General features: G+C 72.6%; 52 protein-coding genes (2 of these 52 running past the window's edge). 20 read left to right on the top strand and 32 right to left on the bottom strand.

The genetic code is table 11. The annotated features are described in order from the left end of the window. The 3 genes in view from ACFV88_RS12015 to ACFV88_RS12025 are tightly spaced (each overlapping or abutting the next) and all read right to left on the bottom strand, a layout consistent with a single transcriptional unit that may run on beyond the window. On the bottom strand, nucleotides 1–318 hold the beginning of the coding sequence (locus ACFV88_RS12015; protein ID WP_385489046.1) for a DUF6895 family protein. It extends 627 nt beyond the left edge of the window; 318 of the gene's 945 nt are visible here — the first part of the coding sequence; the start codon lies at nucleotides 316–318; its stop codon lies beyond the left edge, outside the window. Beyond that, nucleotides 315–1079, bottom strand: a complete 765-nt coding sequence (locus tag ACFV88_RS12020; RefSeq protein ID WP_385489049.1) for a hypothetical protein — start codon at nucleotides 1077–1079, stop codon at nucleotides 315–317. Before ACFV88_RS12020 ends, ACFV88_RS12015 begins: the two co-directional genes overlap by 4 nt. Continuing rightward, entirely contained in the window at nucleotides 1076–1261 is a 186-nt protein-coding gene (locus tag ACFV88_RS12025) for a hypothetical protein (protein ID WP_385489052.1), read from the bottom strand. The genes ACFV88_RS12020 and ACFV88_RS12025 overlap by 4 nt, the downstream gene beginning before the upstream one ends. Nucleotides 1262–1553: 292 nt before the next feature. On the opposite strand from ACFV88_RS12025, the gene ACFV88_RS12030 reads away from it, so the two are divergent. Then, nucleotides 1554–1784: a hypothetical protein gene (locus ACFV88_RS12030; RefSeq protein WP_385489055.1), complete on the top strand. Its 231-nt coding sequence runs from the start codon at nucleotides 1554–1556 to the stop codon at nucleotides 1782–1784. Nucleotides 1785–2036: 252 nt separating this feature from the next. Here ACFV88_RS12030 and ACFV88_RS12035 read toward each other — a convergent pair whose 3' ends face one another. After that, a complete protein-coding gene (locus tag ACFV88_RS12035; protein ID WP_385489058.1) occupies nucleotides 2037–2993 on the bottom strand; it encodes a pirin family protein in 957 nt (318 codons plus the stop codon). A 462-nt stretch (nucleotides 2994–3455) separates the two neighbouring features. Continuing rightward, nucleotides 3456–4589, bottom strand: coding sequence for a glycosyltransferase family 4 protein (locus ACFV88_RS12040; protein WP_385489061.1), 1134 nt, complete (start codon nucleotides 4587–4589; stop codon nucleotides 3456–3458). Between the two features lie 165 nt (nucleotides 4590–4754). Between ACFV88_RS12040 and ACFV88_RS12045 the strand changes: the two genes are divergently transcribed. Both ACFV88_RS12045 and ACFV88_RS12050 read left to right on the top strand, forming a co-directional pair. Beyond that, nucleotides 4755–6029 carry a sensor histidine kinase gene (locus tag ACFV88_RS12045; protein WP_385489063.1) on the top strand — a complete coding sequence of 425 codons (1275 nt, stop codon included), beginning with the start codon at nucleotides 4755–4757 and terminating at the stop codon, nucleotides 6027–6029. 82 nt (nucleotides 6030–6111) lie between these two features. Next, on the top strand, nucleotides 6112–6891 hold the full coding sequence (locus ACFV88_RS12050; RefSeq protein WP_385489066.1) for a response regulator: 780 nt from the start codon (nucleotides 6112–6114) through the stop codon (nucleotides 6889–6891). Here the strand turns inward: ACFV88_RS12050 and ACFV88_RS12055 are convergent. After that, entirely contained in the window at nucleotides 6888–7253 is a 366-nt protein-coding gene (locus ACFV88_RS12055; RefSeq protein WP_385489069.1) for a PH domain-containing protein, read from the bottom strand. The two genes, ACFV88_RS12050 and ACFV88_RS12055, sit on opposite strands and share 4 nt — an antisense overlap. A 231-nt stretch (nucleotides 7254–7484) precedes the next feature. On the opposite strand from ACFV88_RS12055, the gene ACFV88_RS12060 reads away from it, so the two are divergent. From ACFV88_RS12060 to ACFV88_RS12070, 3 genes are all read left to right on the top strand, one after another. Continuing rightward, a complete protein-coding gene (locus ACFV88_RS12060) occupies nucleotides 7485–8336 on the top strand; it encodes a CAP domain-containing protein (protein ID WP_385489072.1) in 852 nt (283 codons plus the stop codon). A 108-nt stretch (nucleotides 8337–8444) separates the two neighbouring features. Further along, nucleotides 8445–10718, top strand: a complete 2274-nt coding sequence (locus tag ACFV88_RS12065; RefSeq protein ID WP_385489074.1) for an MMPL family transporter — start codon at nucleotides 8445–8447, stop codon at nucleotides 10716–10718. A 47-nt stretch (nucleotides 10719–10765) separates the two neighbouring features. Continuing rightward, on the top strand, nucleotides 10766–11194 hold the full coding sequence (locus ACFV88_RS12070; protein ID WP_385489077.1) for a hypothetical protein: 429 nt from the start codon (nucleotides 10766–10768) through the stop codon (nucleotides 11192–11194). Nucleotides 11195–11283: 89 nt separating this feature from the next. Here the strand turns inward: ACFV88_RS12070 and ACFV88_RS12075 are convergent, their stop codons facing one another. Next, nucleotides 11284–12042 (bottom strand): ABC transporter permease, encoded by a 759-nt coding sequence (locus ACFV88_RS12075; protein WP_385489080.1) that lies wholly within the window; start codon nucleotides 12040–12042, stop codon nucleotides 11284–11286. Then, nucleotides 12039–12962: an ATP-binding cassette domain-containing protein gene (locus tag ACFV88_RS12080; RefSeq protein WP_385489082.1), complete on the bottom strand. Its 924-nt coding sequence runs from the start codon at nucleotides 12960–12962 to the stop codon at nucleotides 12039–12041. The genes ACFV88_RS12075 and ACFV88_RS12080 overlap by 4 nt, the downstream gene beginning before the upstream one ends. Nucleotides 12963–13120: 158 nt before the next feature. Between ACFV88_RS12080 and ACFV88_RS12085 the strand changes: the two genes are divergently transcribed. Next, nucleotides 13121–13885 carry a TetR/AcrR family transcriptional regulator gene (locus tag ACFV88_RS12085; protein WP_385489085.1) on the top strand — a complete coding sequence of 255 codons (765 nt, stop codon included), beginning with the start codon at nucleotides 13121–13123 and terminating at the stop codon, nucleotides 13883–13885. A gap of 86 nt (nucleotides 13886–13971) precedes the next feature. On the opposite strand, the gene ACFV88_RS12090 is transcribed toward ACFV88_RS12085, so the two are convergent. After that, entirely contained in the window at nucleotides 13972–14601 is a 630-nt protein-coding gene (locus ACFV88_RS12090; RefSeq protein WP_385489087.1) for a hypothetical protein, read from the bottom strand. A gap of 126 nt (nucleotides 14602–14727) precedes the next feature. On the opposite strand from ACFV88_RS12090, the gene ACFV88_RS12095 reads away from it, so the two are divergent. Then, a complete protein-coding gene (locus ACFV88_RS12095) occupies nucleotides 14728–15105 on the top strand; it encodes a hypothetical protein (RefSeq protein ID WP_385489090.1) in 378 nt (125 codons plus the stop codon). A 13-nt stretch (nucleotides 15106–15118) separates the two neighbouring features. On the opposite strand, the gene ACFV88_RS12100 is transcribed toward ACFV88_RS12095, so the two are convergent. After that, nucleotides 15119–15937 carry a carbon-nitrogen family hydrolase gene (locus tag ACFV88_RS12100; protein ID WP_385489093.1) on the bottom strand — a complete coding sequence of 273 codons (819 nt, stop codon included), beginning with the start codon at nucleotides 15935–15937 and terminating at the stop codon, nucleotides 15119–15121. A gap of 237 nt (nucleotides 15938–16174) precedes the next feature. Here ACFV88_RS12100 and ACFV88_RS12105 point away from each other — a divergent pair, with 237 nt between their 5' ends. Both ACFV88_RS12105 and ACFV88_RS12110 read left to right on the top strand, forming a co-directional pair. Next, the gene (locus tag ACFV88_RS12105; protein ID WP_385489095.1) at nucleotides 16175–16999 is read left to right on the top strand and encodes a maleylpyruvate isomerase family mycothiol-dependent enzyme; all 825 of its coding nucleotides are present in this window, start codon (nucleotides 16175–16177) and stop codon (nucleotides 16997–16999) included. 105 nt (nucleotides 17000–17104) lie between these two features. After that, the gene (locus ACFV88_RS12110; RefSeq protein ID WP_385489098.1) at nucleotides 17105–17602 is read left to right on the top strand and encodes an N-acetyltransferase; all 498 of its coding nucleotides are present in this window, start codon (nucleotides 17105–17107) and stop codon (nucleotides 17600–17602) included. 18 nt (nucleotides 17603–17620) lie between these two features. Here the strand turns inward: ACFV88_RS12110 and ACFV88_RS12115 are convergent, their stop codons facing one another. Both ACFV88_RS12115 and ACFV88_RS12120 read right to left on the bottom strand, forming a co-directional pair. Further along, the gene (locus ACFV88_RS12115) at nucleotides 17621–18946 is read right to left on the bottom strand and encodes a nitrate/nitrite transporter (protein WP_385489101.1); all 1326 of its coding nucleotides are present in this window, start codon (nucleotides 18944–18946) and stop codon (nucleotides 17621–17623) included. After that, the gene (locus ACFV88_RS12120; RefSeq protein WP_385489104.1) at nucleotides 18943–19635 is read right to left on the bottom strand and encodes a GntR family transcriptional regulator; all 693 of its coding nucleotides are present in this window, start codon (nucleotides 19633–19635) and stop codon (nucleotides 18943–18945) included. Before ACFV88_RS12120 ends, ACFV88_RS12115 begins: the two co-directional genes overlap by 4 nt. A 280-nt stretch (nucleotides 19636–19915) precedes the next feature. On the opposite strand from ACFV88_RS12120, the gene ACFV88_RS12125 reads away from it, so the two are divergent. Then, nucleotides 19916–20806 (top strand): D-alanyl-D-alanine carboxypeptidase family protein, encoded by an 891-nt coding sequence (locus ACFV88_RS12125; protein WP_385489107.1) that lies wholly within the window; start codon nucleotides 19916–19918, stop codon nucleotides 20804–20806. Between the two features lie 115 nt (nucleotides 20807–20921). On the opposite strand, the gene ACFV88_RS12130 is transcribed toward ACFV88_RS12125, so the two are convergent. Genes ACFV88_RS12130 through pdhA (ACFV88_RS12140) form a run of 3 tightly spaced genes read right to left on the bottom strand, consistent with a single transcriptional unit; the run spans nucleotide 20922 to nucleotide 24585 of the window. After that, nucleotides 20922–22421 carry a dihydrolipoamide acetyltransferase family protein gene (locus ACFV88_RS12130; RefSeq protein WP_385489110.1) on the bottom strand — a complete coding sequence of 500 codons (1500 nt, stop codon included), beginning with the start codon at nucleotides 22419–22421 and terminating at the stop codon, nucleotides 20922–20924. 11 nt (nucleotides 22422–22432) lie between these two features. Next, a complete protein-coding gene (locus ACFV88_RS12135) occupies nucleotides 22433–23413 on the bottom strand; it encodes an alpha-ketoacid dehydrogenase subunit beta (protein WP_385489113.1) in 981 nt (326 codons plus the stop codon). Between the two features lie 2 nt (nucleotides 23414–23415). After that, the gene (pdhA, locus tag ACFV88_RS12140; RefSeq protein ID WP_385489115.1) at nucleotides 23416–24585 is read right to left on the bottom strand and encodes a pyruvate dehydrogenase (acetyl-transferring) E1 component subunit alpha; all 1170 of its coding nucleotides are present in this window, start codon (nucleotides 24583–24585) and stop codon (nucleotides 23416–23418) included. Between the two features lie 337 nt (nucleotides 24586–24922). Between pdhA (ACFV88_RS12140) and ACFV88_RS12145 the strand changes: the two genes are divergently transcribed. Next, a complete protein-coding gene (locus ACFV88_RS12145; RefSeq protein WP_385489118.1) occupies nucleotides 24923–25594 on the top strand; it encodes a response regulator in 672 nt (223 codons plus the stop codon). Between the two features lie 153 nt (nucleotides 25595–25747). Then, complete coding sequence (locus tag ACFV88_RS12150) at nucleotides 25748–26185, top strand: pyridoxamine 5'-phosphate oxidase family protein (protein ID WP_385489397.1); 438 nt, start codon at nucleotides 25748–25750, stop codon at nucleotides 26183–26185. Nucleotides 26186–26353: 168 nt separating this feature from the next. On the opposite strand, the gene ACFV88_RS12155 is transcribed toward ACFV88_RS12150, so the two are convergent. Then, on the bottom strand, nucleotides 26354–28111 hold the full coding sequence (locus ACFV88_RS12155) for a protein kinase (RefSeq protein WP_385489120.1): 1758 nt from the start codon (nucleotides 28109–28111) through the stop codon (nucleotides 26354–26356). A 325-nt stretch (nucleotides 28112–28436) separates the two neighbouring features. On the opposite strand from ACFV88_RS12155, the gene ACFV88_RS12160 reads away from it, so the two are divergent. After that, nucleotides 28437–30092 carry a protein kinase gene (locus tag ACFV88_RS12160; RefSeq protein ID WP_385489123.1) on the top strand — a complete coding sequence of 552 codons (1656 nt, stop codon included), beginning with the start codon at nucleotides 28437–28439 and terminating at the stop codon, nucleotides 30090–30092. Between the two features lie 17 nt (nucleotides 30093–30109). Here the strand turns inward: ACFV88_RS12160 and ACFV88_RS12165 are convergent, their stop codons facing one another. The 11 genes from ACFV88_RS12165 to pdhA (ACFV88_RS12215) form a co-directional block, all read right to left on the bottom strand. Then, complete coding sequence (locus ACFV88_RS12165; protein WP_385489125.1) at nucleotides 30110–32206, bottom strand: MMPL family transporter; 2097 nt, start codon at nucleotides 32204–32206, stop codon at nucleotides 30110–30112. A 215-nt stretch (nucleotides 32207–32421) separates the two neighbouring features. Next, a complete protein-coding gene (locus ACFV88_RS12170; protein WP_385489128.1) occupies nucleotides 32422–33675 on the bottom strand; it encodes an NAD(P)/FAD-dependent oxidoreductase in 1254 nt (417 codons plus the stop codon). Nucleotides 33676–33982: 307 nt separating this feature from the next. After that, nucleotides 33983–34516: a bacterial proteasome activator family protein gene (locus tag ACFV88_RS12175; protein WP_385489130.1), complete on the bottom strand. Its 534-nt coding sequence runs from the start codon at nucleotides 34514–34516 to the stop codon at nucleotides 33983–33985. 144 nt (nucleotides 34517–34660) lie between these two features. Continuing rightward, entirely contained in the window at nucleotides 34661–34918 is a 258-nt protein-coding gene (locus ACFV88_RS12180; RefSeq protein WP_385489133.1) for a hypothetical protein, read from the bottom strand. 676 nt (nucleotides 34919–35594) lie between these two features. Continuing rightward, nucleotides 35595–36572 carry an NAD(P)H-quinone oxidoreductase gene (locus ACFV88_RS12185; RefSeq protein ID WP_385489136.1) on the bottom strand — a complete coding sequence of 326 codons (978 nt, stop codon included), beginning with the start codon at nucleotides 36570–36572 and terminating at the stop codon, nucleotides 35595–35597. Between the two features lie 9 nt (nucleotides 36573–36581). Beyond that, nucleotides 36582–37664, bottom strand: a complete 1083-nt coding sequence (locus tag ACFV88_RS12190) for a potassium channel family protein (RefSeq protein ID WP_385489139.1) — start codon at nucleotides 37662–37664, stop codon at nucleotides 36582–36584. Then, the gene (locus ACFV88_RS12195; protein WP_385489142.1) at nucleotides 37652–39202 is read right to left on the bottom strand and encodes a molybdopterin molybdotransferase MoeA; all 1551 of its coding nucleotides are present in this window, start codon (nucleotides 39200–39202) and stop codon (nucleotides 37652–37654) included. The genes ACFV88_RS12190 and ACFV88_RS12195 overlap by 13 nt, the downstream gene beginning before the upstream one ends. After that, a complete protein-coding gene (locus ACFV88_RS12200) occupies nucleotides 39199–40125 on the bottom strand; it encodes an NTP transferase domain-containing protein (protein ID WP_385489144.1) in 927 nt (308 codons plus the stop codon). The genes ACFV88_RS12195 and ACFV88_RS12200 overlap by 4 nt, the downstream gene beginning before the upstream one ends. Nucleotides 40126–40182: 57 nt before the next feature. Beyond that, nucleotides 40183–41739 carry a dihydrolipoamide acetyltransferase family protein gene (locus ACFV88_RS12205; RefSeq protein WP_385489147.1) on the bottom strand — a complete coding sequence of 519 codons (1557 nt, stop codon included), beginning with the start codon at nucleotides 41737–41739 and terminating at the stop codon, nucleotides 40183–40185. Continuing rightward, on the bottom strand, nucleotides 41739–42746 hold the full coding sequence (locus ACFV88_RS12210) for an alpha-ketoacid dehydrogenase subunit beta (RefSeq protein WP_385489150.1): 1008 nt from the start codon (nucleotides 42744–42746) through the stop codon (nucleotides 41739–41741). The genes ACFV88_RS12205 and ACFV88_RS12210 overlap by 1 nt, the downstream gene beginning before the upstream one ends. Beyond that, nucleotides 42743–43969, bottom strand: a complete 1227-nt coding sequence (gene pdhA, locus ACFV88_RS12215) for a pyruvate dehydrogenase (acetyl-transferring) E1 component subunit alpha (RefSeq protein ID WP_385489400.1) — start codon at nucleotides 43967–43969, stop codon at nucleotides 42743–42745. The genes ACFV88_RS12210 and pdhA (ACFV88_RS12215) overlap by 4 nt, the downstream gene beginning before the upstream one ends. A 211-nt stretch (nucleotides 43970–44180) precedes the next feature. Between pdhA (ACFV88_RS12215) and ACFV88_RS12220 the strand changes: the two genes are divergently transcribed. Continuing rightward, on the top strand, nucleotides 44181–44726 hold the full coding sequence (locus ACFV88_RS12220; protein ID WP_385489153.1) for an Lrp/AsnC family transcriptional regulator: 546 nt from the start codon (nucleotides 44181–44183) through the stop codon (nucleotides 44724–44726). Nucleotides 44727–44740: 14 nt separating this feature from the next. On the opposite strand, the gene ACFV88_RS12225 is transcribed toward ACFV88_RS12220, so the two are convergent. Together ACFV88_RS12225 and ACFV88_RS12230 are read right to left on the bottom strand one after the other, a co-directional pair. Next, complete coding sequence (locus ACFV88_RS12225) at nucleotides 44741–45331, bottom strand: TetR/AcrR family transcriptional regulator (RefSeq protein WP_385489156.1); 591 nt, start codon at nucleotides 45329–45331, stop codon at nucleotides 44741–44743. Continuing rightward, nucleotides 45328–46842: a 3-hydroxyacyl-CoA dehydrogenase gene (locus tag ACFV88_RS12230; protein ID WP_385489158.1), complete on the bottom strand. Its 1515-nt coding sequence runs from the start codon at nucleotides 46840–46842 to the stop codon at nucleotides 45328–45330. Before ACFV88_RS12230 ends, ACFV88_RS12225 begins: the two co-directional genes overlap by 4 nt. Before the next feature lie 146 nt (nucleotides 46843–46988). Here ACFV88_RS12230 and paaN point away from each other — a divergent pair, with 146 nt between their 5' ends. Beyond that, a complete protein-coding gene (paaN, locus tag ACFV88_RS12235) occupies nucleotides 46989–48680 on the top strand; it encodes a phenylacetic acid degradation protein PaaN (RefSeq protein ID WP_385489160.1) in 1692 nt (563 codons plus the stop codon). A gap of 31 nt (nucleotides 48681–48711) precedes the next feature. On the opposite strand, the gene ACFV88_RS12240 is transcribed toward paaN, so the two are convergent. From ACFV88_RS12240 to ACFV88_RS12250, 3 genes are all read right to left on the bottom strand, one after another. Next, the gene (locus ACFV88_RS12240; protein ID WP_385489163.1) at nucleotides 48712–49503 is read right to left on the bottom strand and encodes a TrmH family RNA methyltransferase; all 792 of its coding nucleotides are present in this window, start codon (nucleotides 49501–49503) and stop codon (nucleotides 48712–48714) included. A 102-nt stretch (nucleotides 49504–49605) separates the two neighbouring features. Continuing rightward, the gene (locus ACFV88_RS12245; protein ID WP_385489166.1) at nucleotides 49606–51000 is read right to left on the bottom strand and encodes an HTTM domain-containing protein; all 1395 of its coding nucleotides are present in this window, start codon (nucleotides 50998–51000) and stop codon (nucleotides 49606–49608) included. Further along, nucleotides 50997–51944, bottom strand: coding sequence for a DUF5819 family protein (locus ACFV88_RS12250; RefSeq protein WP_385489169.1), 948 nt, complete (start codon nucleotides 51942–51944; stop codon nucleotides 50997–50999). Before ACFV88_RS12250 ends, ACFV88_RS12245 begins: the two co-directional genes overlap by 4 nt. Nucleotides 51945–52640: 696 nt before the next feature. Between ACFV88_RS12250 and paaA the strand changes: the two genes are divergently transcribed. The 4 genes in view from paaA to paaD are tightly spaced (each overlapping or abutting the next) and all read left to right on the top strand, a layout consistent with a single transcriptional unit that may run on beyond the window. Beyond that, nucleotides 52641–53654, top strand: coding sequence for a 1,2-phenylacetyl-CoA epoxidase subunit PaaA (gene paaA / locus ACFV88_RS12255; RefSeq protein WP_385489172.1), 1014 nt, complete (start codon nucleotides 52641–52643; stop codon nucleotides 53652–53654). Then, nucleotides 53651–53941: a 1,2-phenylacetyl-CoA epoxidase subunit PaaB gene (gene paaB, locus ACFV88_RS12260; protein WP_385489175.1), complete on the top strand. Its 291-nt coding sequence runs from the start codon at nucleotides 53651–53653 to the stop codon at nucleotides 53939–53941. The genes paaA and paaB overlap by 4 nt, the downstream gene beginning before the upstream one ends. After that, on the top strand, nucleotides 53938–54732 hold the full coding sequence (gene paaC, locus ACFV88_RS12265) for a 1,2-phenylacetyl-CoA epoxidase subunit PaaC (protein WP_385489177.1): 795 nt from the start codon (nucleotides 53938–53940) through the stop codon (nucleotides 54730–54732). The genes paaB and paaC overlap by 4 nt, the downstream gene beginning before the upstream one ends. Next, nucleotides 54726–55263: the 5' portion of a 1,2-phenylacetyl-CoA epoxidase subunit PaaD gene (gene paaD, locus ACFV88_RS12270; RefSeq protein ID WP_385489180.1), read on the top strand. 47 nt of this gene lie beyond the right edge of the window; only the first 538 of its 585 coding nucleotides appear in the window; the start codon lies at nucleotides 54726–54728; the stop codon falls past the right edge of the window. The genes paaC and paaD overlap by 7 nt, the downstream gene beginning before the upstream one ends.

Consider the following 55263-nt stretch of genomic DNA (forward strand, 5'->3'; position numbering starts at 1 on the left):
GGTCTCCAGCGGGTCGGTCATCAGAACGTGCTGGAGCTGACGTTCGTACAGCATGTCGCCCTGTCGGAACTGCTCCCAGCAGAAGTCCAACAGGCTCTGTGCGGCGACCAGTTGCCCCGGCCCGGCGACGCCGTCGCGCAGGATGACGGAGGCGGCGAGCGCGCTCTCGCTGAGGGGTTTGTAGACGCTGTCGGGTTCGGCGAGCGTCTCCGTGCCGTCCTGGGGGAACGCGCCGTGGGCACGGTTCGCGTGCAGCCAGGACAGGCCCCGGTCGGCCATGCTCCGGGCCGCCACGGCCACGGACTCGGGAACCGTCATCTGCGTACCGCCTCCGGGTCCTGGGGGTACTGGGGGAGCTGGCCTTCGAGCAGGTGCCGGGCGACTGCCAGGTCGACCGCGGCGCGGGGGCTCGTTCCGCCCAGGAGCCTTACGTGTTCCGTCGTCGTCACCGGGTCGAGCGGCAGTGCGACGCCTTCGTGGTGGAGCCAGGCGAGCCAACGGATGAGCCGGACGGCGGTGGAGTAGTCGCGGCGCAGCAACGAACGGGTGACGCCGCGGGACAGGGACAGCGCGGCACCACGGGCCGCCTCGTGCACCGGGCCGTCGAGACCGGGGGTGGCGAGCGAGGCGAGCTGCGCCATCCGTACGGACCACTGCTGCCAGTCGTCGGTGTCGGTGAGGGCGTCGGCCGCCGTGGGGGGCGGGGTGGGGGGCGGGGTGTCCGTGCCGGGGGCGCTCGCCCCGCCGAAGCGGGTCAGGAGCTGTCCGGTCGCCCAGTCGCGCCAGGCGACGACGCCACCGTCGCCGGGGGCCGGGGCGCCGACGACCGACGCCGGGAAGGCGTCGAACGACTGGGCCACGGCGGCGGCGTCCTCCGTGTGGAAGGGAACGCCGGTGAGCACGTGCGGGGTGAAGGCGTCCGCGCCGATGACCCGGATGGCGGCGAGAGCGGCCAACGCATCGGGAGCGGTGTGGAAATGGCGGGCGATGAACGCCGTGTCCTCGGCGCCGCGAAGGGCGCTGAGGACACGGGTGGCGAGTTCGTCTGCCGCCGCAGCGAAGTTCGCCCGAGAGCTCACTTACTCTTCGGCTCCCTCGGCTCCTTGGGGGACAGGAGCAGGGCGAGGAGCAGGAGACCGAGGGACTCCGGCGCGTAGATGGGAGCGCCGCTGACCGTGGTCTCCGGCTCCAGCATCAGTGTTCCTACGGCCGTTGCCTCAGTAGAGGTAGCGACGATGCGAATGTCCTTCTGAGCGAGCATCAGTGCCTCCTTTTGATAGAGACGTATCACCACTTATGTGGCGATGCTGCTAATGAGGCTAGCCGTTCATACAAGACTTAGAGCGGCGAAGTTCTGATATTCACCCGAAAGGCGGCGTGTCCCTGATGTCCCGCATCGGGGGGCCGGAGCGGTGAGTTCGGCGAGGAACTCGGTGTCGGCCACCGCGTGGTGTCCCAGGGTGCCCCCGTGCCGGGGGAGTTCGGACAGCCGTCGGACGAGGCTCTCGTGCAGCCTCCGACGGCTCACGGCACTGTTGCCGGGGCTGGCGCTGGTGCTGGCACTGGTGCTGGTGCTGGTGCTGGTGCTGGTGCTGGTGCTGGTGCTGGTGCTGGTGCTGGTGAGGAGTTGGGCGCGCAGGAACTCACGGGCGAGGCGGGCGGTGGCGGAGGTGCTGCGGGTGGCAGTGGCAGTGGCAGTGGCAGTGGCAGTGGCCACGGTGGTGTCGCCGCCTCCGACGATCCGCATTCGGCGTTCGCCTGGTCGGTGGCGAACCTCGTGGTGAGCGTTCGCCGGGTGCCGTCTCCCTGTACGGGGCGAGGTCGGCCGGAATCACGGTGGGCGGGCCCGTGGCGAACCACAACGGGTTCCCGGGGCGGAGCCATCGGGTGCAGCCGTCGGGGTGGAGCCATCGGGTGGAGCCGTCGGGGTGGAGCCATCGGGTGGAGCCATCGGGGTGAACGTCGGACGGCCCCGTCCGGCTGGTGGGCCGGACAGGGCCGTGGACTTGCGGGCGGGCGGGGCCGACGCCCCGGGGTCACATGCCGTGGACCGCCGGGATCGTGCCGAGCCGACCCTTCTGGAAGTCATCGAACGCCTGCTGGAGTTCCTCGCGGGTGTTCATGACGAAGGGACCGTAGTGGGCCATCGGCTCGCGCAGCGGCCGACCGCCGAGGAGAACGACCTCCAGGTCCGGGGTGTGGGAGTCCTGCGACTCGTCCGCGCGGACGGTGATCGACGAGCCGTTGCCGAAGACCGCGGTCTGGCCGAGGTGGATCGGGCGACGGTCCGTGCCCACGGTGCCGCGTCCGGCGAGGACGTACGCCAGGGCGTTGAAGTCCTGCCGCCAGGGGAGGGTGATCTCCGCACCGGGGCGCACGGTCGCGTGGACCATGGTGATCGGTGTGTGGGTGATGCCGGGACCCTCGTGTCCGTCCAGCTCGCCGGCGATCACCCGGAGCAGCGCACCGCCGTCGGGCGTGGTGAGCAACTGGATCTCTCCACCGCGGATGTCCTGGTAGCGGGGGTCCTTCATCTTGTCGGCGGCGGGCAGGTTGACCCACAGCTGGAGGCCGTGGAACAGGCCGCCGGACATCACCAGCTGCTCCGGCGGGGCCTCGATGTGCAGCAGGCCGGAACCCGCCGTCATCCACTGGGTGTCACCGTTGGTGATGGTCCCGCCACCGCCGTTGGAGTCCTGGTGGATGAAGGTGCCGTCGATGATGTAGGTGACGGTTTCGAAGCCGCGGTGGGGGTGCCAGGGCGTTCCCTTCGGCTCACCCGGCGCGTAGTCGACCTCGCCCATCTGGTCCATCATGATGAACGGGTCCAGGTACTTGTAGTTGATCCCGGCGAAGGCCCGGCGGACCGGGAATCCCTCGCCCTCGAAGCCGGTCGGAGCGGTGCTCACGGCCAGCACCGGACGCGCGTCGGCGTCCTTCGGTGCAGCCACGCGGGGCAGGGTCAGCGGGTTCTCAACGGTCACAGCGGGCATGGTGGGGACCTCCTCGTGATCCGAGTTTAGTTGAATGTAGAACTTTCTGCCACTGGAAAGCATTCCCCTGCACCACCGAGCCGACCCACCCACCTCGAAACACGGAAACGTCCCCGCCACGAGCTTGGATTCTCCAAGTAACGCTACTGGGCGAGGCCGGTCCCATCGAGGCGGGACCGGCCGGCGCGGGACCAGGCCGCCGCGGCGCGGGTCCAGCCCCACCACTGAGCAGGTCAGCCCCGCCCTGGTACGGGACCAACCCCCACCGCCGAACGGGTCAGCCGCACCGCAGCGCGGGATCAGCCGCCACCGCCGAACGGGGCCGGTCCCGCCGAACGGGTTACGGACCCGCCGTGGCAAGGGTCGGTCCCGCTGCGGCTGGGGTCGGTCCCGCCGTGGCGAGGCCGGGCCCACTGCCAAGGGAGGGCAGCCTCCCCGCCCCACCCCCACCGCCGGACGGGGTCAGCCCCGTCGCGACGGCTCCAGCAAGCCGCGCAGCACCTCGTACGAGTGGTCCCAGTTCCACTCCGCCCGGACCCACGCACGCCCCTTGGCCCCCATGTCGGACGCGAGCCGGCCGTCCCGCAGCAGCCGGACCAGACGGTCGCCCACCGCCGCCACCGACCGACCGTCGACCACGTAGCCCGTTTCCCCGTCGCGCACGGTGTCCGGGGCGCCGCCGGAGTCACCCGCGACGACCGGCAACCCTGATGCGGCGGCCTCCAGGTAGACGATGCCCAGCCCCTCCACCTCCAGCCCCCGTCTACGGGTACGGCACGGCATGGCGAAGACGTCGGCGGCCGCGTAGTACCCGGGCAGTTCGCCGTGCGGGTGGCCGCCCGCGAAGACCACGCTGTCCGCCACCCCCTCCGTCTCCGCGAGTCTTCGCAGCTCCGCCTCGTGCGGGCCGTCCCCGACCAGCAGCAACACCGCATCCGGGATCACCCGACGTACCCACGGCAGCGCCCGGACCAGGGTGTCCTGGCCCTTGCGCGGCACCAACCGGGAGGCGCACAGGATCACCGGGCGACGGCCGAGGCCGTACCGCGCCCGAGCCGGAGTGCCGTCCAGCCCGGGCCGGAAGACCTCCGTGTCGACTCCGGGGACCAGCCGCTCCACCCGGGCCCCGGGCGGCAGCGCCGCCGCTATCGGGCGGCCGGTGGCAGGGCCCAGCACGGTGACGACGTCGGTATGCGCGCCTATCCGGTGCAGCAGGCCGCGGGTACCGGGCGTCCGTGCCCACCAGACCTCGTGGCCGTGGGTGGTCGCGACCACCGTCCGCACCCCCGCGTCCCGCCGCAGCCGCCGCGCCATGAGGCCGAGCGGGGCCGCCGCGCCGAACCAGACCCGGTCGCAGCCGTGGCGGCGTGCCAGCCGCACCGCCTTCGTCGTTGCGGCCGGGGTGGGGAGGAGGGTGCGGGCCCGGGTGCGTACGACCGGGTACGGGAGCGCGGCGTCGTGCGCCGCGGCACCGGGCTCCGCCGAGGTCAGGACGACGACCCCGTCGGCGGGGAAGCGGTCCGCGAGGGCGCCGACGAAGGTCTCGATGCCGCCCTGCCTGGGCGGGAAGTCGTTCGTGACGATCAGCGTGCGCATGCGGGTCTCCTGAGGTGGGGGGACTCGGGCACGCAGTCCGTTCGGCGCCCGTCGACGACGAGAGTAGGAACGGGAAGGCCGGCGGGGCGTCATACGACGGTGCCAACCCGCACCTCACACCACGGGTTGATGTGGTCTCGCTCCTGCCGTCCGTACGGTGAGCGCATGGGCGTTGCACCGATCCTCCGCACCGCCCGGCTGCGCTCGTGGGCTGGTTGGACTGGCACGTCCACCTACTACAGCGCCACCGGGTGGGTCCTCACCTGCCTCGCGGTACTGGAGCTGATCTGGATACCGGCCGCCTCGCTCTGGGCGGACGTGGGGGTGTTGGTGTCCGCGGTGTCCCTGGTGTGGAGGCGCGTGTGCCCGCCCATCGGGTTCCTCACGGTCGCCGCGGGGCTCGTCGCCTTCGCCGCCGACTACAGCTTCTACCTGGTCACGATCATCAGCGGGCTGTGCGGCGTCTACACCCTCGCCCGGAACCGGGTGCAGCACCCGGCGGTCCTGGTGCTGGGCGGACTGCTCGGTGCCGTGGCCGTGAACCTGGTGCACATAGCGACCTGGCCGCCCATCGACGGTGTGGCGGTCCCCGCCATCGGAGAGCGCGCCTCACTCGGGCTGTTCGCGGAGGCGTTCATCCTGACGGTCGTGGTCATCGGCGCGGTCGCGATGGGGGACGCGGTCCGGGCCCGGGACGAGACCCGGCGGGAGCGCGCCCGGTCGCAGGCCCGGCTGATAGCGATGGAAAGACGGGAGGCGGCGGCGGAGGAACGGGCGGCCATCGCCCGCGAACTGCACGACATCGTCGCCCACTCGGTGTCGATGATCGCCGTCCAGGCGGAGAGTGCCACGTACACGACGCCGGGTCTGACCGTGGAGGCACGCGAGGGTTTCCAACAGATAGCCGGGAACGCCCGGGCTTCGATGGACGAACTACGGCGACTGCTCGGGGTGTTGCGCAGCCCTGGCGAGCCGGGAGAGGTGCTGACCGCCCCCCAGCCCACGTTGGGGCACCTGCCCGCGCTCCTGGAACAGCACCGTGCGGTGGGCGGGCGGGCGGAGTTGACCGTCATCGGGGAGCGCGTCGCGCTGCCCGCCGTATGGGAACTGTCCGCCTACCGCATCGCCCAGGAGGCCCTGACCAATGCCCGCAAGCACGCGCCGGGCGCCCGTACGCTGGTGGAGGTCGACTACGGCACGGACCGACTGCTGGTGGTGCGGGTCCAGGACGACGGGCCCGGCCCGACGCGGGCCTCACCCGACTGGCCCGATCCACCCAACTCCCCCATCCCGCCCGACTCACCCGACTCGCCCGACTCGCGCGGTGACGGACACGGACTCAACGGCATGCGGGAGCGCGCCGCCCTGGTCGGGGGGCGCCTCACCGCCGGAGCGGGACCGGCCGGGGGCTTCACCGTGGTCGCGGAACTCCCGTGGTGAACGCCACCTCTCGACGACCTGCGGCCGGCAAGGGGGGACGGGTGACGGGCAGCGACCGGAGGCGACCAGTAGTGGGAAGGGGATGTGGAGCATGAGGGGCAGTGGCGGTACGGGCGGGGTGATCCGGACGGTCGTCGCGGACGACCAGTCGGTGGTGCGGACCGGGTTCGTCAATCTGCTGTCGACGCAGGACGACATCGAGGTCGTCGGCGAGGCGGAGGACGGGGTGCAGGCGGTGCAGGTCACCGCACGGACCCGACCCGACCTGGTCCTGCTGGACATCAGGATGCCGCACATGAACGGCATAGAGGCGGCCCGCGAGATCCTCGCCGACCCGGTCGACGCCCCCAAGGTGCTGATGCTGACGACGTTCGGCCTCGACGAGTACGTGTACGACGCGCTGGCCGCCGGTGCGGGCGGGTTCCTGCTCAAGGACGCGACCTTCCCCGAACTCCTGCACGCCGTAAGGGTCGTGGCGGCCGGCGACGCACTGCTGTCACCGGAGATCACCAAACGACTGATCGGTGATTTCGTGAGCAGCCGGGCGGGTGTGCGGCCGGTGCGCCGCGCCGAAGGGCTCACCACGCGTGAGGCGGAGGTGCTGATGCTGATCGCCCGGGGCCTGTCGAACGCCGAGATCGCCGTCCGGCTCACCATCACCGACCACACCGTGAAGACCCACATCAACCGGCTGTTCGCCAAGTTGGGGCTGCGGGACCGGGCCCAGGCCGTGATCAGGGCCTACGAGTGGGGGATGGTGCGCCCGGGGGACCCGGACGGGGCGGGAGGGGGTGACGTCCGCCTCCCGGACGGTCCGGTGTCCGTCCGGGAGGAGGGCGGTCGCGTCGGGCGGATCGCCTAGCGCGCCACGAACTGCGTGAGGATCGCCTGGACCTCGTAGATGTCGACGCCCTTGGTGAACGTCTTCTGGATCGGCACGGAGTTGCCGGAGACCCAGAGCTTCAGCTCGGCGTCGAGGTCGAAGGTGCCGGCAGTCTCGACCGCGAAGTGCGTGATGCTCCGGTACGGAATGCTGTGGTACTCGGTCTTCTTGCCGGTGATGCCCTGCTTGTCGACCAGGATGAGCCGGCGATCGGTGAAGAGGATCGAGTCCCGGACCAACTGGTAGGCCGCGTGGACCTGCTCGCCGTGTCCCAACAGCTTGGCGTAGTCCTGCGCCGCCTGGTTCGGGTCGATCGTGTGCGCGTTTCCGAACAGTGCCATGACCTGCCCCCCATGTGAGTTTCGTACGAATTTACGACTGTACACGTGAGGTCATGTCGCCGCCGAGCAAGGTCGCACGTGCGGGGAGCAGTCCACACGAACGAGGTCTTCCCACGGTCGAAGACGGGCACCCCCTCTCCCACTTCTGTTATACGGAAGGGGAGTTCGGGCCCCTCGGGGCACCGGACCGGTTCACCCGGAGCAGCCGGGCCGCCCATCCTGAGGACCACCGTGTACGACGAGCCACCGACATCGACCGGAGCGATCACGCGGACCGGGAGGCAGCGCCCGGTCCGCGGCAGACGGGCGTGGGGCGCCCTCGCCGTGGTCGTCACGCTGAGCACGGCGACGGTGGGCGCGGGCAGCCCCGCCCCGTCCCCTGCCCCGGCCCCGGCAACCGCCGCAGCCCCGCCGACCACCCCCGCCCCACCGGCCACCGAGGCGCCCGCCACCTCCGGAGCCCCCACGGCCGGGGAAACACCGGACGCCCCGACGGCCACCGAGCCCCCCACCACCGAGCCGGCCCCCGACCCGGCCCGGCCCCCCGCACCGGAACCCGCCGTGAAGCCCACGCCGGAGCCGGCACCACGCGAACGCCCCACACCCCAGCGCCCCGTACCCCAGCAGCCCGCACCCCAGCGCCCCGCAGCGCAGCAGCCCGGACCGGCCCCGGTCGCCGCCGGATCGGGTGGTCTGATCGCCCAGGTCACCGCATTGGTCAACGCCCAGCGGGTCCGGGTGGGTTGCCGTCCCGTCACCGTCGACCCCCGGCTGAACCGGGCGGCGGCCCGACACAGCCAGGACATGGGCCTACGGGGGTACTTCGGCCACGCCTCTCCGGAGGGACGCGGCGTGGGGGACCGGGTCACCGCCGCGGGGTACGCCTGGTCCGTCGTCGGGGAGAACGTGGCCGCCGGACCACGGACCGCACGCGCGGCGATGGACGGATGGATGGCCAGCCCCGCCCACCGCGCCAACATCCTCCACTGCCCCTTCACCCACATGGGTCTCGGTGTCGACCGGGCCGCCGAAGCCGCCGACGGGCCGCACTGGACGCAGGTCTTCGCCAGACCCGAGAAGTGACCCGGGGAGCGGCCTGGGGAGCGGCCTGGAAGCTGGCTGCGGCGCCCGGCGTCACCCGTATCGACGGGCCGGCGTGCGGGGAGCAGCCCCGGGTGTTCGACTCGGGGCATGGCAGCCACAGGCGTTCCGCACGCGGACCGACCCGGACTCCTGAGGCGGGTCGGCGAGTTCTGCGCACGGCACGCGATCGCGGTGCTGGTCCTCTGGCTGGCGGCGCTCGCCGGGCTCCAGGTACTGCACCACGCGTACGGCGGCACGTACTCGGACGACTTCTCGCTGCCGGACACCCAGTCGCAGCACGGTCTCGACGTGCTGAAGGACCACGATCCGGCCGCCGGGGGCTACAGCTCCCAGGTCGTCCTGAACGACACCGCGCGCCCCCTCTCCTCGGTCAGCGACGAGGTGGGCCGGACCGTGGCCTCGCTCCAGGGGCTCCCGGACGTGCTGTCCGCACAGAACCCCCTCGCCGCTCCCCCGACCCCGTCCGGGCAGCCGGACGTCGGTCCGCTCTCCGCCGACGGGCACACCGCCTACATCACCGTCCGGTTCAGCGTCCAGCCGTCCACCCTGGGCGAGGACTACCTGCACGGGGTGGACGACGCGGTGCAGCCGCTCCGTTCCGCGGGCGTCGACGTCGAGTACGGCGGGCCGCTGGGCGAACTGGCGCGCCCGGAGCCCAACGACCGGCTCAGCGAGGTCATCGGCTTCGCCGTGGCGATCGTCGTGCTGCTGATCGGCTTCGGCAGCGTCGTCGCGGCCCTCCTTCCCCTGGTCACCGCGCTGATCAGCGTGATCTGCGGGCTGGCGCTGCTCGCCCTGCTGGCCGCCGCGTCCACGTTCGCCACGGTCTCGCCGACCCTCGCCACGATGATCGGGCTGGGCGTCGGCATCGACTACGCCCTGTTCCTGGTCACCCGGCACCGTCAGGGGTTGATGGACGGGCGGGACCCGGTGGCCGCCGCCGGCGGGGCCGCCGCCACCAGCGGGCACGCGGTACTGCTCTCCGGCTGCACGGTGATCATCGCGCTGTCCGGGCTGTGGGTGTCGGGCATCGCGTTCATCGGCAAGCTCGGGCTCGCCGCGGCGGTCACCGTGGTCACCGCGGTACTGGGCGCGCTCACCCTCGTACCGGCGCTGCTCGGGCTGGTCGGACGGCACATCGACCGGTTGCGGGTGCGTACCCCCGTGGCCGAGACGGACGCCGAGCCGGGGGCGGAGGTCACCGGGGCCTGGCACCGTTACGCCCTGCGCGTGGAGCGGCGTCCCTGGTGGTACACGGGTGCGGGCGTCGCGGTCCTCGCGGTGCTGTCCGTACCGGTGTTCTCCCTGCAACTGGGTCACATCGGCGACGGCGCCGACCCGAAGTCGTTCACCGACCGGCGGGCCTTCGACCTGATGTCGTCCGCGTTCGGTCCCGGCTCCAACGGCCCGTTGACCCTCGTCGTCGACCAGTCCTCCGTACCGCAGGCGGACCGGGCGGCGCTCGCCGCCGAGGCGCAGCAGGCGCTCACCGGGGTGCCCGACACCGCGTTCGTCACGCCGCTGAAGGCCACCTCCGACGGGGACGTCCTGGTCGGCACCGCGTACTCGGTGGCCACCCCGCAGGACGAGCGGACCACCCAGCTGGTCAACCGGCTCCGCGACGAGGTGCTGCCCGAGGCCGTGTCCGGCACCGAGGCGCACGGGTACGTCACGGGGACGACCGCCGCGCAGGTCGACTTCCTGGACATCGTCTCCGCCCGGCTGCCGTGGATCATCGCCGCCGTGGTCGGGCTGGCGTTCCTCGTCATCCTGGTGGTCTTCCGGGGCGTCCTCGTCGCGTTGAAGGCGGCCGTGCTCAACGTGCTGTCCATCGCCGCCTCGTACGGGGTCGTCGTCGCCGTGTTCCAGTGGGGGTGGGGCGGTCCGGCGCTCGGGGTGTCGGGGACGGTACCCATCGAGAGTTACGTGCCGATGATGATGTTCGCCATCGTCTTCGGCCTGAGCATGGACTACGAGATCTTCCTGCTGTCCCGCATCCACGAGGCGTGGTTGCGGACCGGTGACCCCGGGGCGAGCGTCGCGCACGCGCTGGAGATCACCGCACGGGTCATCACCTGCGCCGCGCTGATCATGGTCAGTGTCTTCGCCGCGTTCGTGATCTCCGACAACATCGTGGTGAAGATGCTGGGGCTCGGCCTCGCGGTGAGCGTGCTCATCGACGCGACCGTGGTGCGGCTGCTGCTGGTGCCCGCGGTGATGACGTTGTTGGGGCGCTCCGCGTGGTGGACGCCCCGGTGGCTCGACCGGATCATGCCCAGGCTCCATGCGGAGGGCGAGGCGCCCGTTGCCGCGCACCCGCCCGTTCCCCCGCCCTCGGGTGATTCCCCCGACTCGAAGTGAGTACGACCGCTCAGGCGCACGCCCCGCGCACCGGGTTCGCTTGACCCATGCCCCCTCACGCCCCTGCGCACGCCCCCGCTCACGTCCCCGCCCCGGTCCGCACTCCGGTCCGCGCCCCCGTCCGCCGTGTCACCGGCCCCCACGACTGGCCGGACCCGCACGCCTGGGTCGCCCCGTTGATCGGGACGGTGCTCCTCCTCCCGTTGGCCGCCGTGATCGCCGGGATGGCGCTGCTGACCCAGCTGAGCTGCGTCTCCTGCGATACCGCGGAGTTCGCCCGCTTCGAGGAGTCCTACACCCTCGCGGTCGTGCTCTGCGGGGCGGTGCTCGCGGGCGCCGGGGCGCTGCTGGTGTGGTCCTGGGTCCTGCCGGGCCGCCGCCTCCTGCGCGGGCGCCGCATCGTCCTGGCGATCGGCGCCCCCGTACTGGCCGCGACCTGTTACCCGCTGTTCATGACCGTGGTCCAGTGGCCCTGAGCACCTGCGCCCACGAACACCTGCGCTACGCGCACCCCGCACCCCGCACCCCGCACCGAGCACCGAGCACCAAGGTCACCGCGCCGCGGTCAACGAGTGCGGTGGCGGAACAACGGCAGGGACAGGGCCAGCGACAGCAGCGTGACCGCGGCGCACCAGGCCAGGGCGATCCACGGGGCGCCACCCGCGGCCCGGCCCAGGAGCAGATCGCGCACCGACTCGATCAGCGGGGTCAGCGGCTGGTGCTCCGCGAAGCCGTGCAGCCAGGTGGGCATCGTCTCGATCCGGACGAACGCGCTCGACGGGTACGGCAGGAACATCATCAGGAAGGTGAGTCCGCTCGCCGCCTCGGGGGTCCGGGCGAGCAGCCCGAGCGCCGCGGCGAGCCAGGAGATCGCGACGATCCAGGCGGCGACCAGGCCGAGCGCGGCGAGGTAGCCGGCCGGCCCGGCCGAGGGCCGGAAGCCGATGGCCAGCGCCACCCCCAGCACCAGGGCGGTGGAGACGAGGTTCCGGGCGACCGAGGCGGTGACGTGCCCGGCGAGCACCGGGACGGGGCCGATGTCCGCGGCCCGGAACCGGTCGATGATCCCGTTCTTCATGTCCTCGGCCACCGACACGGCGGTGGAGCCGGCGCCGAAGCCCGCGCACAGCAGGATCGTTCCCGGCACCACGTAGGTCACGTAGTCGGTGCCCGTGTCGATCGACCCGCCGAAGAAGTAGACGAAGATCAGCATCATCAGCACCGGCAGCGCCAGGCCGGTCACCAGCGCGTCCGGGCTGCGCCGGCTGATCCGCAGGCTGCGGCCCGCCATGGTGCGGGCCGTGGTGAACGGTGCTGCGGTCATCGTGGGGCTCCCGTCAGGGCGAGGAAGACGTCGTCGAGGGTGGCGGTGCGCAGGGCGAACCGGGCGACCGCGGTGCCGTCCGGGTCGACCGCGTCGAGCAGCCCGCGCACGTGCCCCGCGGTGCCGTCGGTGGCCAGTCCGATGACGAGCCGGTCCGGGTCGCGGTGGTGGCTGTCACCGGGCAGCCGGGCGAGCAGCCGCTCGTAGGCGGCGCGCGAGACGAGGGTGAGGTCCAGCCGGTGGTCGGCCACCTGTTCCTTCAGCGCGGCGACGGTGCCCTCGGCGACGATGCGACCCCCGTCCAACACGCTGACGCGGTCGGCCAGGACGTCCGCCTCCTCCAGGTACTGCGTGGTCAGCAGGACGGTGGTGCCGTCGGCGCGCAGTTCGCGGACGACCTCCCACAGGTCCCGTCGGCTGCGGGGGTCCAGTCCGGTGGTCGGTTCGTCGAGGAAGAGGACGGTGGGCCGGGAGACCAGGCCGGCGGCGAGGTCGAGCCGGCGGCGCATCCCGCCGGAGTACTCGCCGGCGGTGCGCCCGGCGGCGGGCGCGAGGTCGAAGCGGTCGAGGAGTTCGTCGGCGCGGGCGCGGGCGGCGCGGGCGCCGAGTCCGGCGAGCCGTCCCATCATCCGCAGGGTCTCGGCGCCGGTCTGGAGGTCGTCGACGGCCGCGAACTGTCCGGTGAGGCTGATCCGGGCGCGGACGGCGGACCGTTCGGCGGTGATGTCGTGTCCGGCGACGCGGGCGGTGCCGGAGTCGGCGGTGGTGAGGGTGGCGAGGATCCGCACCGCGGTGGTCTTGCCGGCGCCGTTCGGGCCGAGCAGCGCGTGCACGGTGCCCGGCGGGACGTCGAGGTGGAGACCGTCCAGGACCCGTAGTTCGCCGTAGGACTTGCTGAGGGCGGTGGCGTGAACGCCCATGGCTTCCCCTTCCCCGTGATCGGCGCACCTCGCGTGCGAGACGTGCGACTCTTTTGCGCATGCCACTCTTCTGCGTATGCCATACGCTCTATTGCGTAAGTAATACACAGAACTAGGATGGGGTCAACGCCCACCGGCAGCAGGGAGAGCAAACAGCGATGTCGGAGCCGGAAACGGGGCTCCCCGCCAGCCTGGAAATGGCCTGGGGCCTACGGGAACGTCCCGCCAAGGGGCCGCGGCCCGGGCTGGGACTCGATCGCATCGTCGACGCCGCCATCGCCCTCGCCGCCCGCGAGGGAATCGAAGCCGTCTCGATGGGGCGGGTCGCCAAGGAACTCGGCGCCTCCACGATGTCGCTGTACCGGTACGTCGCCGCCAAGGACGAGCTGTACCTCCTGATGGCCGACGCGGGCGTGGGCACTCCGCCGCCCGTCCCCGAGGGCACGACCGGTTGGCGCGCGCTCCTGACCACCTGGACGTACGCCCAGCGCGAGGTGCTGCACCGCAACACCTGGCTGCTGCGCCTCCCGATCGCCAGTCCCCCCGCCGCCCCGCACCAGGTCGCCTGGATGGAACGCGGCCTCGCCGCACTGGAGTCCACCGGCCTGGACGGCGCGGAGCGACTGGGCATCATGACCCTCATCTACGGGTACGTCCGCACCGATGCGACGATCGCCGCCGACCACCGCGACGCGATCGCCCGTAGCGGGACCACCCCCGAGCAGGTCCTCGCCCAGTACGCGCACACCCTGCGGCGCTTCACCGACCCCGAACGACAGCCCGCGATCACCCGGTTGCTCGACGCGGACGTCTTCACCGGGGTGGACGAGGACCCGGACGCCGGGTTCCGGTTCGGCCTCGACCGCATCCTCGACGGCCTCGCCCTCCTGATCGCCCAACGCACGAACACCCCCGACGCCTGACCCGCACGAGGCCGCGTCCCCGGGACCGCGCCGCCGAGGCCGTCCCCCCGGGGACGTCCCGAGGGCGCGGAGAGATCCGGGGAGCGTTACTTCCGCTTCGCCGGGGCGGGCGGGTCGGCCTGCGGCGCCGCGAAACCGTCGACCACGGTGTCCGGGCCCGCCGCGGTGCCCTTGAGGGCGAGCTCGCCGTCCATGGCGCGCAGGTCGATCAGGAACTTCGGGGTCGCGCCGGACTGCTGGAGGTAGGTGATGCGCCCGTCGACGTAACCGAGTTCGTTCAGCACCCGCCTGACCTCCCGCGGGGTCGGCTTCGCCAGGTCGTCGAGCGCCCGGGTCACCCGCTCCTCGTGGAGGTGCTTCGCGCACCACTCGACCGGCGAGAGCTCCCGCTCCTCCCGCGAGAGGTCCCCGGGCAGGTTCCCCTCGGTGAACGGTTTCCCCTCCGGATCGACCGGCGGCGGGGGCGGGGGCGAGTCCGCCGCGCGACACGGGGCGGCGACATCCGTCAGCATCGCCATGAAGTCGACTTCCGGATCGACGCGGGGCTGCGCCGGCCCGACCGCAACGGTGGTGGCCGCGGGCGCGGCGGGCGCGGCGCCGGCGTTCGCCGTCGTCGCCCCGGCGGCTAGGGCCAGAGCTCCGAGGGCGGTCACCGCGAGGGTCAGGCGCAGACGGGGACGGATGAGCGTGCTGTGCGCATCAGTGGTTCGGGTCATGTGCACAGCCTCCGCCCGGGCCGCCCTGAGTACCGCTACTCAACAAGATCACGCCGAACGACCCGGGCGGGCCGGTTGAGTACCCGGGCTCAGGCGCCCGCGGCGGTCGTACGGTTCGCTGGACGCATGCCGCCCACCACCGCACCGCACGACCGGGCCCGGGAGCGCGACCGGGGCCGGGACCGCCATGCCTGGATCACTCCATTGGTCTCGACGCTCGTCACCGTGCCGGCGGCCCTCGTCGCGCTGTTCTTCGTGGGGATGTCGCAGATGGCCTGCGACCCGTGCGAGGGCGCGGAGCTCGACCGCTTCGACCGGAGCTTCCCACCCGCGTTCGACCTGTTCCGCTACGGGCTGTTGCTGCCCGCCGCCCTGCTGCTCGCCGCCTGGCTGCTGCCGGCGCGACGGAGGTACGCGGCGGCGCGGGTGTTGACCGCCCTCGTCGCGCCGTTCGTCGTCGGCGTGCTGGGCCTGACCTTCGTGGAGAGGGTCGACTGGCCCTGACGAGGGCGCCGCCCTACTTGTGGGGCGGAACGCCGAGGCGACGGTCCTTCAGGGCCGGGAACTCCTCGCGGACGGTCGCGACCTGCCCCGGGTCGAAGTCCACCGTGAGCACCGCCTCCTGAGCGTCCGGCAGCTCGCCGAGCACCTCGCCCCAGGGGTCGAAGACCGCGGAGTGACCGGCCTGCGCCACCCCCGCGTGTTCCCCGGCGGAACCGCAGGCCAGGACGAAGCTCTGGTTCTCCACCGCACGCGCCCGCGCCAGCAGCGACCAGTGGGCGCGCCGGCGTTCGGGCCAGCCGGCGGAGACGATCAGCGCCTCGGCACCCCGGTCGACCAGGCCCCGGAACAGCTCGGGGAACCGCAGGTCGTAGCAGGTGGCGAGACCCAGGGTCAGCCCGGGCAGGGGCACCGTGACGAGTTCTTCGCCGGCGCCCATGAGCACGGCCTCGCCCCGGTCGAAGCCGAACCGGTGGATCTTGCGGTAGCTGGCGGCGAGGGAGCCGTCGGGCGCGAAGACGAGGGAGGTGTTGTACAGCGTGCCGTCCGGGTCGCGTTCGGGGATCGACCCGGCGTGCAGCCAGACCCCGGCATCGCTCGCCGCCTTGGCCATCGCCTCGTGCGTGGGGCCCTGGAGCGGCTCGGCAGCCGCGTCGAAGGACTCATAGGAGAACGCACCGACCGTCCACAGTTCGGGGAGGACCACCAGGTCCACGGGGTCCGCACGCCCCCCGTGCTGCCCGCCCTGCCCGCGCACGAGCGCGGCGACCCGCTCGCGACGTTCCTCGATCGACTCTGCGTCGTCCGGACCGGTCTGGATGAGTGAGGCGCGCACACTACCACCGCCTTGGCGTCGGGACCGTTGACACGGCCTACGATCGTCACACGAAAGCACTGCCGGGGTGCCCGCAACCAGCGTACTGTGCCTTTCCGGGGAGCCCCCGGACCCCCGACCGTGCCCGAGCCCGCACCACCCCGTACAGCCTGTACATGCCGTACAGCCGCACCACCGGAAGCAACGCCCGTCCCGCCACAGCAGCCCGCCGCACGCACCAACCGCCCGAGGGGTCTCGTGAGTCTCCATCCCAGCCTTCAGAACTACGCCGACGCCTGGACGCACTCCGTGGAAGCGATCGCGGAGTTGGTGCAGCCGCTCGTGGAAGGGGAGTGGAACCGAGCGACCCCCTGCCCCGGCTGGTCGGTGCGGGACATCGTCTCCCATGTCATCGGGCTGGACTGCGAGATGCTCGGCGACCCCCGCCCCATCCACACCCTGCCCCGCGATCTGTACCACGTACAGACCGAGCACCAGCGGTACATGGAGATGCAGGTCGACGTCCGACGCCACCACACGGGCCCGGAGATGACGTCGGAGCTGGAGTACACCGTCATCCGGCGCAACCGGCAGATCCGCAACGAGAACCGGCAGCCGGACACGAAGATCCGGGGGCTGCTGGGCGCCGAGGAGACCCTGGAATTCGCGATGCGCAGGCGCGCGTTCGACATCTGGGTCCACGAGCAGGACCTCCGGGTCGCCCTCAACCAGCCGGGCAACCTGGACTCGCCGGGCGCGCAGCTCGCCCGGGACGTGATGCTGGAGGCGCTGCCGAAGGTCGTCGCCAAGGACGCCGGCGCCCCGCCCGGTACCGCGGTCGTCGTCGACGTGCACGGCCCCGTCGAGTTCCTGCGGACGGTCCGGGTCGACGCGGAGGGCCGGGGTTCCGTGGACGGCGCGCCCTCGCTGGGCCCGCTGGTGACGTTGAGCACCGACTGGGAGACCTACGGCCGGCTCGCCTGCGGCCGGATCACCGCGGAGTCCGCCCGCGACCGGATCAAGACCGAGGGCGACCAGGAGTTCGCGGCGGCCATCCTGCGAAACTTCGCGATCACTCCCTGACGGACGCACGGGCCCGGGTGCGGTACGGGCCCGCGTACGTCCCCGACCGGAGTCCCGCTCGTGACCTGGGCGTTCCCGCGTCGAACGGTTGTAACCTCGACCCCCATGAGTTGGCTTCCCAAGGACTTCGTCCACCCCGTCCACGTGCCCGTGCCCGACACCTCGCTGCACCTGCGGCCGATCCGGGAGGCGGACACGCCCCTCGACTACCCCGCCGTGATGGGCTCCCAGGCCCGTCTGTGGGAGGTCTTCGGCCCGGCCTGGTCCTGGCCGAGGGAGTCGATGACCTACGAGCAGGACCGCATCGACCTGCTGCGGCACGAGCAGGAGATCGCCGCGCACCAGTCGTTCAACTACGCGCTGTGGGACGCGGCGGAGACCGCCCTCCTCGGCTGTGTCTACATCGATCCGCCCGAGCGCACCGGCTCCGACGGGGAAGTCGCCTGGTGGGTGGTGGACGAACTCGTCGGCAGCGAGGCTGAGCGGTCGCTCGACGCGCTGGTGCCGCAGTGGATCGAAGCCGACTGGCCCTTCCGACAGCCCCGTTACCTGGGCCGTGGCATCAGCTGGCAGGACTGGCTGGCGCTGCCGCGCGTCTCCTGAACCGAGCGCGGGGTGCGGCTACGCCGGGACGTGCACGGTGGTGATCCGGCTGGCGACCAGCCGTTCGCGTTCCCGGCGGGCCGTCCGGCGGCGCAACCGGACGATCTGCGCGACACCCAGGGCCTGCACCACGAACACCGCGGAGAACGCGATCCGGTACTCCCCGCCGGTCAGGTCCAGCAGCACGCCCACCGCGAACAGCGTGGCCATGGACGACACGAAGCCGCCCATGTTGACGATCCCGGAGGCCGTGCCCTGCCGCTCGGGCGGGTTCGCGGGGCGGGCGAAGTCGAAGCCGATCAGCGAGGCCGGGCCGCAGGCCCCGAGCACCACGCACAGGGTGACCAGCAGCGCGAACGGTGCCCGGCCGCCGGGCCAGGCCAGGGTGAGCGCCCACATCGCGGACGTGAGGCCGACCGTGCCGAGGACCAGGGGCAGCCGGGCCGCGTGGTGCCGGGCGATGACCTGCCCGTAGACCAGGCCCACCGCCATGTTGGACACCACCACCAGGGTGAGCAGGTCACCGGCCGTGGCCGGGTCGAGGCCCTGTGCCCGCACCAGGAACGGCAGGCCCCACAGCAGCAGGAACACCATCGCCGGGAACTGTCCGGTGAAGTGCACCCACAGACCGATTCGGGTACCGGGTTCGCGCCAGGCCGCGCCCAGTTGACGCCGGACGGACAGCGATGCGCGGTCGGGCGGTGGGTCGGCGTCCCCGGGGCCCGGGACGGAGGCGGTACGGGGCCGGGCCGGCTGGTCCTTCAGGAACAGCAACAGGACGAGGACGACCACCCCGGCCAGCGAACTGCCCGCGAACGCAGCGGTCCAGCCGACGCCGTGCAGCAGCCGCGCGACCAGCAGCGTGGACACCAGGTTGCCCGCCATCCCGGCGAATCCGGCGAGCTGGGCCATGAGCGGTGCGCGCCGGGCCGGGAACCAGTGGGCGCCGAGCCGCAGCACGCTGATGAACGTCATCGCGTCGCCGCAGCCGAGCAGCGCGCGGGCGGCGAGGGCCGTCCCGTAGGAGGGGGCGAGCGCGAAGCCCAGTTGCCCCGTCGTGAACAGGACGGCCCCGAGTATCAGCACCCGCTGGGTGCCGAACCGGTCGACGAGCAACCCGACGGGTATCTGCATGCCCGCATAGACCAGGAGTTGGAGGATGGAGAACGCGGACAGCGCGGAGGCGCTGATCCCGAAGCGTTCGGTGGCGTCGAGTCCCGCGACCCCCAGCGAGGTGCGGAAGATGACGGCGACGAAGTAGACGGACACGCCGATCGACCAGATGGAGACGGCCCGACAGCCGCCGGGCGGGTCCCCGGCCGCAGCGGCCGACCCGCCGCTCACCGGACCCCTCCCCGGGCGAGGTCGGCGACCCGGCCGATGTGCCGGTGCACGATGTCCGCGGCCCGCTCGGCGTCCCCGGCGGCGAGCGCGTCGAGGATCTCCTCGTGCTCGGCGAGGGCCCTGGCGATCCGGTCGGGGTGGGCGTGCATCATCGCGACGCCCATGCGCAGCTGACGGTCACGGAGCTGTTCGTAGAGGCGGGACAGGATCTCGTTGCCCGCGTTGCGGACGATCGCGACGTGGAAGTGGCGGTCGGTGACGGCCGCTTCGGCGTACCGGCCGGCCGCCGCGTGCACCTGCTGCTCCGCCAGGAGTTCGGCGAGTCGGGCGAGGAGGGCGGGCGGCGCGGGGACGGCCTTGCGGACGGCGTGCTCCTCCACGAGGAGCCGGGTTTCGACGACATCGGCGATCTCCTGCGCGGAGACGGGCCGCACCAGGGCTCCCTTCTTCGGGTAGAGCCTGATCAGTCCCTCGACCTCCAGCCGCAGCAGGGCCTCCCGCACGGGCGTGCGCGAGACGCCGACCGCCTCGGCCAACTCACCCTCGGTGAGCAGGGTCCCGCCCTCGTACCGGCGGTCCAGGACGCCCTGCTTGACGTGTTGGTAGACGCGGTCGGCGGCGGGCGGCCGTTTGGCGGGGGCGCCGCCCGACGTCGCGGTGGTCACGGGCGGCGCGGCGGAGGCAGGCATGTGCACAGGTTAGATACAACGCGTACGCATGGGGAGGGGCGTCCGGGATGCGGACGAGCGCGAGGGGGGCGGGCCGCCCCCCTCACCCCCATCCGACCGCGGGGTGAAACGGTCGACCATTTGGCGACAAAGAGACTTCCAGAAGATTTTTCGTGGTGCGCGGGAGATTCTTTACTTTTTTCCCGCATCCTTGCGTGCCGCCCAAGAGTCTTACCTCAGTGCGGCCTTTTTGTGCCGCTACCCACGCATGGTATTTCCAGGGGCGTTTGGAGCATTCAACTTGAGTACAGGCATCAAGGGCATTCGTCGTGCCTCGGCCGTCACCACGGCGCTCACCGCGGGGGCACTGCTGACGGGCGGGGTGACCGCCACGCAGGCCCAGGCCGCACCGGTCCCGTCCGTCACGGCGAAGGGCGGTTTCGTGATGGACGACCGCACGGGCCGCACCCTTTTCAGCAAGACCGCGGACACCAAGCGCAACACCGGGTCCACCACCAAGATCATGACTGCCAAGGTGGTCCTGTCGCAGCGCAATCTGAACCTGAACTCCAAGGTGACGATCCAGAAGGCGTACAGCGACTACATCGTGTCCCGCACCGCGTCCTCCGCACGGTTGATCGTCGGCGACAAGGTGACGGTCCGTCAGCTGCTCTACGGGCTGATGCTGCCGTCCGGTTGTGACGCCGCGTACGCGCTGGCGGACAAGTTCGGTACGGGCTCCACCCGGGCCGCACGCGTGAAGTCGTTCATCGGCAAGATGAACTCCACCGCGCGCGGCCTCGGCATGCGGAACACCAAGTTCGACTCGTTCGACGGCATCGGCAACGGCAACAACTACTCGACGCCGCGCGACCTGACCAAGCTCGCGAGCAACGTGATGAAGAACTCGACCTTCCGCACGATCGTGAAGACCAAGTCCACGAAGCAGCGGGTCACCACCCGCAACGGCGGCTACCGGAACATGCCGTGGACCAACAGCAACAAGCTGCTCGGCACCTACTCCGGAACGATCGGGATCAAGACCGGTTCCGGCCCCGAGGCCAAGTACTGCCTGGTCTTCGCCGCGACCCGGAACGGCAAGACCGTGATCGGAACGGTCCTGACGTCCTCCTCGGACGTCAACCGGCTGAAGGACGCGAAGAAGCTGATGGACTACGGCTTCCGACGCTGACGTGGCCTTACGGGCACCCCACGACGGAGCTCGACGGGCCCGTCCGCCACCGGTTCGTTCCGGTGGCGGACGGGCCTTCGTCGTATGCGCTCGCGCCCGCTGCGCCGACCCGCGGTCAGGACCAGACGATGAGGCGCTTGGGGTCCTCCAGGACCGCGGCCACATCGGCCAGGACCTTGGAGCCGAGCTCGCCGTCGACCAGGCGGTGGTCGAAGGAGAGGGCGAGCGTGGTGACCTGACGCGGCTTCACCTTGCCCTTGTGGACCCACGGCTGGAGCTTGATCGCCCCCATGGCGAGGATCGCGGACTCCCCCGGATTCAGGATCGGGGTACCCGTGTCCACGCCGAAGACACCGACGTTGGTGATGGTCACGGTGCCGTCCTGCATCGCCGCGGGCGAGGTCTTGCCCTCGCGGGCGGTGGACACCAGTTCCGCCAGGGCCGCGGCGAGTTCGGGCAGCGTCTTGGCGTGCGCGTCCCTGATGTTGGGGACGAGCAACCCGCGGGGGGTCGCGGCGGCGATGCCCAGGTTCACGTAGTGCTTGCGCACGATCTCCTGGTTGGCCTCGTCCCAGGCGGCGTTGACCTCGGGGTTGCGCTTGATCGCGACGAGCAGCGCCCGGGCGACCAGCAGCAGCGGGTTGATCCGCAGCCCCGCGAGTCCGTAGTGGTCGGCGTCCCGCTTCAGCTCGTCCACGAGCTTCATCGTGCGCGTCACGTCCACCGTCACGAACTCCGTGACGTGCGGGGCGGTGAACGCCGAGGCGACCATGGCCTGCGCGGTCGCCTTGCGAACGCCCTTGACCGGGATGCGCGTTTCGCGTCCGGTGACCGGGGCGGCCGGGGCGGCCGTCTCCGGGGCGGGGGCGGTGGCTGCCGGGACCGCCCCGGTCGCCGCGGGACGGGGCTCGGGGGTGGCCGCCGCGTGGACGTCCTCCCGGGTGACGATCCCGCCCGGGCCGGTGGGCGTGACGCCCGCCAGGTCCACCCCGAGGTCCTTGGCCAGCTTGCGGACCGGGGGCTTGGCGAGCGGCCTGGCCCCGTTCGCCCCGGGCACGGCCGGTTCGACGGCGGGCGCGGCTGACTCGACGGGCGCGGTGGCGCTCGTGGGGGGCTCAGCGGGACCGGCGGCGGGCGCGGCCGGGGCCGGCGCTTCGGCCACCGGGGCGGGCTCGCCCTTGCGGGGCCGGCGCCGGGTGGAACTCTCCGCCACCCCGTACCCCACGAGCACCGGCTGACGGCCCCGGGGCTCGGCGGCCCCAGCAGCCCCAGCAGCCTCGGCGGTCGCCGGATCAGACGCTTCCGCTTCGACCGGGGCGGAAGCGGGGGCGGGAGCAGGAGCGGGAGCCGTGCCGCCGCCCACGTCCACGGTGATGATCACCTCGCCCACGTCGACGGTGGCCCCCGCCGGATGGCGCAGCTCCGCCACCACCCCGTCGTAGGGGATCGGCAGCTCGACCGCCGCCTTGGCGGTCTCCACCTCGCACACCACCTGGCCGTCGGTGACGGTGTCACCGACCTTCACGTACCAGGTGAGGATCTCCGCCTCGGTGAGGCCCTCGCCCACATCGGGCATCCTGAATTCGCGTACGGACACCTGCGTCATGGTCGTCACGTCCTCCTCCCTCAGTACGCCAGCGAACGGTCAACGGCGTCGAGCACCCGGTCAAGACCCGGTAGGTACTCCTCTTCCAACCGCGCCGGCGGGTACGGCACGTAGTAGCCGCCGACCCGCAGGACGGGTGCCTCCAGGTAGTAGAAGGACCGCTCGGTGATCCGCGCGGCGATCTCCGCTCCCGTACCGAGGAACACCGGCGCCTCGTGCACCACGACCAGTCGACGGGTCTTCTCCACGGACTGCTGCACCGCGTCGAAGTCGATCGGTGAGAGGGAGCGCAGGTCGAGGACCTCCAGGGAGCGCCCCTCCTCCTCGGCGGCGGCAGCGGCCTCCAGACAGACCTTCACCATCGGGCCGTACGCGGCGAGCGTGAGGTCGGTGCCCTGCCGGGCGACGGTCGCGCGGTGCAGCAGGCCGGGGATGGCCTCGGGGTCGACCTCGCCCTTGTCCCAGTAGCGCCGCTTGGGCTCGAAGAAGATCACCGGGTCGTCGCTCTGGATGGCCTGCTGGAGCATCCAGTACGCATCGGAGGAGTTCGAGGGCGAGACCACCTTCAATCCCGCCACGTGCGCGAACAGGGCCTCCGGGGACTCCGAGTGGTGCTCGACCGCGCCGATCCCCCCGCCGTAGGGGATACGGATCACCACGGGCAGTTTGATCTTGCCGAGGGCGCGGGCGTGCATCTTGGCGAGCTGGGTGACGATCTGGTCGTAGGCGGGGAAGACGAACCCGTCGAACTGGATCTCCACCACCGGGCGGTACCCGCGCAGGGCCAGGCCGATCGCGGTGCCGACGATGCCGGACTCGGCCAGCGGGGTGTCGATCACCCGTTCCTCGCCGAAGTCCTTCTGGAGACCGTCGGTGACCCGGAAGACCCCGCCGAGCTTGCCGACGTCCTCGCCCATGACCAGGACCTTCGGGTCCTCGTCGAGCGCCCGGCGCAGGGACTCGTTGATCGCCTTGGCGATCGGAAGCTTCTGTACGGCCATGGCTACTTGTCCTCCCCGTCCGCGAACGACGCCTGGTAGGCGGCGAACTGCGCTCGCTCCTCGTCGACGAGCGCGTGCCCGTCCGCGTACGCGTTCTCGAAGATGGTCAGCGGGTCCGGATCGGGCATCGCCCGCACCACCTCGCGCACCCGCTTGCCCAACGCCTCGCTCTCCGCTTCCAGTTCCGCGAAGAACGACTCGTTCGTGTGGGTTTGCGCCTCCAGGTGGGTGCGCAGGCGGGCGATCGGGTCCTTCGCCTCCCAGGCCACCCGCTCGTCGTCGTGGCGGTAGCGGGTCGGGTCGTCGGAGGTGGTGTGCGCGCCCATCCGGTAGGTGAACGCCTCGACCAGGGTCGGCCCCTCGCCGCGGCGGGCCCGGTCCAACGCCCAGCGGGTGACGGCGAGGCAGGCGAGGACGTCGTTCCCGTCGACCCGCACGCCGGGGAAGCCGTAGCCCTGGGCCCGCTGGTACAGCGGCACCCGGGTCTGGCGCTCGGTGGGCTCGGAGATCGCCCACTGGTTGTTCTGGCAGAAGAACACGACGGGCGCGTTGGACACCGCGGCGAACGTGAACGCCTCGGCCACGTCGCCCTGGCTGGAGGCGCCGTCACCGAAGTACGCGATCACGGCCGAGTCCGCGCCGTCCTTGGCGATGCCCATGGCGTAGCCGGTGGCGTGCAGCGTCTGCGAGCCGATGACGATCGTGTACAGGTGGAAGTTGTTGGTGGTGGGGTCCCAGCCGCCGTTGTTGACGCCGCGGAACATGCCCAGCAGCAGCGTCGGGTCCACCCCGCGGGTCCAGGCGACGCCGTGTTCGCGGTACGTGGGGAAGACGTAGTCGTCGGGTCGGGTGGCCCGGCCGGAGCCGATCTGCGCGGCCTCCTGACCGAGCAGCGAGGCCCACAGGCCCAGCTCGCCCTGACGCTGGAGGGACGTGGCCTCGGCGTCGAAGCGACGGGTCAGGACCATGTCGCGGTACAGCCCGCGCAGGTCCTCGGGGGTGACGTCCTCGACGTACGCGGCGTACTCGGCGACCGCCTTGGTGGGCTTGACCCGCTTGCCCTCGGGGGTCAGAAGCTGAACCAGGTCGGGCTGCGCGCCCGACGTCCTCTTGGCGGCGGCACGCTTGCGCGGCCCTCGTGCGACAGTGCTGACAGTGCTGTCCGCGGTCACGTACTGCTCCTCCGTCGGTCCGGCCACCCGGGTTCGCCGGGAGGGCCAGTGCGGTCGCCCGTCCCCGAGCAACCGCGCACGGGGTGGGTGCGCTCCGCCGGGAAAAGGCGTGACAGGTGCCCCGGCGGGTGCCCTGCACCTAGCACGTTACCCAGTGTCGCGCCTCGCCGCGAAGCCCGTCTGACCTGCAATTTTCCTTGGATTTCCAAGTAAATCGCGTCGGTCGGGAACTCTCGCTGGTCAGGGCGCCGCGTCGGGCGGACAGGGGGGCCGGAACAGGCGAACCGTAACCCGGGGGCCCACGGCGGGGGAAGAGATCGTGTGTGAGACTGGCACCGTGCGAGAAGAGGGAAAGATAACGGTGTTCCTTCTTGACGATCACGAGGTGGTCCGGCGGGGCGTCCACGAGATGCTGACCGTCGAGGACGACATCGAGGTCGTCGGGGAGGCGGGTACGGCGGCCGAGGCCCTGGCGCGCATCCCCGCGGTCCGCCCGGACGTGGCGGTGCTCGACGTCCGGTTGCCGGACGGCAGCGGGGTCGAGGTCTGTCGGGAGATCCGCTCCCAGGACGAGTCGGTCAAGTGCCTGATGCTGACGTCCTTCGCGGACGACGAGGCCCTCTTCGACGCGATCATGGCCGGCGCCTCCGGATACGTCCTGAAGGCGATCCGGGGCAATGAGCTGCTGGCGGCGGTGCGGGACGTGGCCGCCGGGAAGTCCCTGCTGGACCCCGTCGCCACCGCCCGGGTGCTGGAGCGACTGCGGGACGGGGGCCGCAAGGGCTCGGGCCGGGACGGGGACGAGAAGCTCGCCTCGCTGACCGACCAGGAGCGCCGCATCCTCGACCTGATCGGCGAGGGGCTCACCAACCGGGTCATCGGCGAGCGGTTGCACCTCGCCGAGAAGACCATCAAGAACTACGTCTCCAGCCTGCTGTCCAAGCTGGGCATGGAGCGCCGGTCCCAGGCCGCCGCCTACGTGGCCCGGCTGGACGCCCGCAAGGGCTGATCCACCCCATCGAGTGAACGCCCACGCGACCGTTCGGAGCACCTCGCCCCCGTATGGTCACCTTCGACGGCATTCGGGACCTTGGTCCCGAGCAGCAGGGGCGGGTTTCCCTGGCGCTCGACGCACGGATGGTCGACATTGAGCCCTATGCCCATGTCCCCGTCGCCGTCCGCACCCCCGGGCCGCACCTGCGCCGAGCAGCGTGCCTTCGCCCTGCTCGCCGGCACCGATCACGGTCGGGTGGCCACGAGCATGCGGGCGCTCCCGTTCCTCGCGGCGGCCCGGCACATCCTGGTCGACGGCCGGCTGCTGCTGCGCATGCACCGCGGTTACGGCTACCACCGGGCGTGCATCGGCAGTGTGGTCGCCTACGGGGCGGACAACCTCGGCACGTGTGAGCCGGGGGCGGCCGAGTGGTCGGTCCAGTTGGTCGGGCTGTGCGAGGCGGTGCTGCCGGAGCCCGCGGAGCTGCTGCTGTTCGGTCCGACCCCGCGCGGGGTGGACGGCGAGCCCTACGATCCGGTGTACCTCCGGATCGAGCCGCAGTTCGTCACCCTGCACGAGTCCGACCCGTCGGGCCCGGCCGTCTGACGCGTCGTGGCCGCTCGCGCAGTTCCCCGCGCCCCTGACGGGGCCCGACCGGGGTACCGGACCGAGCTCGGGGCGCCCCTTTAGGGGCGCGGGGAACTGCGCGAGCAACCCCCGCGGACCCGCAGCAGACAGACGAACGGGAGCCGTCCCCGCCGGAGGGGGGAGAAGCTACTGCTGCGGGGGGTCACCCCCGCCACCATCCGCCGCGCCGCCCCCGGCCCCCGCCCCGCCACCCGCGGCTTCACCGGAGCCGCCCGCCGCATCGCCGCCACCGTTCGCGGCATCGCCGCCACCATTGGCAGCGCCTCCGTTGTCGGCACCGCCGTCGTTACCACCGGTCACCGGGGCGGTGTTGCCGCCCGTGGGCTGGCCGCCGTTGCCCTGCGACTGCCCGCCGGTGGGCTGCTGGCTGGTGGTGGCCGGCGGCTGGGTGGCCGGCTGCGAAGCCTGGCCGGTGGGCCGCTGCGAGTACGACTGCTTGCCGCCGGTACCGCCCGGCTGCTGCTGCCGGGGCGGGTTGTAGGTGCCGTTGCCGCTACCGCTGCTACTGCCGCTGCTGGTGCCGTTGCCCCAGTTGTTGGACTGGCTGGGCGAGCTCTCCGTCTCCGGCTTCTTGCTCGGCTTGTCCGTCTTCTGCGACTGGGACGTCGAGGGCTTGTTCTCCGTCTTCTGTCCGTCGCCGGTGTCGTCGTTGCCCATGCCCCGCACGGCCAGGGCGACACCCACGACCACCGCGACCACGGCGAGCACGGCCAGCAGCCACAGCTTGTTCTTGCGCCCGCCCCCGTTGCCGTCGTGGTCGTAACCCTGGTCGTAGCCGCCGTAACCGCCGTAGCCCCCGTCGTCACCGGGCGGGCGCAGCATGGGCTGCGGGATCTGCGTGGTGCCGGATTCGGGGTGCGGCAGGGCGGTGGTGCCGGCCATGCCCATCGCGGGCGTGTGGGCGGCGTCGTGACCGTTGACCGGCCCGGTGTTCCAGGTGCCGGTGTGGCTGCCCTGCTCGTACAGCATCTGGATGCCGTACTGGATCAGGCCGCGCATCTCCTCGGCGGTCTGGAAGCGGTCGTCGGGGTCCTTGGCGAGGGCCCGCATGACCAGGCCGTCCAGCTCCGGCGGGACCCCGTCGGAGACCTCCGACGGGGGCACCGGAATGTCCTGGACGTGCTGGTAGACGACCGACAGCGGGGTCTCACCGGTGAACGGCGGGCGCAGTGCGAGGAGTTCGTAGAGCAGACAGCCCGTCGCGTACAGGTCGGAGCGGTGGTCGACGGCCTTGCCGAGGGCCTGCTCGGGGGAGAGGTACTGCGGGGTGCCCATGACCATGCCGGTCTGGGTCATGGTCGACTGCGCGCCGTGCAGGGCGCGCGCGATGCCGAAGTCCATCACCTTCACGGCACCGTTGTGGGTGATGATGACGTTCGCGGGCTTGATGTCGCGGTGCACGATGCCGTGCTGGTGCGAGTAGGCGAGGGCTTCCAGCACTCCCGAGACGATGATCAGTGCCTGCTCGGGCCCGGGGGCCTCGGCGTTGATCAACAGGTCGCGGATCGTGCGGCCTTCGACGATCTCCATGACGATGTACGGCACCGTCTGGTGGCCGACCTGGTCCTCGCCCGAGTCGTACACGGCGACGACCGAGTGGTGGTTGAGCCCGGCGACCGACTGCGCCTCGCGGGTGAACCGGGCCTTGGACACCGGGTCCTCGGCGAGGTCCGCGCGCAGCAGCTTCACGGCGACGGTCCTGCCCAGTCGGACGTCCTCGGCCGCGAACACCTCGGCCATGCCGCCCCGGCCCAGCCGGTGGGTGAGCCGGTACCGGCCGTCCCCGACCAGTCCGCCGTTGCCCCAGTTCTCCGGCGCGTCACCCATGCCGCCGCCAGATGCCTCGGGGTCGGACGGGCCCTGGGCGCGCTGCGTCTGTGCCATCAGTCCTCGCCGTCGTTTCTGCCCGCGTACGTGCGGTGGTTGTTACGGTCTCCGCCTGCCAACGCTACAGCCTTCGACGACCCCCACGGTCCGAGATGGACCGGCCATCAAACCCGTACCGTCGCGTTCGGGGCAAATCCTGTGTCCGGGTGCCCACAGGGGCGGTAACGCTTCCGCGACGCTTCATTCGCGTACGGTCACGGAACGGGCACCGAACTTGACGTGTCAGTGACCTCCGGCAGACTTGGCCGGGAATAGCACAATCGATCACCGAACGCGGGAGCCGGGCGACAGTCACCGACCGCGCCGATGGGGGACGCAGACCATGAGCCAGGACCGCGCGCAGGGTCACTACGCAGGGCGTTCGGTCGGCGGTGGACGCTACCAGCTGCGGGACCTGCTCGGCGAGGGCGGCATGGCCTCCGTCCACCTGGCCTACGACTCGGTGCTCGACCGTCAGGTCGCGGTCAAGACCCTGCACACCGAACTCGGGCGCGAGCCCGCGTTCCGGGAGCGGTTCCGCCGCGAGGCGCAGTCCGTGGCCAAGCTCACCCACACCAACATCGTGTCGGTCTACGACACCGGTGAGGACGAGCTGAACGGCAGCACCACCCCGTACATCGTCATGGAGTACGTCGAGGGCCGGCCGCTCGGTTCGTTGTTGGAGTCGGACGTCAAGCAGTTCGGCGCGATGTCCACGGACAACGCGCTGAAGATCACCGCCGATGTACTGGCGGCGCTGGAAATCAGCCACGAAATGGGGCTGGTCCACCGGGACATCAAGCCCGGCAACGTGATGATGACCAAGCGCGGCGTCACCAAGGTCATGGACTTCGGCATCGCCCGGGCCATGCAGTCCGGGGTCACGTCGATGACGCAGACCGGCATGGTCGTGGGCACCCCGCAGTACCTCTCGCCGGAGCAGGCCCTCGGCCGCGGCGTCGACGCCCGCTCCGACCTGTACTCCGTCGGCATCATGCTGTTCCAGTTGGTCACCGGGCGGCTGCCGTTCGAGGCGGATTCGGCGCTGGCCATCGCGTACGCGCACGTCCAGGAGAACGCGGTCGCCCCGTCGACCATCAACCGGTCGGTGCCGCCGGCGGTGGACGCGCTGGTGGCGCGGGCCCTGCGGAAGAACCCGAACGAGCGCTTCCCCAGCGCCGAGGCGATGCGCGACGAGTGCCTGCGGGTCGCCCAGTCGCTCCAGCAGGTCGCGCCCAGCATCGTGCCGGGGGCGCCGACCGCGAGCGGGGCGGGCGTCGGCTCGGCCGTCTTCCCGCCGGTGGACCGGTCCGCGGCGCCCGCGCCGGGCCCCGTGCACGCGCCGTACCAGCCGGGTCCCTACGGTCCGCCCACGCCGTCCCCCGCGCAGCCGGCGCCCCCGCAGCCGCACGGCGCCGGACCGGGGTACGGCTATCCGCAGCAGGGGTACGGGACCCCGGCGCCGGGTCCGTCCGTCGGGTACGGGGTGACGCAGCAGGCGCCGGCCCCCTACGCCGTGGGGCCGCAGCAGGGTTCCCGGGGGCCGGGCGGCAAGCGCAAGCGCAACACCGTGGCGGTCGTGGTGGGGGTCTTCCTCGCCCTCGGCGTCCTCGGCGGCATCATCAACTCCTTCGGCGGCAACGGCGAGGACGAGCCGGGCGCCGGGTCCAGCCCGACCGCGTCCGCGCCGAAGGTCGCCGACGGGTACCGCGGTCCGGACACCACGAAGGCCATCGAGGACACGGAGTGCAGCGAGCCCGAGACGTCGTACACCGACGAGGGCAAGGTCGAGATGCCGAACTTCGTGATGAAGCACATCGACTCGGTGAAGAAGTGCCTCCAGGCCGGCGGGTGGCGCTTCGACACCACCGACGTCAACGAGAACACGTACGGTGACGGGGCGGTGATGAAGCAGTTCCCGCAGGCGGGCACCGACTTCGACCCCGAGAACCCGCCGACCATCCAGCTCGACGTCTCCACCGGCAACCCCGCGCAGTAGGTTCCCGGACCCGTATCTCAGACGTCCCGCCCGCCCGGACGCCGGCTCAACACCCCCGGCCACCAGGACGCGGGGCCGATGTCCCGCACCAGTGCGGGGACGAGCAACGAGCGCACCACCAAGGTGTCGAGCAGCACCCCGAAGGCCACGATGAAGGCGATCTGGACGAGGAAGGCGAGCGGGATCACCCCGAGCGCGGCGAACGTCGCCGCCAGCACGACCCCCGCGGAGGTGATCACTCCGCCGGTCGCGACGAGCCCCTTCAGGACTCCCGCGCGCACCCCGTGGCGCAGGGACTCCTCCCGTACCCGGGACATCAGGAAGATGTTGTAGTCCACGCCGAGCGCCACCAGGAACACGAAACCGTAGAGCGGTACGGACGAGTCGGTCCCGGCGAATCCCCAGACGTGTTCGAAGACCAGGGCCGAGACACCGAGGGTGGCCAGGAAGTTCAGTGCCACGGTGGACACCAACAGGAGCGGCATCACCAACGAGCGCAACAGTCCCATCAGGATGATCAAGATGATGACCAGGACGACGGGAACGATGACCGTGCGGTCCCGTTCCGCGGTGACCTGGGTGTCGTACTGCTGAGCCGTGTAGCCACCCACGAGCGCCGCCGCGTCGGGCACGGCGTGCAGCGACGTGCGCAGCCGGGCCACCGCGTCCTTCGCCGCATCGCTGTCCGCCGCGTCCTGGAGGGTGACGTCGATGCGCACCCGACCGTCGACGACGAGCGGTGGACCACCACCGGGGCGCCCCGACTCCGTCACCGCCGCGACGGAGGCCACCCCTCGGGTACGGCCCGCCACCTCCACCACCTGCTCCGCCCGATCCGCGGCGGCGATGACGACCGCCGGATTGCCCGACCCGCCCGGGAAGTGCCGGGCGAGCGTGCGCTGGGCGGAGACGGACGGCGCGTCCTTGACGAAGATCTCGTCCAGCGGCACCCCCTTCGACGTGAGCGCGGGCGCGAAGGCCGCGCAGACCAACAGGCCCACCAGCGAGAGGGACCACACCCGGCGGGGCGCCCGGTCGACCAAGGCGGCCACCCGGGGCCATATCCCCGAGGGGCTCGCGGCCGACTCCGCCGAAGGGGGCGCGGCCGGCCAGTACGCGGCCCGACCGAGCAGCACCAGCACCGCCGGGAGGAAGGTCAGGGCGCTCAGCACCGCACAGACGATTCCGATGGCGCCGACGGGTCCGAGCGCGCGATTGTTGGTGAGATCGCTCAGCAGCAACGCCAACAGCCCCAGCGCGACCGTGGCCGCACTCGCGACGATCGCCCCCGTGGACTGCCGCAGCGCGGCCCGCACCGCGAGGAACCGGTCCGTCGTGCGGGCGAGTTCCTCGCGGTAGCGCGCCGTCACCAACAGGGCGTAGTCCGTCGCCGCACCGATCACCAGGATCGACAGGATGCCCTGGACCTGACCGTCCACCCGCACCACCCCGCGATCGGCGAGGAAGTACACCACGGCGCACGCCAGACCCAGCGCGAACACCGACCCCACGATGATGACCAGCGGCAGCAGCACGCTCCGGTACACCAACAACAAGATCACCAGCACCGCGGCGAGGGCCACCCCCAGCAACAGCCCGTCGATCCCGGCGAAGGCGTCCGACAGGTCCGCCTGCGCAGCGGCCGGCCCCGCCAACTCCGCCGTGGCACCGGGCACGCCCCCGGCAGCCTTCCGCACCCGGTCGAGGGTGCTCTCCAGCCCGTCCCCGAGGTCGGGGCCGAGTTGCACGATCCCCTGGAGCGCCCGACCGTCGCGCGAGGGCAGTGCGGGGGAGGGCCGCCCTTCCACACCGGGTTCGCCGGCGACGGAGGCCAGTGCCCGGGTGGCCGCGGCGCGCTGCGCCCCGTCCAAGCGACCACCGTCGTCGGCGGTCCACACCACGAGGGCGGGCACCGTCTCCCGCTGCTGGAAGGCCCGCTGCTCCGTGATGACCCGCGTCGACTCCGCACTGCGCGGCAGGAAGGCGGCCTGGTCGTTGGTGGCGACCTCACCCAGCTTCCCCGCGAAGGGGCCCAGCCCACCGCCGATCGCGAGCCAGGCGACGAGCAGGGCCACGGGGATCAGCCAACGGGCCCGTCGCGGTGTGGTGGACATGCGTGCTCCGAGTGATCACGTTCACTTGCCTCGAAGACCGCCCGGGCCCTTGAGGGAGAACCGAATCCGTCCGGGCCGAGGGTTCCCCGGCCGGTCTGCATCACCGCATGGCGTCGAACCATCCGATGATCGGGATTCCCGCGGTGCTGTCGTTCCGGATGCACCGGGCGCCACACCGGTTCAGGATGCTCAGGCACTTCTGGGCAGGTGAAGCGTCAGGTCGAGGACGCGAGGTCTCGGAGCACGGTCCGCGCCGCCCTGGCGCCCGAGGCCAGCGCACCCTGCACCGAGCCGGTGGCCCGGTGGTCGCCGCAGACGTAACGCCCCGGGCCCACCCTCGCCGTACGGCCGAGCGGCTGCGGAGGCGGCATGGCGGGCAGCGCATCGGGAACCGTACGTACGGTCAAGAGCTCCCAGCCGTCGGTTCCGGTGTCGTAGACCTCGGCCAGTGCCGCCCTCAGGAGGGCTTCGCGCCCCGGTTCATCGGTACCGAGCACGGAGGTCGCGATCAGATGGCGGCCTGCGGGCGCGTACCCCGGCTGGACCTCGCTCAGCACGCAGGTGTTGAGGAACCGGCGCCCGGAGTCGATCAACAGGGTCGGCTCGCCCAACGGGGAGCGGCCGTCCGTGGCGTGGTAGTAGGTCGTGACCACGCGCGAGGCCGGTACCACGAGCCCGGGGAGCAGCGAGGCAGCCGCTCCGGGACCGGTCGCCACCACCACCGCGGGCGCGGCGATCTCCTGCCCCGACGCGAGCAGCACTCCGTCGTCGGTGAGCCGCTCCACCGGACGGTCCCACGACACCACCTCGGCCGGGAGCCCCGCCGCGAGCTGGGCGGGCACCGCACCGATGCCCCGGGCGGGAAGACAGAGCGTGCCCCGCACCATGCTGCGCCACACCAGATGGAAGAAGCGGCTGGAGGTCTCCAGCTCGTCCTCCAGGAACACGCCCGACAGGAAGGGCCGGAAGAGCCACTCGATGAACTCTTCGGAGAAACCCGCCGCCGAGAGCGCGGTCCTCGTGGTGCGGTCCTCGGCGCGCTTGAGCGGCTCGACCGGCCCGAGGGCGTCCCGTGCCGAGAGCATCCCCAGCGCCAGGAGGTCCCGCGCGGAACCGAGGCGCCCGGGGCGGAGGTCCCCGAGCCGGTGGGGTGCACGGGTGGGATCGGTGAAGCGGAGGCGACCCCGCTCGGTGTGCACCAACACCCCCGCGGTGAAGGGACGCAGTTTCAGGGCGCGCAGGGTCAGCCGTCGTTTCACCTGGGGGTAGGACGTGTTGAACACCTGGAAGCCGCGGTCGATGACGAAGCCCTCGTGCCGGTCGGACCGCATCCGACCGCCCACGCCGTCCGACGCCTCCACCACCCGGACGCTCAGCCCAGCCCGCAGCAGGTCCCCCGCGCACGCCAACCCGGCGAGCCCCGCTCCGACCACCACGGCGTCGGGGGGCGCTTCGCTCGTCGCAGCCATGGATCGCCGCTCCTCCTCCGAACCGCGGCTTCGGTCACGAGCGGGCTCGGCCCTCGTCATGGATTCGTCCTCTCCGCTCCTTCCCGCGGACGGCGGTCCGTGGATGCGGAAGGGCGAGGTTCCTCCGAAGGCGCTCGGTGCCGGTGGCAGGTGGCTCAGCGCCGGGGAACGGCGCAGGGCCCGCACCCGCCGCTTCCCAGCACGATGCCCCACCGAGCTGACGCTCGGTGGGGCATCGCGGGGGCCGGGCGAACCGACAGCGTCCACACGGTGGGGGACGGCCCGTCGTCGAACCCCGTGACCGGGCCTACAGGTACGGGCCGCCCGTCCGGCCGCCCGGGTGGCCGTGGTCCTCGTCGCCGCCGACGCCCGGCGGCAGGGCCCGCCGCATCTGTTCGAGCTGGGCGCGGGCCGCCATCTGCTGGGCGAACAGCGTGGTCTGGATGCCGTGGAACAGGCCCTCCAGCCAACCGACCAGCTGGGCCTGGGCGATCCGCAGCTCCGCGTCGCTCGGCGTCGCCTCGTCCGTGAAGGGCAGCGACAGCCGCTCCAGCTCGTCCACCAGCTCCGGGGCGAGCCCGTCCTCCAGCTCCTTGACGGAACTGGCGTGGATCTCCTTGAGGCGCTGCCGGCTCGCGTCGTCGAGGGGGGCGGCCCGCACCTCTTCGAGGAGCTGCTTGATCATGCTGCCGATGCGCATGACCTTGGCCGGCTGCTCCACCATCTCCGTGACCGGCACCTCGCGGGAGTCCTCGTCTCCGCCGCCGAGAGCCATTCCGTCCTGGCCCACGACCAGGACCTGGGGGCTCTCCGGCGACCGTTCGTTCCTCGGCATCTCCATGGGCTCATTGTCGCGCACCGGAGCACCCGTCGGCGTGGTACCCCGTGGATCGTGATCGTTCCGTCCGTCGGGGCCGGGCGGGCCACCGCCGGACGGGGGGTGTCGCGCACCGCGTCGGCCCCCGTCCGACGGTGACGGTCGCCGTCAGGACTGCCGCAGCCGCCAGCCCAGGTATCCGAGGCCCAGCCCCATCAGCAGCAGCCCGCTGCCCAGGGAGAGGACCTCGGAGGCCGGCCCGTGCGCAGGGGAGGGCGGGACCTGCGGCGCGTCGTCCATGGCCCGCCCGTCGGCCTCGCCGGCCTCGGAGTCCCCTTCGGAGTCCGCTTCGGAGTCGATTCCGGGGTCCGCACCGAAGTCGGATGCGGTGTCCGGGTCCGGGTCCAGGTCCGGGCGACCGCCCACCGGTCCGTCGTGGAGACCGTCCGGCCTCGGCGCGGTGGACGCGGTGGGTACCGCGCTCGGGTCGCGCCGGGGCGGTTCGCCCTCGGGCCGACCGGGACGAGGACGCCCCTCACCGTGACGGCTACCGGCGCGGGACTCCTCCGGGGCGGGGGCCCCGGTGCGGGAGGGTGCCGCGGCGGGGCTCCCGGCCGCGGGCCCGGACGCGTGCGCCGGGCCCGGGCGCCCACCGGGACCGGGGCCCGCGCCGGCCGGTGCACTGTCGGAACGCCCGCCCGGCGTCGGTACGGCGGGCGTCCCGGCCGGATCGTGCGGGGCCGGATCACGCGGAAGCGGCTGGCCCGGGGGCCGCACCGGCCGTGGACGGCCCTCGCCACCGCCGGCGCTCTCCGGGGCGGGGATCGGTGCACGGGAGGGGCCGGCGGCACCACCCGTCGGCGCCCCGGACCCGAAGGAGGGGGCGGGGGCGGGGGGCACCAGTGCGCGCGCCGGACCGGAGCCCAGCGGCCCCAGGAGCAGCGCCGTCAGGACCGCGGCGGTCCCGCCGAACGCACCCAGCCACGCAGCCACAGCGACCGCCCTCCGGACAGAGCCATCCCCGCGGCCCACCCTCACACGGGCCCGGGGCGCCGGCATCCCGGAGGGGTCCGTCCGGGGTGCGCCCGTCCGCAGCGCACGGTCAGACGGTGAGCAGCACCTTTCCGATGTTGTCGCCGTCCTCCAGCACCCGGTGGGCCGCAGCGGCGTCCCGCATCGGCAGGCTCCGGTCCACGACGGGCCGCACCCGTCCGGCCGCGACCAGCGGCCAGACGTGTTCCCGCACCGCGGCGACGATCGTGGCCTTCTCCGCCGGGGGGCGCCCCCGCAAGGAGGTCGCCGCGACCGCGCCCCGCTTGGCCAGCAGCGCCCCGAGGTTCAGTTCGGCCTTCGCCCCGCCCTGCAAGCCGATGATCACGAGCCGACCGTTCACCGCCAGCACCTGCACGTTCCGCTCCAGGTACGCGGCGCCGACGATGTCGAGCACCACATCGGCCCCCGCGCCCCCGGTGGCCCGTCGGACCTCCTCGACGAAGTCCTGCTCGTGGTAGTCGATCAGCACGTCCGCGCCCAGCTCGGCGCAGCGGCGCAGCTTCTCCGCACTGCCCGCGGTGACGGCGACCCGGGCCCCCACCGCCTTGGCGAGTTGGATCGCGAGCGTCCCGATCCCACTGCCCCCGCCGTGGATCAGCACCGTTTCGGCGGGCCGCAGGTGCCCGACCACGAACAGGTTCGACCAGACCGTACAGGCGACCTCGGGCAGCGCGGCGGCCTCCACCAGGGAGAGGTTCCCGGGCCGCGGCAGCAGCTGGCCGACCGGCACCACGACCTGCTCCGCGTAACCGCCACCGGAGAGCAGGGCGCACACCTCGTCGCCGACGGACCATCCCGCGACCCCGGGCCCCAGGGCGGCGATCCGCCCGGAACACTCCAGCCCGGGATGGGGCGAGGCGCCGGGCGGCGGGTCGTACAGACCGCGCCGCTGCAACAGGTCGGCCCGGTTGACGGCACTGGCCACCACCTCGATCAGGACCTCGCCCTCAGCGGGGACGGGGTCCGGCACCTCCCCCCAGGTGAGCACTTCGGGACCACCGGCCTCGGCAACACTGATCGCATGCATGGCGCGAGGCTACTGCGACCCCGCGGTCCGGGCCGAAGCCCGGGCGATGGTGATGAGCCGGTCCGTCAACTGGAGCTTGCCGATGGCGGGGTCGTCGTAGCCGAGCACCCGGTGGCCCCGGACGACGCTCACCACCAGGTCCTCGGTCTCCCGGGCGGTGAGTCCCACCTCGGCCTTTATGACCGGTCGTTCCACGATGTCGAGGCCGCTGCCCTGGTGGATCAGGTCCTCCATGACCCGTCCCGCGCTGGGGCTGAGCACCGAGAGACCGAGCAGCCGCCCGGCCGCGCTGGCGCTGGTGATGACCGCATCGGCGCCGGACTGGCGCAGCAGCGGTGCGTTCTCCTCCTCGCGGACCGCCGCCACGATCTTCGCCGCACGGTTCAGCTGACGGGCGGTGAGGGTCACCAGCACCGCCGTGTCGTCGCGTTGGGTGGCGATGATGATCTGACGCGCCTTCTGCAACTCGGCCCGCAACAGGACGTCACTGCGGGTGGCGTCGCCGATCACCCCGACGAACCCTTCTGCGGTGGCCACCTCGATGACCTTGCTGCTCGGGTCGACGATCACCACCTGGTCCTTGCTCAGCCCCGTCGCGCAGACGGTCTGGACCGCCGAGCGCCCCTTGGTGCCGAAGCCCACGACGACGGTGTGGTCACGCAAGTTGGACCTCCAGCGGCTGAGCCGCCATTCCTCCCTGGTGCGCTCGGTGAGCACCTCCAGGGTCGTACCGACCAGGATGATCAGGAACACCACCCGCAGGGGGGTGATGACCAGGATGTTGATGAGCCGCGCCCCGTCGCTGACCGGAGTGATGTCGCCGTACCCGGTGGTGGAGAGGGTGACGGTGGCGTAGTAGAACGCGTCGAGCAGGTCAACCGATTCGTCGGAGTTGTCTCCGTAGCCCTCACGGTCGAAGTAGACGATGAGGGCCGTGCTGACGAGCACCAGCAGCGCCATCAGCACGCGCTTGGCGACCTGGAGCAGCGGGCGTTCGACCACCCGCTTGGGCAACTTGATGCGCCCGGTGACCAAATGATCATCGGCCTGACGCGCGATCGCGTCTTGGCCTGGAAGTTTCACGTGAAACACACCCCAAGTGCGGACATGGACCAGGGAAGGTCGAGGATCTCCAACTCCTGCCCCGCACGGGCCCCCCCGGGCGGTACCACCGCCAGCCCGTCGGCCGCGGCGATCCCCCGCAGCATCGCCGGTCCGGTGTAGTGCAGCGGCACGGCGGTGTCGGCACGCAGGGCCACGGGGACGAGCCGGGTGTCGTCCCGGTGTCCCGCCACCTCGTCCCGTACCGGTGCCGGGTAGGGCTCCGGAGGGGTACGTCCCGCCAGGGTGCGGATCAGGGGCTCGGCGAGGGTCAGCAGACCGGACACCGCGGCGAGCGGATTGCCGGGCAGACCGACCAGGAACCGGGCACGGAGGGTGGGGGTGCCCAGTCGGGCGAGCAGCATCGGGTGGCCGGGGCGCACGCGCACACCGTCCACCAGGAGCACCGCACCGAGTCGCTCCAGAACGGCGTGCACATGGTCGACCGGACCCGCGGCGGTTCCTCCGGTGGTGACCACCAGGTCGGCCGTGGAGCCGGCCACGGCCCCGTACAGACCGGTCGCGTCGTCGCCGAGGTGGCGGACGGTGGTGACCTCGGCACCGAGCGCGCTGAGCCAGGGGGGCAGCAGCGGGCCGAGCGCATCGCGGATCAGGCCGTCGTGGGGGAGCCCTCGGCGCAGCAGTTCGTCGCCGAGGACGAGGACGTCCACGGTGGGCCGCGGGACCACGGTGAGCATGTCGTATCCCGCGGCGGCGGCCAGGCCGACGACGACCGGGGTCACGAGGGTCCCGGGCGGGAGCAGCGGGTCGTCCCGGCGGCACTCCTGGGCGCGGGGGCGGATGTCCTGGCCCTGCGGGACCGCCCGGTCCGGGTGGAGCCGTCCGTGGTGGTCGGTGCGGGCGTGTTCGGTACGGACGACGGCGGTGGTGTCCGGGGGGACGCGGGCGCCGGTGGCGATCCGTACGGCTTCGCCGTCGCTGAGGCGCGGGAACGGTGCCGTCCCGGCGAGGAGTCCGTCGTCCCGGACGCTCCAGGGCGGGGGGCCGGACACCGCCCAGCCGTCCATGGCGGAGGTGTCGAACGACGGAAGGTCCGTCAGGGCGGTCAGCGGGGTGGCGAGGACCATGCCGGCGGCCGAGTGCAGCGGAACGCTGACCGGGGCGTTCGCCCGGCGGGCCGTGGCGCCCGCCGACTCGGCGGTGCGCCGTGCGTCGGGCCAGGCAGTGGCGTGGAGGTCGATCGGGTGCGGGGGTCCGCCGTGGGTAAGGGAGTCGGTACGGGAGCGGGTACGGACGTGGGTACGGGAGCGGGTGCCCGGGGCGGCGGGGTGGGGGTCGCCGGGGTCGAGGGGGGTGGCGTCACGGGCGGTGGCGTCGAGGGCGGTGGCGTCGGGAGCTGCGTCGAAGGCCGTGGCGTCCGGGGAGGTGGCCTGCGGATGTCGTTCCCCCCGTACGCGGCCGGGTTCCTCGGGGTGCCCGGGTTCCGGCGGCGCTGGATCGGGGAGCAGCGGCTGACGGGTCAGGGCCTCGTACAGGGCGAGATGGTCGTCCGGTGGCGGTGTGGTCATGGCGCGTCCGGGTGGACGGTCTCGGCGGCCGGGTCGGCAGCGGACCGGTCGGCGGTGGGCTGTTCGGGAACGGCGGGCCGTTCAGGGGGCTCCGCCGCCCAACGGGCGGCCAGTTCCGCGGCTCGGCGGGCCGCCGCGGCGACCGCTTCGGGCCCTCCGCCGGCCCGGGCCGCCGCATAGCCGACGAGGAACGTCGTCAGGGGCGCCGCGGGTCGCGCCACCCCGTGGGCGGCGTCCCGGGCGAGGTCCAGCAACAGCGCGGTGTCGACGTCCAGGTCGAGGCGCAGCTCGTCCTTGACCGCAGTCATCCATTCGTCCAGCACGCGCCCATGCTCCCTGATCTGGGCCCGTGCCGACGCGATGTCCTCCCAGGTGTCGCAGTCGAAGGAGGCGACGGGGTCGGCGAGGGTGGTCACCGTCAGCAGCGGAACGAGGGCGCGCAGGGGGAGCCCGGCCAGGCTCCCGTGGCGGTCGGCGAGGCCGTCGAGCGCCCGGCGCAGGGGCTCGGTCCGATAGGCGGCGACCAGCGGCTGCACGCGGCCTTCGGCGTCGGCGAGCAGGGCGGCCTCGGCGGCTCCCGCGTCCAGCGCGGCGACCAGGTCCCGGACGGTGCCCGGGGTGAGGAACGGCAGATCCGCCGAGAGCACGACGGTCACCGGGGCGGTGACCTGGCGCAGTCCGGCGTCGAGCGCCGCGACGGGGCCCTGTCCGGGAGGTTCCTCCCGGGTCCAGCGCACCGGGCGCTCGGTGCGACGCCGGTCCGCGACGACCACGGTGGTCCGGGCGCCCGCGCAGGCCGCGAGGACCCGGTCGAGCAGCGTGCGGCCACCCACCCGTACCCCTGGTTTGTCGGCCCCGTCGAGACGGCGGGCGGCGCCGCCGGCGAGGACCACGGCGTCGTGCGCGCCGTCGTGCGCGGTCATCCCCCGAGTATGGGCGTTGGCCGAAACCGCGCCGCCCCGGGGGTTCGGTCCGCGCGGTCAGAGGGTGCGCAGCAGCACCGCGGGCTGTTCCACGCAGTCGGCGACGTACCGCAGGAAACCGCCGGCCGTACCGCCGTCGCAGACCCGGTGGTCGAAGGTCAGGGTCAGCTCGACGACCTGGCGGACCGCCAGCTCCCCTTCGTGGACCCAGGGCCGCGCAATGATCCGGCCGACCCCGAGCATGGCCGCTTCCGGGTGGTTGATGATCGGTGTGGAGCCGTCGACGCCGAAGACGCCGTAGTTGTTGAGGGTGAACGTGCCGCCGGTGAGTTCCACCGGGCCGAGGGCACCCTCGCGGGCCCGGTCGGTGAGGCGGGCGACCTCGGCGCTCAGGGACTCCGTGCCGCGGGTGTGGGCGTCCTTGACGACGGGGACGACCAGCCCGCGCGGGGTCTGCGCGGCGAAGCCCAGGTGGACGGCGTCGAGCTGGACGATCTCGCGGGCGTCCGGGTCGACGGTGGCGTTCAGTTCGGGGTGCCGGGCGAGTCCCGCCACACAGATCCGGGCCAACAGGGCGAGCAGGGAGATCCGCGGCCCGCCCGCCGCGTTCATCGCGGTGCGCGCCCGCAGGAGCTCCGTGGCGTCGGCGTCGACCCAGACGGTCGCCTCGGGTATCTCGCGGCGGCTGCGCGCCAGTTTGTCGGCGACCGCGCCGCGCACGCCCCGCAAGGGGATACGCGTGCCACCAGACGCGCCGACGGCGGGCGCACGGCGCTCGATGGATGCCGGGGCGACCGCCGTCGCCGCCGCGTTCGACGGGGCCGGGGGCCCGGCCGGGGCGCTCGCCCGGGTCGGGGCCGGCGCGGCGGGGGACCGCGGCGGAGTGGGGATGCCCGCGGCGGGAGCCGGTTCCTGGCCCGGTACGGCGCGCAGATGCGTCCGCGCGGCGAGGGCGTACTCCACGTCCGCGCGGAGGATCAGCCCGTCGGGTCCCGATCCGGCCAGCTCGGCGAGGTCGATGCCGTGCTCCCGGGCGAGCTTGCGCACCAGCGGCGAGATCACGGGGACCGGTCCCTCGCCGCGCGCCGCCGGAAGGGGCGCCGGGGCGGACCCGGCGGGGGCGAGGGCGCCGGGGCGGACCCGGCGCCGGCGCGCGGGCGCCGCGCCCGTGCCGTACCCGACGAGCACGTTGCCCGAGGCCGCGTCACCCGCCGGCGCGCCAGGAGCACCGCCCGCGGAGCCGACGGAACCGGCGGAACCTGCGGAGCCGGCAGTGGTCCGTGCGGTGCCGCTCGGGTCGGTGCCGTGCGGGCCGTCCGCGGCGTGCGCGCGGTCCGTGCCGTCCGCGGGCAGGACCTCGGTGGCCTTGGCGCCCACCGCGACGGTGATCAGCGGAGCACCGACGGGCAGTTCCGTGCCCTCCTCGCCGAAGCGGGCGGTGACCACGCCCCCGTACGGGCAGGGCACCTCGACCATCGCCTTGGCGGTCTCCACCTCGACGACCGGTTGGTCCACGGCGACGACGTCACCGACCTCCACGAGCCAGCGGACTATCTCCGCCTCCGTCAGCCCTTCCCCTAGGTCCGGCAACTTGAATTCCAGCACCTGTGCCATCAGCCCTCCGCCTCCCACTGAAGCCGGGCCACGGCATCCAGGATCCGGTCGACGCCCGGCAGGTGGTGCCGTTCGAGCATCGGCGGCGGATACGGGATGTCGAACCCGGCCACACGCAGTACTGGGGCCTCAAGGTAATGGAAGCAGCGCTCGGTGACCCGCGCCGCGATCTCGCCGCCCGGTCCGCCGAAGCCGTTCGCCTCGTGCACCACGAGGGCGCGACCCGTCCTGCGCACCGATGCGCAGACCGTCGCGTCGTCGAACGGCACCAGCGAACGCAGGTCCACCACCTCCAGGTCCCAGCCCTCCGCCGTCGCCGCCTCGGCCGCCTCCAGGCAGACGGGGACGGACGGCCCGTACGTCAGGAGCGTGGCGTCGCGACCCGTGCGCCGCACCACCGCGCGTCCCAGGGGGTCAACGGCTGCGGGGCGGTCCGGGTTCCAATCGGCCTTGGACCAGTAGAGCCGCTTGGGCTCCAGGAAGAGCACCGGATCGTCGGAGGCGATGGAGGCGCGCAGCAGTCCGTACGCGTCGGCGACGGTCGCGGGGGTCACGACGTGCAGTCCGGGCGTGGCCATGTAGTACGCCTCGGAGGAGTCGCTGTGGTGCTCCACGCCGCCGATGCCGCCGCCGTAGGGCACCCGGACGGTCAGCGGCAACGGCATGGCGCCGCGGGTCCGGTTGCGCATCCGGGCGACGTGCGAGACGAGCTGTTCGAACGCGGGGTAGGCGAACGCGTCGAACTGCATCTCCACGACGGGTCGCAGCCCGTACATGGCCATCCCGACGGCGGTGCCCAGGATGCCGGCCTCGGCGAGCGGGGTGTCCGCGCAGCGTTCCTCGCCGAACTCGGCGGCGAGGCCGTCGGTGATCCGGAAGACCCCGCCGAGGGCGCCGACGTCCTCGCCCATGACGTGCACGGCCGGGTCCTCGGCCATCGCGTCCCGCAGGGCCCGCCCGAGGGCCTGGGCCATGGTCGCGGGTTTCGCGGTGACGGTGGCGCTCATCGTGCGGTCCCCTCGTGCCCGTACCCGTGCCGACCCGCCGGGCCGTCCTGGCTGCCCCTGCCGTCCTGGACGCCCCGGCCGTCGCCAGTACCAGCGGCGTCGGCGCGCTCGTCGTTGCCGGCGGCGAGCTCGGCGCGCAGTCGGGCCGCCTGTTCGCGCAGCTGGGGGGTCGGCTCCCCGTAGACGTGCGCGAACAGGTCCATCGGGTCGAGTGCGGGGTCCTGGTTCATCCGGGCCCGCAGATCGGCCGCCATCTCCTCGGCGTCCTCGCGGACGGCCCGCAGGGCGTCCTCGTCGAGCAGTCCGCGCGCGGTCAGCTCCGCCTCGATCAGGTCGACGGGGTCGTGGGCGCGCCAGACGTCCACGTCGGAGGCCGCGCGGTAGCGGCCCGCGTCATCGGCGTTGGTGTGCGGCTCGACGCGGTACGTGATGGCCTCCACCAGGGTCGGCCCCTCCCCGTTCCGCGCCCGGGCGACCGCCTCGGTGAGGACCTCGTGCACGGCGAGGACGTCGTTGCCGTCCACCAGCCGGCCGCGCATCCCGTACCCGACGGCCTTGTGCGCCAGGGAGGGGGCGGCGGTCTGTTTGGCCAGCGGCACGGAGATCGCGAAGCCGTTGTTCTGGACGAGGAAGACGACCGGGGTGCCCCAGACCGCGGCGAAGTTCAGGGCCTCGTGGAAGTCGCCCTCGCTGGTGCCGCCGTCGCCGACCATCGCCAGCGCCACCACGTCGTCGCCCTTGAGCCGGGCCGCGTGCGCCAGGCCCACGGCGTGCGGCAGTTGGGTCGCGAGGGGCGTGCTGAGCGGAGCGACCCGGTGCACATGGGGGTCGTAGCCGGTGTGCCAGTCGCCGCGCAGCAGGGTCAGCGTCTCCACCGGGTCGACGCCCCGGGCGATCACGGCGAGCGTGTCGCGGTAGCTGGGGAACAGCCAGTCGCGCTCTTCGAGGGCGAGGGCCGCGGCGATCTCGCACGCCTCCTGTCCGGTGCTCGACGGATAGACGGCGAGCCGGCCCTGCTTGGTCAGCGCGGTCGCCTGGGTGTTGTAGCGGCGGCCCCTGACCAGCTGGGCGTGGAGCGTGCGCAGCAGTGCCGTGTCCGTGCGACGGGCCGCCGGGGTGCCGAGCACCCGGTACGGCTCGGCGTCGGGCAGCAGCGGGGCGGGGTCGGTGCGCGGGGTCCAAGCGGGGGGCGGGTTGGGGACGTACGTCCCGTGCTGGTCCATGACCGGTGTGCTGTGCCTCTTCACACGTGCACCTCCTCGTCGACGGGGCTCCTCGGGGGGAGCGGCTGAGGCGCCGACGGGGTGCGCGCCTCACCTACCGATTGTTCGGTCAGCGGCACATTTTGGCTACAGGCCATCCCGGGCTGTGGACAAACGGTTCTCCACAGCCTGGGATGAACGCAGTACGTCCATGATAGGGAGGCGGGGGGACATGGCAGCTGAACGAATGGTCGACGGGCCCGAGGGCGAGGGCGGGACCGAAGATCCGGGGAACCTCGGCGGCACGCCGTTCGCGCTCCCCGAGTTGCCGGCCCGCCCCCTGGACGCGATCGACCGGGACATCCTCCAGATCCTCCAGGCCGACGGGCGCGCTTCGATACGGTCGGTCGCCGAGCGGGTCCACGTCTCCCGGGCCAACGCCTACGCCCGCATCAACCGTCTCATCGACGACGGGGTCATCCGGGGCTTCGGCGCCCGCGTCGACCACGAACGGGCGGGGCAGGGGGCCTCCGCGTACATCACGCTGAAGATCGTCCAGAACTCCTGGCGCACGGTCCGCGAGCAGTTGCGCGCGCTGCCGGGGGCCGCGCACATCGCCCTGGTCAGCGGCGACTTCGACGTGCTGCTGCTGGTCCACTCGGCCGACAACCGGGCGCTGCGCGAACTGGTCCTCACCCGGCTCCAGGCCATCCCCGAGGTGCTGAGCACCCGGACCCTGCTGGTGTTCGAGGAGGACCACCTCGACCCCGAGCCGTGACCGCTGCGGGGCCGTCAGGGTTCGTGGCGGAGGCCCTCGAAGACCAGGCGGACGACGGCCTCGCAGACCTCCTGGTCACCGTGGCCGCGGCCGTCCGGCCGGTACCACTCCACGATCGAGTTGATCATCCCGAAGACCAGTCGGGTGGCCAGCCTGACGTCGACGTCCCCGCGCACGTCCCCGTCGGCCGCGGCGGCCCTGAGCAGCTCGGACACCCGGTGGTCGAACTCCCGCCGGCGCTCCAGGGCCCACCGTTCGGTGTCGGTGTTGCCGCGCACCCGCAGCAGCAGCGTCACGTACGGCAGTTCGTCTATCAGCACCTCCACCATGCGCCGGGTGACGTGCTCCAGGCGCTCCACCGCGCGCCCCCCGCACGCGCGTTCCTCGTCGAGGATGCCGAACAGGCGGTCCAGCGCCCGGCTGACGGCCCGCTTCAGCAGTTCTTCCTTGCCGGTCACGTGGTGGTAGATGGACGATTTGGAGATCCCCGCCGCCTTGGACAGGTGCTCCATGGAGGTGCCGTCGTAGCCCCGCTCGTTGAAGACGGTCACCGCCACGGCGAGCAGGGACTCGGGGGTGTACGTGTCGCGCTTCACGGCGGTCATGAGGCGGGCTCCCGCTTCTCGGAGGCGTAGGCGTGGCGGTAGAGCGCCAGCGAAGGGGCGTAGCGTCCCGAAGGGTCGCGCAGGTGCAGGTCGTCCAGGAGCGAGTGGGCCCAGCTCCGGCCGAGCCGGCGGCTCCACTCGAAGGGCCCCAGGGGGTAGTTGACGCCGAGGCGCATGGCGGTGTCGACGTCCTCCTCGGTGGCGACGCCCCGGGCCACGGCGTCCATCGCGAGGTCGATCAACCGGGCCACCGTGCGGGCAACGATCATCCCGGGCACGTCCCCGATGACGCTCACGTCCTTGCCCAGCGCCTGGAACAGCCCGGTGGCCTCCCGCAGGGTGCGCGGCGAGGTGTCCTGGGAGGCGGCCAGCGCGATCCGGGTCGCCGCGCGGTAGTCGAGGGCGAGGTCGAAGTAGACGACGTCCCGGAACTCCACGGAGGTCTGTCCGTCGGCCAGGGCGAGTTGACCGCCGCCGGGCAGGAGCAACCGGGTGCCGTGGTCCTCGTCCTCCTCGCGCACGGGGATGCCCGCCCCGCGTATCAGGTCCAGGAGCGCGCCGGCGGGACCGAGGTCGCCCTCGACCACCACGTGCGCGGGCGCGGGGGCCGGGTCCGCCGTGTGGGGTTCGGGCTGTTCGGCCCCGTCCCCGTACGCGTACCAGCCGCGGCCCGACTTGCGGCCGAGGGCGCCCGATTCGACCAGGCGCCGCTGGGCGAGCGACGGGGCGAACTTCACGTCCCGGAAGAACGCCTCCCACACCGCGTGGGTGACGGCCTCGTTGACGTCCTGCCCGATCAGGTCGGTGAGTTCGAAGGCACCCATCCGGAAGCCGCCGCTCTCGCGCAGCACCGCGTCGATGGTGGCCGGGTCGGCGCCCTGGTACTCGTGGACGGCGAACGCCTCGGCGTAGAAGGGCCGGGCGATCCGGTTGACGATGAACCCGGGGGTGTCCGCGCAGGCCACCGGGGTCTTGCCCCAGCCGCGGGCCAGTTCGTACGCACGCGTGGCGGACGAGAAGTCGGTGGCGGACCCGGAGACCACCTCCACCAGCGGGAGCAGCGGCGCCGGGTTGAAGAAGTGCAGGCCCACGCAGCGCCCCGGCACCCGCAGCGCCCCGGCGACGGCGGTCACGGAGAGGGACGAGGTGTTGGTGGCGAGCAGGCAGTCGTCGTCGACGACGTCCTCCAGTTCGCCCAGCAGCCGCTGTTTGACGTCCAGCCGCTCCAGCACGGCTTCGACCACCAGCCCCGAGCCGGCGAGGTCGGCGAGCGCGTCGACGGGCTCCAGCCGGGCCAGTGCGGCGTCCCGCTCGGCGGCGCCGAGCCGGCCCTTGGCCACCAGTCGGTCCAACCGGCCGCCGATCGCCGCCGCGGCGGACGCGGCCCGGCCCGGTGCGGCGTCGTGGAGGCGCACGGGGTGCCCGGCGGTCAACGCGACCTGGGCGATGCCCTGTCCCATGGTGCCGGCACCCACCACGGCCACGGGGCTGCTGAGGTCGATTGCTGTCATGCTGGCAGATCCTCCCTCACGAGGTTGTCCACAGCTTCGCCGGACCCCCTTGTACCGACCGATCGTTCGGTTACTCTAGCTCTGTCCGCCCGTTCCTGCCCAGCTCGCCGGCCCCACAGGGACCCGGCCCGAGGAGGAGTTGGTCCATGTCCGCCGAACCCACCGCGCACCCGCTGATCGCCGCCCACCGACCCGTGCTGGACCGGGCCCTGGAAGCGATCGCCACCCGCGCGTACTGGTCCCCGCACCCCGAGCACCCCAAGGCGTACGGCGAGAACGGCAGCCTGGGCCCGCCGGAGGGCCGGGCGGCCTTCGACGCCGTCCTCGGCACCCGGCTCGACCTCGACCAACCCGGCACCGACGACTGGGTGGGCGGCGAGACCTCGCCCTACGGCCCGGCGCTGGACGTCAGCTACCCGCACCCGGACCCCGACGTCCTGATCCCCGCGATGCGCAGCGCCCTGCCGGCCTGGCGGGCGGCCGGCCCCGAGCTGCGCGCCGCGGTCTGTCTGGAGGTCCTCGCCCGGATCAACGCCCGCACCCACGAGTTCGCGCACGCCGTCATGCACACCAGCGGGCAGGCGTTCCTGATGGCCTTCCAGGCGGGCGGCCCGCACGCCCAGGACCGCGGCCTCGAAGCGGTCACCTACGCCTACGCCGAGCAGGTCCGCACCCCGGGGTCCGCCGAGTGGGTCAAGCCCCAGGGCAAGCGGGAGCCGCTGACCCTCGCCAAGCGGTTCACCCCGGTCGGCCGCGGGGTCGCCCTGGTGATCGGCTGCAACACCTTCCCCACCTGGAACGGCTATCCGGGCCTGTTCGCCTCGCTCGCCACGGGCAACGCCGTCCTCGTCAAACCCCATCCGCGCGCGGTGCTGCCGCTGGCGCTCACCGTGCAGGTGGCCCGCGAGGTCCTCGCCGACGCGGGCTTCGACCCGAACCTCGTCGCGCTCGCCGCCGAACGCCCCGGCGAGGGCCTGGCGAAGACCCTGGCCCTGCGCCCCGAGGTCAGGATCATCGACTACACGGGGTCCACGGAGTTCGGCGACTGGCTGGAGACCCACGCCCGGCAGGCCCAGGTGTACACGGAGAAGGCGGGCGTCAACACCGTCGTCATCGACTCCACCGACGACTACCGGGGCATGCTGTCCAACCTGGCCTTCTCGCTGTCCCTGTACAGCGGCCAGATGTGCACCACCCCGCAGAACCTGCTGATCCCCCGCGAGGGCATCAGCACCGACGCGGGCCACAAGACCCGTGCGGAGGTGGTGGCCGACCTGTCGGCCGCCGTCGACGGCCTCCTCGGCGACGACGCCCGGGCGAACGCCCTGCTGGGGGCCCTGGTCAACCCGGCGGTACGGGCCCGCCTCGAAGCCGCCCCGGAGCTGGGCGAGGTCGCCCTCGCCTCCCGGGCGCTCACCCATCCCGAGTACCCGGACGCCGTGGTCCGCACCCCGAGCATCGTCACCCTGGACGGCGCCAAGCCGGACGACGGGGCCGCGTACCTCAGCGAGTGCTTCGGCCCGGTGTCCTTCGTCGTGGCCACCGACTCGACGGCCGCCTCCCTGGAACTGCTCCGCCGCACCGTGCGCGAGAAGGGCGCGATGACGGTCGGGGCGTACACCACCTCGCCGGAGGTGGCCCGCGGCGTCGAGGAGGTCTGTCTGGAGGAGTCCGCGCAGCTCTCGCTCAACCTCACCGGCGGGGTGTACGTCAACCAGACGGCCGCCTTCTCCGACTTCCACGGTTCGGGCGGCAACCCCGCGGCGAACGCGGCCCTGTGCGACGGGGCGTTCGTGGCCAACCGCTTCCGGGTGGTGGAGGTGCGGGGCACGGTCTGAGGCCTCCCCCGCCGTCCCTCCCGGCGGGTGCTCAGGGGCCGGCCGGGGCTCCCTGCCGGGCCGACCAGTGGAACAACGTCATGGCCACGCTGGTCGCGAGGTTGTAGCTGGAGACCCGCGGGTTCATCGGGAGCGACAGCAACCGGTCGGCCCGGGCCCGCAACGGGGCGGACAGCCCGCTGCGTTCGGAGCCGAAGGCGAGGACGGCGTCGTCCGGCAGGACGACGCCCCGGATGTCCTCGCCCTCGGCGTCCAGCGCGAACAGGGGCCCCTCGGGCAGGTCGGCGACCTCGTCCACGCGCTCCACGGCGGTGGCGAAGTGGAGCCCGGCGCCGCCACGCACCACCGTGGGGTGCCAGGGGTCCAGGGTGCCCGTGGTGACCACCCCGGTCGCCCCGAAACCCGCGGCGAGCCGGATCACGGCCCCGGCGTTGCCGAGGTTGCGCGGCTGGTCGAGCACGATGACGGGGGTGGTGCGGGGCCGCCGGGCCAGGGCGGCGAGGTTGAGGTCCCGCGCCGGGCGCACCGCCAGCGCGGCCACTCCGGTGGGATGGAGCCGGGGCACCAGGGTGCGCAGGTCCTCCTCGGGCACCTCCACCAGGAGCGTGCCGAGCGGCGCCACCACGTCGGGCGCCAACTCGTCCGCGAGGGCGAGCACCGCGCCCCGGTCGGCGGCCAGGACGAGCGGCACCCGCGCCTCGAAGCGCAGGGCGTGCTTGACGGCGTGGAACCCGTCGAGCAGCACGGCACCGTCGGCGAGCCCCCGCCAGGCGCTCACCGCCCGGGCGGCGTCGCCGGTGTGCTGGGCTCCCGTCGGGTTCATGCCGGTCAGCCTACGTGCGCCCGGGGCGGAGCCCAGCGGCCCGGCCCCGGGCGCACGACGAACACCGCGGGCTCATCACGACCACCGCGCCGGCGCCCCCGGCTACCGCGGGCTCCCCACGGGCGGCGCGCCGTCCCCGGGCAGGTCCGGGGCCGGGTCCTTGCCGAGGCGCACGGGTCCGTCCCCGCCGACCCCCACGGGCTCCGCCGGTACGGGACGCCCCGCCTCCCCGGCCCGCTGCCCCGGCACGGCAACCGGTACGGGATCGGGTCCGGACTTGCGCTCGGGTTCAGGCTTGGGCTCGGCGCCCTGCGTGTCGTCCCGGCCCGGCGGCCCGGGCGCCTTGGCCCGGCGGAACACCCCGAGCACGCGCTCCCACAGCCGGGTCACCGCGCGCCCGAACCGCCGCAGGAACGAGGTGGGCAGGAAGACGGCGTCCGCGGCGATCATGGCGAGGGAGAAGAACGGCAGCCCCAGGGTCACCGCGATCACCGAGTGCTCCATGATCATGACCGCGAGCAGGACGTTCTTGACCTTGCGGTTGAACAGTGTGAAGGGGAAGGCGACCTGCACGATGACCGTGCCGTAGGTGACCAGCATGACGAACGTGCCGGACTGCGTCATCAGGTCGGAGAGCGCCGGCCAGGGCGAGAAGTAGTCGAGGTGCAAGGGGTAGTAGACGGCCGTGCCGTCCTGCCAGCGCGAGCCCTGCACCTTGTACCAGCCGGCGGTGGCGTAGATCAGACAGGCCTCCGCCATGATCACGAACAGTCCGGCGTTGTGGACGACGTTGGCGAGGACGTCCAGCAGTCGGCGGTTCGGGTTCAGACGGTCGGGACCCTTCCGGTCGAAGGCCCACCACAGGGCCAGCCCGAGCCACACGCCCCAGAAGAAGACCAGCCAGACCCATCCGAGCTCGCCGCTGAACGTGAGTGCGGACAGCGCGACGCCCAGCACCCACCACAGGACCGGGCCCACCCGGTCCTCGCGGACCCGTTCGCCCCGGGCGAGCGCCGCGGACGACCGCCGCTCACGACGGGCGTCCAGGGACCACACCTGCCCGCAGCGGGTGAGCACCAGGTAGAGCGCCATCAGATGGATGACGTTGTCCCCGCCGTCCCCTATGAAGACGCTGCGGTTCTGGAGCGACAACACGCCGATCATGAACAGCACGGACATGGTGCGGGTGCGCCAGCCGAGCAGCAGCAACGCGCTGGAGAGCACGGCGAGCCCGTAGACGAGCTCGAACCAGAGGTTGCCGTCGAACCACATCAGGGCCGTGAAGGCACCGTTGTCGGCGGTCCAGTCCCGGGCCATGCTCCAGCTCCACGGCCCGTCGGGTCCGTACAGCTGGTGGCGGTGCGGGAGTTCCCACAGCAGGAACAGCAACCAGGTGAGCGAGAACCCGATCCGGACGATCGCCGTCTGGTGGGGGCCGAGGGCGCTGCCCGTGACCCGGTCGATGCCGCGCGCGAGCGCGCTGCCGGTCCCGCTCACGGGGTCTCCTCCGTACGGTCGGACCGCGCCCGGGTGTCGCCCGCCGCGTCCAACGGCCTGTCGTCCTCGGTCACCGACCACCAGGGCACATGCCGGTAGTGCGGGTTCAGATCGACGGTCTCACCACTCCATGACGGTGGTGCGACGTTGGTGGTGGCGGCGCGCACCTGGACCCTTTCGATGGTGCCGCCCCGGCCGTCGCGCTCCTCGTCCTGGAGTCGTTCGAGCCGCATCACGACGATGCGGCGCACGTACTCCCCGGAAAGGGTGCCGCGCAGTCCGTTGGGCTGGTTCTGGGCGTCGTGCGAACCGACGAAGAAGTCCCAGGCGCGGCGCAGTTCGTTCTGCTCGGTGTGGCTGGGCAGCAGGTTGCCGTTGATGGCCTCGCCGTCGAGCGCGGAGAGGTCGTACCAGCCGGTGGTACGACGCTGACCTTCCTCGTCACGCACTTGCGCGCGCGCGTGCACCGCCACGTTCTGCTGCAACGGGTTCGGGGCGAACAGCTTCCAGTTCTGTTCGAACTCGGGGTAGATCCACGCGTCGATGGCGTCGGCGTACTGCTTGGTCATCGTGTTCGACGGGGCGACGTGCAGGAACGACAGCCCGAGGTGCGCGGCGACGGCCAGGGCGGCCAGCACGAGGGCGAGCGCGGCGGTGAGCTGCTGCCCCAGGGGCAGCCCCGCTATCCCCGCCCGCGGCCTCGCGGGCGGCTTCCCGGCAGGTGGGCCGCCACCCGTCGGCTCCCCGGCGTCCGCCCCGCCCGTGGCTGACGCGCCCTCGGCCCGTACGTGCCCAGGCTGCGGGCCGGCCGCCGGCGTTCCCGCAGCCGGAAGGTCCGCGGACGGCAGGTCCGCGGACGGCAGGCCCCGGACGAGCGGCCACCCGGACGACGCGTCCACGGCCGACGGACCGCCGACCGGCATGCCCGCGACGGGCGGACGCACGGACGGCGCAACTCCGGCCGCCCCGTCCCCGGCGGGCGGACCAGCGGCCGACGGGCCCCCAGCCGGACCGTCCACGGAAGGCAGCTCCCGGCCCGACGAGTCCCCGACCGACGGGTTCACCGGTGGTGCGTCCCCGGCCGACGGACCGTCGGCCGCCGTACCAGCGACGGGCAGGTCCCCCGTCGACGGGTCCCCGGCCGACCCGTTCCCGGCCGACGGACCGCCGACCGGCTTGCCCGCGACGGGTGGGTCCCCGGCCGGCGGGTCCTCCAACGGCGGGTCGCCGGCCGACGGGTCCGTAGCCGGTGCATCAGCGGCGGGCGACCCGGCGGACACGTCCTCCCCCCGCGGCCCCGCAGGGACCGGCCCCGCCGCACCCGGTGGGCCGGCGACCGGCGGGCCCCCAGCGCCCGGTGGGCCCTCAGCGGCCGACGGCCCAGGAGCCGGCGGCGCAGCAGCACCGTCACCCCCCGCCGCCCCGGCGCCCCGCACCCCGTTGTCGTACGCGTCCATACCGCCCGCTCCCCACTCCCTGTCCGACTGCCGCGCCGCCCCGCGCCTCCGCACCGGAACGGTACTCAGGGCCGCCCGCCCGGCACAGCGTCATGGAGTTATCCACAGGGTTGACACCCTACGGGCTGGGTCTCACCATGGATGCAACGGACCGAACGATCGGTCGGCCCAGGAGGGGTAGGCATGACGACAGCATCGGCACGGCGGACGTCCGGCGGGGAACCCACGGGCGCCCGGGCCGACGCGGAGCGCACCGCCCTGTTCGAAGCGGCCTTCGACGCCACGGTGGCCGCGGACGAGCGGGTCGAGCCGCGGGACTGGATGCCGGACGCCTATCGCGCCACCTTGGTCCGCCAGATCGCCCAGCACGCCCACTCAGAGATCATCGGCATGCAACCGGAGGCGAACTGGATCACCCGCGCCCCCTCCCTGCGCCGCAAGGCGATCCTGATGGCCAAGGTGCAGGACGAGGCCGGGCACGGCCTGTACCTCTACGGCGCGGCGGAAACCCTCGGCGTCCGCCGCGAGGAACTGCTGGACAAGCTCCACTCGGGCCGCCAGAAGTACTCCTCGATCTTCAACTACCCCACCCTGACCTGGGCCGACGTCGGTGCCATCGGCTGGCTCGTGGACGGTGCCGCGATCACCAACCAGGTCCCACTGTGCCGCTGCTCCTACGGCCCCTACGCCCGGGCGATGGTCCGGGTCTGCAAGGAGGAGTCCTTCCACCAGCGCCAGGGGTACGAGCTGCTGCTCGCCCTCAGCCGGGGCACCGGGGCGCAGCACGCGATGGCCCAGGACGCGGTGGACCGCTGGTGGTGGCCGTCGCTGATGATGTTCGGCCCGCCGGACGACGAGTCGACGCACTCGGCGCAGTCCATGGCGTGGAAGATCAAGCGCCACTCCAACGACGAACTGCGCCAGCGCTTCGTGGACATCTGCGTGCCCCAGGCCGAGTCGCTGGGCCTGACGCTCCCCGACCCCGACCTGCGGTGGAACGAGGAGCGGGGCCGGCACGACTACGGCGCGATCGACTGGCAGGAGTTCCGGGAGGTCCTGAAGGGCAACGGCCCCTGCAACGAGGAGCGGATCACCCGGCGCCGCCGGGCCCACGAGGAGGGCGCCTGGGTCAGGGAAGCGGCGGCGGCCCACGCCCACAAGCGGCGCACCGACGCGGACGGAAGGGCGACGGCATGAACGACCCGACGGACTGGCCCCTGTGGGAGGTCTTCGTACGGTCCCGGCGCGGGCTGTCCCACACCCACGCCGGCAGCCTGCACGCCCCGGACGCGGAGCTGGCCCTGCGCAACGCGCGCGACCTCTACACCCGGCGCGGCGAAGGGGTCTCCCTCTGGGTGGTGCCCTCCACCGCGATCACCGCGTCCTCCCCGGACGAGAAGGACCCGTTCTTCGACCCCTCGGCCGACAAGCCCTACCGGCACCCGACCTTCTACGAGATCCCGGAAGGGGTGCAGCACCTGTGACGCCCCCCGTCCCGAACGCCCTCAACGCCCCGGCCACCGCGGGCAGCACGGGCAGTGCCACGGCACCAGCCGCCACGGACACCGCACCGACCGCCACCGCACTGGCCCTGGGTGACGACGCCCTGGTCCTCTCCCACCGCCTCGGCGAATGGGCCGGCAACGCCCCCGTGCTGGAGGAGGAGGTGGCCCTGGCGAACATCGCCCTGGACCTCCTCGGTCAGGCCCGGGTCCTGCTGTCGACGGTCAGCGACGAGGACGAGTTGGCGTACCTGCGCGAGGAGCGGGCGTTTTGCAACCTCCAGTTGGTCGAGCAGCCGAACGGCGACTTCGCCCACACCGTCGTGCGGCAGCTGTACTTCTCGACGTACCAACGGCTGCTCTACGCCGGGCTGGCCGACGGGTCGACGCAGTTCGCACCGCTGGCGGCGAAGGCCGTGAAGGAGGTGGCCTACCACCAGGACCACGCCGAGCAGTGGACCCTGCGCCTGGGCGACGGCACCGAGGAGAGCCACCACCGCATGCGGCGGGCGACCACCGCACTGTGGCGGTACACCGGGGAGATGTTCGAGCCGCTGGCCGGCCTCGACCTCGACTGGGCCGCGCTGCGGACCGCCTGGCGGGAATCGGTGGGCGCCACCCTGCGCGCGGCCACGCTCGACCTGCCCGAAGGCCCGTCCTCGGGCGCCTGGAGCGCAGGCGGCGGACGGCAGGGAGTGCACACCGAGCCCTTCGGACGGATGCTGGCCGAGATGCAGCACCTGCACCGCAGCCACCCGGGGGCGTCGTGGTGAGGGCGGCCGGCGGCGCCCGGAGCCCCGCAGCCGGTGCGGACACCGCACTGGAGGAACGGCTCCGACTCGTCGCCGGCGCGGTGCCCGACCCCGAACTGCCCGTGCTCACCCTCACCGAGCTGGGCGTACTGCGCGCGGTCCGGCTGCTCGGCCCGGGCCGCGTCGAGGTCGACCTCACCCCCACGTACACCGGCTGCCCCGCAGTCGAAGTGATGGCGGCCGACATCGAACGGGCCCTGCACGAGCACGGCGTCCCCGAGGTCACCGTCCGGTCCGTGCTGGCCCCCGCCTGGAGCACCGACGACATCACCGACGAGGGCCGCCGCAAGCTCGCCGCGTTCGGCATCGCCCCACCACGCACCGGCCCCGCCACCGGCCCCGTGACGGTACCGCTGGGCCCCACCCACACGAGGTCCGCGCACCCTCGCACCGACCCGACCGACCTCCCGCCCGTGGCCTGCCCCCTCTGCGGCTCCACCGACACCGAACTGCTCAGCCGGTTCTCGTCCACCGCGTGCAAGGCGCTGCGCC

The sequence above is a fragment of the Streptomyces sp. NPDC059816 genome (assembly GCF_042732055.1).
Classification (GTDB): domain Bacteria; phylum Actinomycetota; class Actinomycetes; order Streptomycetales; family Streptomycetaceae; genus Streptomyces.

Excerpts from the sequence above, each read along its gene's own strand:
- ACFV88_RS12025 (WP_385489052.1), bottom strand. The coding sequence starts at position 1,261 with ATGCTCGCTCAGAAGGACATTCGCATCGTCGCTACCTCTACTGAGGCA.
- ACFV88_RS12035 (WP_385489058.1), bottom strand. The coding sequence starts at position 2,993 with ATGCCCGCTGTGACCGTTGAGAACCCGCTGACCCTGCCCCGCGTGGCT.
- ACFV88_RS12040 (WP_385489061.1), bottom strand. The coding sequence starts at position 4,589 with ATGCGCACGCTGATCGTCACGAACGACTTCCCGCCCAGGCAGGGCGGC.
- ACFV88_RS12045 (WP_385489063.1), top strand. The coding sequence starts at position 4,755 with ATGGGCGTTGCACCGATCCTCCGCACCGCCCGGCTGCGCTCGTGGGCT.
- ACFV88_RS12050 (WP_385489066.1), top strand. The coding sequence starts at position 6,112 with ATGTGGAGCATGAGGGGCAGTGGCGGTACGGGCGGGGTGATCCGGACG.
- ACFV88_RS12055 (WP_385489069.1), bottom strand. The coding sequence starts at position 7,253 with ATGGCACTGTTCGGAAACGCGCACACGATCGACCCGAACCAGGCGGCG.
- ACFV88_RS12065 (WP_385489074.1), top strand. The coding sequence starts at position 8,445 with ATGGCAGCCACAGGCGTTCCGCACGCGGACCGACCCGGACTCCTGAGG.
- ACFV88_RS12070 (WP_385489077.1), top strand. The coding sequence starts at position 10,766 with ATGCCCCCTCACGCCCCTGCGCACGCCCCCGCTCACGTCCCCGCCCCG.
- ACFV88_RS12075 (WP_385489080.1), bottom strand. The coding sequence starts at position 12,042 with ATGACCGCAGCACCGTTCACCACGGCCCGCACCATGGCGGGCCGCAGC.
- ACFV88_RS12080 (WP_385489082.1), bottom strand. The coding sequence starts at position 12,962 with ATGGGCGTTCACGCCACCGCCCTCAGCAAGTCCTACGGCGAACTACGG.
- ACFV88_RS12085 (WP_385489085.1), top strand. The coding sequence starts at position 13,121 with ATGTCGGAGCCGGAAACGGGGCTCCCCGCCAGCCTGGAAATGGCCTGG.
- ACFV88_RS12090 (WP_385489087.1), bottom strand. The coding sequence starts at position 14,601 with ATGACCCGAACCACTGATGCGCACAGCACGCTCATCCGTCCCCGTCTG.
- ACFV88_RS12095 (WP_385489090.1), top strand. The coding sequence starts at position 14,728 with ATGCCGCCCACCACCGCACCGCACGACCGGGCCCGGGAGCGCGACCGG.
- ACFV88_RS12110 (WP_385489098.1), top strand. The coding sequence starts at position 17,105 with ATGAGTTGGCTTCCCAAGGACTTCGTCCACCCCGTCCACGTGCCCGTG.
- ACFV88_RS12120 (WP_385489104.1), bottom strand. The coding sequence starts at position 19,635 with ATGCCTGCCTCCGCCGCGCCGCCCGTGACCACCGCGACGTCGGGCGGC.
- ACFV88_RS12135 (WP_385489113.1), bottom strand. The coding sequence starts at position 23,413 with ATGGCCGTACAGAAGCTTCCGATCGCCAAGGCGATCAACGAGTCCCTG.
- ACFV88_RS12150 (WP_385489397.1), top strand. The coding sequence starts at position 25,748 with ATGTCCCCGTCGCCGTCCGCACCCCCGGGCCGCACCTGCGCCGAGCAG.
- ACFV88_RS12155 (WP_385489120.1), bottom strand. The coding sequence starts at position 28,111 with ATGGCACAGACGCAGCGCGCCCAGGGCCCGTCCGACCCCGAGGCATCT.
- ACFV88_RS12160 (WP_385489123.1), top strand. The coding sequence starts at position 28,437 with ATGAGCCAGGACCGCGCGCAGGGTCACTACGCAGGGCGTTCGGTCGGC.
- ACFV88_RS12165 (WP_385489125.1), bottom strand. The coding sequence starts at position 32,206 with ATGTCCACCACACCGCGACGGGCCCGTTGGCTGATCCCCGTGGCCCTG.
- ACFV88_RS12170 (WP_385489128.1), bottom strand. The coding sequence starts at position 33,675 with ATGGCTGCGACGAGCGAAGCGCCCCCCGACGCCGTGGTGGTCGGAGCG.
- ACFV88_RS12175 (WP_385489130.1), bottom strand. The coding sequence starts at position 34,516 with ATGGAGATGCCGAGGAACGAACGGTCGCCGGAGAGCCCCCAGGTCCTG.
- ACFV88_RS12185 (WP_385489136.1), bottom strand. The coding sequence starts at position 36,572 with ATGCATGCGATCAGTGTTGCCGAGGCCGGTGGTCCCGAAGTGCTCACC.
- ACFV88_RS12195 (WP_385489142.1), bottom strand. The coding sequence starts at position 39,202 with ATGACCACACCGCCACCGGACGACCATCTCGCCCTGTACGAGGCCCTG.
- ACFV88_RS12200 (WP_385489144.1), bottom strand. The coding sequence starts at position 40,125 with ATGACCGCGCACGACGGCGCGCACGACGCCGTGGTCCTCGCCGGCGGC.
- ACFV88_RS12205 (WP_385489147.1), bottom strand. The coding sequence starts at position 41,739 with ATGGCACAGGTGCTGGAATTCAAGTTGCCGGACCTAGGGGAAGGGCTG.
- ACFV88_RS12210 (WP_385489150.1), bottom strand. The coding sequence starts at position 42,746 with ATGAGCGCCACCGTCACCGCGAAACCCGCGACCATGGCCCAGGCCCTC.
- pdhA (WP_385489400.1), bottom strand. The coding sequence starts at position 43,969 with ATGGACCAGCACGGGACGTACGTCCCCAACCCGCCCCCCGCTTGGACC.
- ACFV88_RS12220 (WP_385489153.1), top strand. The coding sequence starts at position 44,181 with ATGGCAGCTGAACGAATGGTCGACGGGCCCGAGGGCGAGGGCGGGACC.
- ACFV88_RS12225 (WP_385489156.1), bottom strand. The coding sequence starts at position 45,331 with ATGACCGCCGTGAAGCGCGACACGTACACCCCCGAGTCCCTGCTCGCC.
- ACFV88_RS12230 (WP_385489158.1), bottom strand. The coding sequence starts at position 46,842 with ATGACAGCAATCGACCTCAGCAGCCCCGTGGCCGTGGTGGGTGCCGGC.
- paaN (WP_385489160.1), top strand. The coding sequence starts at position 46,989 with ATGTCCGCCGAACCCACCGCGCACCCGCTGATCGCCGCCCACCGACCC.
- ACFV88_RS12240 (WP_385489163.1), bottom strand. The coding sequence starts at position 49,503 with ATGAACCCGACGGGAGCCCAGCACACCGGCGACGCCGCCCGGGCGGTG.
- paaA (WP_385489172.1), top strand. The coding sequence starts at position 52,641 with ATGACGACAGCATCGGCACGGCGGACGTCCGGCGGGGAACCCACGGGC.
- paaB (WP_385489175.1), top strand. The coding sequence starts at position 53,651 with ATGAACGACCCGACGGACTGGCCCCTGTGGGAGGTCTTCGTACGGTCC.